Source organism: Pigmentiphaga soli, assembly GCF_039541095.1.
GTDB lineage: Bacteria > Pseudomonadota > Gammaproteobacteria > Burkholderiales > Burkholderiaceae_B > Pigmentiphaga > Pigmentiphaga soli.
On sequence record NZ_BAABFO010000007.1, the window covers coordinates 110,913 to 168,296 of the forward strand.

A 57,384-nucleotide genomic window follows, 5' to 3' on the forward strand; every position below is an offset into this window, starting at 1 on the left:
AGCGGGGACGATGGCGGCGGCCAGCGGGTGGCGGGACTGGCGCAGGGCCAGCCCCACGCCGGCCAGGGTCACCATGGCGTAGGCGATGCGGCCGATGGCCGCGGCGTTCTGGCCCACGGGGCCGAACAGCGCGGCCATCAGCCCCAGCATGGTGACGCCGCCCACGCCGTTGAGCAGCGCCACGGCGCGGCCGTTGCCCAGGCCCAGCAGCGAGAAATGGGCGGCCGCGTTGAGCGACAGCATGCCGGAGGCGAGGATCAGCAGGTCGAAGGTGAGCTGCTGGCCCTGCGCGTGCGCCTGGCCCGAGAGCAGCGCCAGCAGCGGCTGGCCCGCCAGCAGCAAGGCCAGCGTGGCGGACAGCGACAGCGCCAGGTTCCAGCGCATCAGGCGCCGGACCTCGTCGCCGGCCGCGCCGGGGTAGGGCGGCGCCACCGACAGCCGCCGTATCCGCGGCATGGCCTTCTGGAACACCGCCACCGAGGCGGTATGGACCAGCTGGCCGGCCTGCATGCCCACGGTGTACAGGGCCAGCGCGGCCGGGCCCATCAGGCTGCCGACCACTACCCGGTCGAGCGAGCCGAAGGCCAGTGCGCCCACGCCGTGCAGCCAGGTCCAGCGCGAGAACCGGAAGGCGCCGGCCATGGCCGCGCGGTCCGGCACCGGCGGCACCCACCAGCGGCCGTCGCGGCGGGCAAAGACCACCATCTTGGCCATGCCGGACAGCAGCAGCCCCGCGCCCTGGGCCAGCGCCACCCAGATGGCGGCGTGCGTGGCCCAGGCCGCCGCGCAGGCCAGCGCCATGGCGGCCACGCGGCCGGCGCATTCGCACCATGCGGTGGCGGCGAAATCCTCGCGTCCTTTGAGCGCGCCGGCGAACAGCTGATCGATCTGTTGCGCCACGTAGATCGCCATCGCGGCCGGCAGCAGGGCGTACAGCGGGGTGCTGCCGAAGGCGGCGCGCGGCCAGGCCAGCCCCAGCACGAGGGCGGCGGCGCCCACGGCGACGACGACGGCGGCCAGCGCGCAGCCCACCAGCGCCAGCGCGACCCCGGCGCCGCGCCGGGCGCCGCCCGGTTCGTGCAGCCGTTCCGACACCAGCTTGGTGGCGGTGACCGCGCTGCCCAGATTGGCCACGTTGCCGAAGCCCGCCACCGCCACCATCATCGCGTACTGCCCGAAGCCCTCGGCATCCAGCTGCCGGAACAGGATCGGCACGGCCGCCAGCGACACCAGCGGCCCGCAGCCGTACTCCAGCAGGCCCCAGAGCGAGGCGTTGTCGGCGACGTAGCGCCGGATGAAACGCTTCATCGGTACCGTCCGTCGGCGCAGCGCGCCATGTGCAGGCCGCCGGTTTCCCGCAGGAAGTCGCGGTAGGTCATGGCAATGCCCGTTTCGAGATCGATCTGCGGCGCCCAGCCCAGGCCGCGCATGCGCGACGAGTCGAGCAGCTTGCGCGGCGTTCCGTCCGGCCGCGCCGGGTCGAACCTCAGATTGCCGGGATAGCCCACGATCCGCGCCACCAGCCGCGCCAGCTCGGCGATGCGGATCTCCGCGCCGGAGCCGACGTTGTAGACGGCCTCGGGCGGATCGCTTTCCAGCAGGTGCACGCAGGCGCGCGCCAGGTCGTCCACGTGCAGGAATTCGCGCAAGGGCGTGCCGCTGCCCCAGACCTCGACCTCGGGCGCGCCAGCCTTCTTGGCTTCGTGGAACTTGCGGATCAGCGCCGGCATCACGTGGCTGCTTTGCAGGTGGTAGTTGTCGCGCGGGCCGTACAGATTGGTTGGCATGGCGCAGACGAAGCGCGAGCCGAATTCGCGGCGATAGGCCTCGCACAGCTTGAGCCCGGCGATCTTGGCGATGGCGTAGGCCTCGTTGGTGGGCTCCAGCGGCCCGGTCAGCAGGTAGTCTTCGCGGATGGGCTGGGCGCACTCGCGCGGGTAGATGCAGGAGGAACCCAGGTACAGCAGCTTGCGCACGCCGGACTCGTAGGCCGCGCGGATGACATTGGTCTGGATGGCCAGGTTGCGCGCCAGGTACACCGCCGGGTGGCGGTCATTGTCGAGGATGCCGCCCACCTTGGCGGCCGCCAGGTACACCACGTCGGGCCGCTCGCGATCGAAGAACTGCCGTACCGCCGCCTGGTCTTCCAGGTCGAGCTCGCCGTGCGAGCGGGTGACGATGCCGGGCGTGCCGCGGCTTTCCAGCGCGCGCACGATGGCCGATCCGACCATGCCGCGATGGCCGGCTACGAAAATGCGTGTCAGGCTGGCCATGGCGCTACTCCTTGCAGGCATAGACGGCGTAGCCGCTTTCTTCCATCAGGGCGTCGCGGCGCGCGTCCTTCAGGTCGTTCTCCACCATCTCGGCCACCAGTTCGGCGAACGTGGTGCGCGGCGCCCAGCCCAGCCGGCGGGCCGCCTTGGACGGGTCGCCCAGCAGGGTGTCGACCTCGGTGGGCCGGAAGTAGCGCGGGTCCACGCGCACGATCACCTGCCCGGGGCGGACGCGATCGTGCACGGTGCTCAGCAGCACGGTGGCGGTTTCGTGCAGGCCTTCGCCCTCCCAGCACAGCAAGAGGCCGAGCTCGCGCGCCGCGGCGTCGATGAAATCGCGCACGCTGTATTGCATGCCGGTGGCGATGACGAAATCCTCGGGCTCTTCCTGCTGCAGCATCAGCCACTGCATTTCCACGTAGTCGCGCGCATGGCCCCAGTCGCGCCGGGCCGACAGGTTGCCCAGGTACAGGCAGTCCTGCAGGCCCAGCACGATGCGGGCCATCGCCCGCGTGATCTTGCGGGTGACGAAGGTCTCGCCGCGCCGCGGCGATTCGTGGTTGAACAGAATGCCGTTGCAGGCGTACATGCCGTAGGCCTCGCGGTAGTTGACGCAGATCCAGTAGGCGTACAGCTTGGCCGCGGCGTACGGGCTGCGCGGATAGAACGGCGTGGTTTCGCGCTGCGGCGTCTCCTGCACCATGCCGTACAGCTCGGAGGTCGAGGCCTGGTACAGGCGCGTGCGGTTGCCCAGCCGCAGCATGCGGATCGCCTCGAGCAGGCGCAGGGTGCCCAGGGCGTCCGTATTGGCCGTGTACTCGGGTTCCTCGAACGAAACGCCCACGTGGCTCTGGGCCGCCAGGTTGTAGATCTCGTCGGGGCGCACCGCCTGCACGATGCGGGTCAGGCTGCACGAATCCGTCATGTCGCCGTGGTGCAGGACGAGGTTGCGCTGCCGCTGGTGCGGATCCTGGTACAGGTGGTCGATGCGGGCGGTGTTGAACATCGAGGCGCGGCGCTTGATGCCGTGCACCTCGTATCCCTTGTCCAGCAGCAGTTCGGCCAGATAGGCGCCGTCCTGGCCGGTGATGCCGGTGATCAATGCTCTCTTGGGCATGGTCTTGTCCTGGGTTCAATGGCGGCTGCTTGCGCAGGCTTCATACGCGTCCGTACACGTCCTGGAAGCGGACGATGTCGTCCTCGCCCAGGTAGGGCCCGGACTGGACCTCGATGATGTCCAGCGGGATCTTCCCGGGGTTCTCCAGGCTGTGGACCTCGCCCAGCGGGATGAAGGTGGACTGGTTCTCGGTCAGCAGGTATTGCCGGTCGCCGTTGGTGACGCGCGCGGTGCCCGACACCACGATCCAGTGCTCGGCGCGGTGGTGGTGCATCTGGGTCGACAGGCGCGCGCCCGGCTTCACGGTGATGCGCTTGATCTGGTAGCGTTCGCCGCGGTGCACCGAGTCGTAGCTGCCCCAGGGGCGCAGCACCTGGCGGTGCGTGGCCAGCTGTTCGCGGTGCTGGCTCTTGAAGCGCTCCACCAGCAGCCTGACGTCCTGTGCCCGGTCCCGGCGCAGCACCAGGATGGCGTCGGCGGTCTCGACGATGACGATGTCGTCCAGTCCCACCGAGGCCACCATGCGGTGCTCGGCATGGACCAGGCAGTTGCGCGAGTCTTCCAGCACCACGTCGCCCATGACGGCATTGCCGTCGGCCGACTTGGGCGCCAGGCTCCATACGCTGTCCCAGGCGCCGACGTCGCTCCACGCGCACTCCAGCGGCACCATGACGGCGCGGTCGGTGCGTTCCATCACGGCGTAGTCGATCGAGTCCGCCGGGCAGGCCGCGTAATCCGCCGGGTCCAGGCGGCAGACGGCGTCGTCGCCGCTGCCGCTGGCCAGCGCCTGGCGGACCGCCGCCAGCATGGCCGGCGCGTGCTGTTCCAGTTCCCGCAGGTACGCCGCCGCGCGGAACGCGAAGATGCCGCTGTTCCAGTAGTAGCTGCCTTCCTGCAGGAAGCCCTGGGCGATTTCGGTGGACGGCTTTTCGACGAAACGGCGCACCTTGCGCGCGCCGGCCGGGTCGCCGGCGGACGCTGCGGCCTGGATATAGCCGTAGCCCGAGAGCGGCGCGGTGGGGACGATGCCGAAGGTCACCAGGGCGCCGGCGCAAGCTTGCGCATGGGCTGTCTCCAGCGCCTGGCGCAGCACGGGGCCGTCTTCCAGCACGTGGTCGGATGGCGCCACCAGCAGCACGGCGGCCGGATCGGCGCGCATCGCGCGCAGCGCCGCCGCGGCGATGGCCGGCGCCGTGTTGCGCGGGCAGGGCTCCAGGATCAGCTCGAGGTCTTGCAGGCCGATCTCGGCCGCCTGCTCGGCGGCGATGAAGCGGTGGGCGTCGTTGCATACCAGCATGGGGCGGCGGGCGGCATTCGCCGCCGACAGCCGCAGCAGGGTGTTCTGCAGCAGGCTGTGGGTGTCGTTCAGGCTGATGAATTGCTTCGGCAGCGTCTCGCGCGAGAGCGGCCACAGGCGCGAGCCCGAGCCGCCGCAGAGGATGACGGCCCGGAAAGGTGGACTGGCGTGGGTCATGCCGCATGCTCCTTGAAATAGGCCTGCGTGTAGGGGTGGACGCCGGCGTCGCGGATGGCGCCGGCGGGCGATATCCAGCGATAGTCGCGGTGCTGGGTGCGGGGCAGGGCGTACAGGGGATCCGCCAGCCGGGTTTCGAAGGCCAGCACGACGTAGTGCGTGCGCCGCCCGCGTTCGCCGGCGAAATTGACGTCGTAGAAGTGTTCGTAAATGCCGCGCGGAGTCCAGGCGGAAACCGGCAGGTCCAGCGCCAGCTCGCTGCGCGCGATGCGGACCAGGGCGGCGGCCATGGTCTCGTCCTTGAGGATGCGGCCGCCGGGCACGAACCACGTTCCCTGCGCGGGGGGATTGCTGCGCAGCCCCAGCAGGTAGGCGCCGTCGGCGTTGCGCAGCAGCAGGTCCACCGATATGAGCGGCAGCATCTCGACGGCGGCGCGGAAGTCGTCGGCGCTCCAGAAGCCGGCGGTATGGCGGTCGGGCGCGTGCATCTTGCCGGCGTGCATTTCAGTACGCATTCGAGCCGCTCCAGCCCGACAGCACGGTGCGGGCGATGATGCGCAGGTCCATCAGGAAGGACCAGTTGCGGATGTAGTAGATGTCGTGCTCGACCCGGGCCTGCATCTTGTGCACGGTCTCGGTCTGGCCGCGGTAGCCGTTCACCTGCGCCCAGCCGGTGATGCCGGGCTTGACCCGGTGCCGCATCATGTAGCTTTCCACCAGGTCCTTGTACAGGTCGTTGTGCGCCAGGGCGTGGGGCCGCGGACCGACCACCGACATGTCGCCCTTGAGCACGTTGAGGAACTGGGGCAGCTCGTCCAGGCTGGTGCGGCGCAGGAAGGCGCCGATGCGCGTGACGCGGGTATCGTCGCGCGTGGCCTGGGTGACGGTGCCGGCTTCCTGGTGGACCGTCATGCTGCGGAACTTGTAGACGTGGAAGATCTTGCCGTCCAGGCCCAGGCGCGGCTGGGTGAACAGTACCGGCCCGCGCGACGAGCACTTCACCAGCAGGGCCAGCACCAGCAGCAGCGGCGCCAGGCCGGCCAGCGCGCATAGCGCGAAGCAGCGGTCGAACGCTTCTTTGGCCATGCCGCGGATGCCGAGCACCGGCAGGCTGTTCAGCTGCACGGCAGGCAGGCCCATGAAATCGTCGATGCGGTGGCCCAGCAGGCGAATCGACATCACGTCCGGTATCCAGCGGATGTCGACCAGGTCATTGCGCAGCCGGCGCAGCACCTCGTGCACCTGCGGGCCCTGCTCGATGGGCAGCACGATCCACACTTCGCGCACGCTGGCCGTGCGCACGAACTCGGCGATGCGGTCCAGCTGGCACAGGCGGCGCACGCTGCTGGGCAGGCATTCGTCGGCACCGCTGTAGATGCCGACCACTTCGTAGCCCGTGGCGCGGAATTGGCCAACGCGCCGCCACAGGTCGCGGCCCAGGGCGCCGAACCCTATCATCAGCACCCGCTTCTGGTCCAGGCCGCGGTCGCGCGCGGCGCCCAGCGCCCGGTACGCCGCCAGCCGCGCGCCCACCAGCATCAGCGCAGTGAGGACGAACCACGCCGCCGCCCACGAGCGCGAGACCGCGCCGCTCTGGTGCAGGACGAAACTGAGCAGGATGCCCATCGCGTAGACCGCGCTCCATGCGGCGAAGCCGGACAGCGCGAGATCGCCCATGCGCCGGCCGCGCCACGATCCATAGAGCCGGAAGGCGGGAAATACCAGCAGCGCGGCGAGCGCGCACAGCACGATGAGGAACGGCTGGATGGGCGGCATGTCGGCCGGCGGCTGGCCTGGCAGCGGCAGGCGGCCGGCCGCCAGCCCGCAGCCGATCACGATGCAGGCATCGGCCAGGCGGTAGACCGCGTGCGTGCCTGCGGCACGTTCGGACCCCGGGAATGCAGCCAGTTTCATCGAATGCTCCTGCACGGATCGTTGACACGCCGAAAGCTTATGGGCCGTGCCCGGACGCGAAAACATCCTTAGGGATGAGGCGGAGGATGAGGGCGAGATCTAACCCATCCGTCCAATGGGCGGCTGCGGAAAAAGGGCGTCGAATGGCGCAACCCGTGGCCACGGGCAACTCCTCATGCAACGTTCCTCATGCAACGAAGTGACCCGACGCGAGCTGCCATGAACATCACTTGTGCGACTTTCTTCCGGATGCTGGGCGCCGCCCTGCTGACCGCGGCGCTGGGCGCGTGCGCCTATGCGCCGGGAATGCGCTACGACCCCGAGCGCCCCATCGACCCGGGCAACCGGGCCTCCATACCCGAGGTGCAGCAGATCACCCCGGCGCTCGTGCTGGAGGAGCGGCGCGAACGCGAGGCGCAGACCGAAACGGCGACCGAGGCCTTGCTGGGCGAGGGCATGCCCTATCAGATCGGCCCCGGCGACATTCTTTCCATCGTCGTCTGGGACCACCCCGAACTCGTGCTTCCGACACAGACCTACGCCATCGGGTCGGGCGCGACCGAGCTAACCCTCGGGGACACCACCTCGGGCATTCCGGGATATCCGGTATCGGCCGATGGATACATCCAGTTCCCCTATCTGGGACTACTGCACGTGGCCGGATTGACCGAGGGCCAGGTCAGGGATTTGATAATCGCCAATGCGGGCGACTACATCAAAAACCCGCAGATCACCGTGCGCGTGCTTGGGTACCGCAGCAAACGGGTCTATCTGGAGGGTGAATTGAAGACGCCCGGCACTGTCGCCATCAACGATTTGCCCATGAGCCTGGTCGAGGCCATCAACCGGGCCGGGGGCTTCCTGCCCACGGCGGACCGCAGCCGCGTCTTCGTGGTGCGGGGCGGCATGGCCACCCGCGTCAACGTTCCCCGCCTGATCGAGCGCGGGCTCGACCTGGCGAAAATCATGCTCAAGCCCGGCGACATCGTGCGCGTGTCGCCGCGCGAGGAAAGCAAGATATTCGTGATGGGCGAGGTCAACGTCCCGCAGGCGTTGCCGCTGCGCGACGGCCGGATGAGCCTGAGCGAAGCCCTCGGAACCTCGGGCGGGCCCAACCAGAACACGGCCGATCCCTCCAACATCTTCGTGGTCCGCACGACCGACCCCGCCGAACCGCGGATCTTCCACCTGGACGCCAAGTCGGTGGGCGCCATGGCCGTGGCCGAGCAGTTCGAGCTCGAGCCCAAGGACGTGGTGTTCGTCGACGCCGGCAACCTGGTCCGCTGGAACCGCTTCATCAGCCTGCTCTTCCCCAGTACCCAGACCCTGCAGACTGCCTCGGCCGTGGGCCGGTGAGCTGCGCGGCCAATCTCCCTTCAGCGAGCCGACGATGACCTTGCCTGTTGAAACCTTCGATTCCCCCCCGCCGCGGCGTTCCGACATCCCCCTGTCCTCCTGCATGGACGCATTGGTGGCGCGGCGCTGGTCCATCCTCGGCATCGCCTTGCTGGTGACGGCGCTGGCGGTGCTGTACGTACTGGTCACGCCGCCGGTCTACCGGCCCGACCTCGTCGTGCAGGTGGAAGAGGAACAGCCCAGCTCGCCCGCGCGCACGCTGCTGGGCGACGTATCGGCCATGTTCGACCTCAAGCCGGCGGCATCGGGGGAAATGGAGGTGCTGCGCTCGCGCAGCGTGGTCGGCGCGGCGGTCGACCGCTACCTGCTGTACATCGAGGCCACGCCGGACTATCTGCCGCTGCTGGGGCGATGGCTGGTGGCCCAGGGCTATGGCGAAACGCTGCTGTCGGTCCTGCCGCGCGGCGGCTATGCCTGGGGCGGCGAACACATTTCGGTCGGGCGCCTCGACGTGCCGCGCTCGCTGCTGGCCAAGAAGCTCACCCTGACGGCGCTCGGCGGCGACCGCTATCGCCTGCGGGAGAGCGTGCACGGCGGCCTGTTCGAGGGGGCGGTGGGGCGGCTGGAGCATTTTCCGCTGCCCGACGGCGCCATCGACATCCAGGTCGACGCGCTGCAGGCGCCGGCCGGGACCGGCTTCACCCTGCGCCGGCGCTCGCGCCTGGTGGCCGAGGAGTCCGTGCAGGCTCGCCTGGGCATCTTCGAGCGCGGGCGCCAATCGGGCGTGATCGGCGTGACGCTGGAGGGCAGCGATCCGGCGATGACCACCGCGGTGCTGAACGAGATCGGCGAGGCCTACGTGCGCCAGAACGTGAATCGCCGCTCGGCCCAGGCCGAGAAGGCGCTGGTCTTCCTGGACCAGCAGCTGCCCGCCATGAAAAAGCGGCTGGACGACGCCGAAACCCGGTACAACAACCTGCGCAACCAGCGCGGCACCATCAACCTGAGCGAGGAGGCCAAGCTGGTCCTGACCCAGGTGGCCGAGGCGCAGACCAAGATCGTCGAGCTGCGCGCGCGGCGCAGCGAGCTGGAGGCGCGCTTCTCGAACTCGCACCCCAGCATCCAGGCCATCGACCAGCAGATCGCCTCGCTCAATGCCGACATCGGCCGCATCAACGGCCGCATCCGCGGCCTGCCCGACCTGGAGCAGGACGTGGTGCGGCTGGTGCGGGACGTCAAGGTCAATACCGAGCTCTATACCGCCATGCTGAACAATGCCCAGCAGCTGCAACTGGTGCGGGCCGGCAAGATCGGCAACGTGCGCGTGCTCGACGCCGCGGTGGTGCCGGAAGAGCCGGTGCGGCCCAAGCCGGCCATGATCGTCGGCATCGCCGCCGCCGTGGGGCTGGTGGGCGGCATGTTGCTGGCGCTGATGCGCAACGCCCTGTTCGGCGGCCTGTCGGATCCGGAGGAGACCGAGCGCCACACCGGCTGGCGGGTGCTGGCCACCATTCCCTACAGCGAGACCCACGAACGCCTGTGGCGCCGCGCCCGGCGCCGCAATGCCGGCCTGCAGCCGCTGCTGGCGCAGAAGCAGGGCAAGGATCCGGCCATCGAAAGCCTGCGCATGCTGCGCACGATCATGCACCGGTCGCTGCGGCAGGCGGTGAGCAATGTGCTGGTGATCACCGGCCCGGTGGCCGGGGTGGGCAAGTCTTTCATCTCGGCCAATTTCGCCTTCATCCAGGGGGCGGTGGGCAAGCGCGTGCTGCTGATCGACGCCGACTTCCAGCGCGGGCAGCTGAACCGCTATTTCAACGTGCCCAAGGACAGCGGCCTGTTCGAGGTGCTGACCGGCGCCACCGCGCCCGAGGCGGTGACCAAGCACAGCGTGGCCGAAGGCGTGGATTTCATCGCCACCGGCACCGCCGCCTTCGATCCGTCCGAGCTGCTGGGCTCGCCGGCCTTCGGGCGCAGCCTGCGGGTGCTGGCCGAAGGCTACGACCTGGTCATCGTCGATACCCCGCCCGTGCTGTCCTCGTCCGACGCCGCGGCGGTCGGGACGCATGCGGCTTCGGTGCTGGTCGTCGTAAGGGCCGGGCTCAATACCGTGGGCGAGATCCGCGAGGCCGCCAAGCGGCTGACCGAGGCCGGCGCGCCGGTGGACGGCCTGGTCTTCAACGGCCTGAAACTGCTGCCCGACCGCTATGGCTTCCGGCCCAAGTACGGCAGCTACCGCTATGCGCGGGCCAGGTACTACGGCGATCTGGGCGGCCTTCGTTGAGCGCCGGCGCCGGCGGCCTCAAGCGCCGGCCCCTGGCGCCCTGAACCAGGCGGAACAGCCGGCCGGCGCGAGCGTGCCGCTGACGTACATCGCTCCCCGCCCGTACAAGGGGAACAGGTCGATGGCGCTGGCACCGGCGAGCACCCATACGCCGCCTCCCGGATCGCTCCACAGCACGCTGGCGCCGGTATCCCCCAGGGCCGAGAAGAGCGAGGCCGCGGGAGCACCGGGCCTGAGCACCACCATTACCGTCTCGATCTGCCCGCGCCGGACGGGAAACAGATTGAGCGCCGCCGCCGCCACGGTCGCGGCCAGCAGCGTCATCGCGACGCCGTGCCGCGCCAGTTCGCCGGTGCCGCCGCCGTCCGGCCCGCCGCCGATCCGCATGCGGATTCCGGCCGCCAGCGGAATCAGCCCGAAAACGAACAGCCAGGCCAGGTCCCAGGCCAGCGGCGTGGGCGAATCCATCCGGATGCGGTGGATGCCGGTGATCCAGTGCGAGAACACCGCATCGACGACGTGCCAGACGCCGAAGCCGATCCAGAAGTCCGCCAGCAGGCGCCGGTTCGCGCCGGCCAGCGCCAGCGTCGCGCGCGACCGGTAGAGCAGCCACAGCCCCGCCGCCGCGACGACGTACATCGCGGCATGGAACAGGCCGTCCGCCATGACCTGGCCCCGGATGTCGCCCAGCACGCCGCGGGTGATGGCCGACAGCAGATGATGCCATTGCAGGATCTGGTGCAGCAGGATGCCGTCGAAGAAGCCGCTCAGCCCGAAGCCGGTCAGATAGCCGGCCCATTCGAAGCGGCGCGGGAATTGCCGCTGGGGGATTCCTGTCACCGATGCGCTCATGATTCCTGTCCTCCGCCGGGGAGCCCGAAGCGCTGTTCGCCGGCAAGTGCCATGCCCGCCCGATGCACTGACTTTGCCGGTAAGCCAGCGCGAGTCCGCAGCGCAGAGCAGGGGCGGAACGGCATTTGCTGAGCATGGGACTCTGAAGGAGAGCACCATGGCACAGCAAGGAACCAATCCGATGTCGCGCCACGTCGACGACCATCTCAAGGACGAGAACAAGACCCTTCCCGCCGCCAGCCTGCCGCGCGAGGATACCGATACGCCGGCAGCCGGCGGCCAGAATGACCTGGACGCCGAACGGCAGGCCGAGCCGCCCCGCGACCCGCAAAAGAGCGGCAATCGTCAACGCTAGCCGCGCCGGCGAGGCCTGACGGCGCTCAGTGCGCCTGGCCCATCTCCGGATCGGTGACCGAGTCCTTCCCGTTCTCGATCCGGCCGGCGAAGCGGCGCTTGAACGACGGCGCGGCGTCGCAGGTGACGACGAAGTCGTACCAGTTGCCGCTGTCGCCCACCGGCCAGCGCAGTTCGCCGGTACCGCCGGCCTCGACCTGCGCGGTCCAGGGGCCGTCGCCGCGGTAGGCTTGCGCGTTGGCGGTGAAGGTACAGGGTTTGCTGCCGCGGTTGTACAGCTTGACCTGGATCGCCGGCGGATCGCACAGCTCGTAGCAGACCTGGATTTCCGGGCCGCCCGAGGCTTCCAGCTCGCTCAGGTCGCCGATGAACTCGCGGTGGTAGCCGTTGGGCCCCAGCACCCACAGGTCGTACTTGCCGCCATCGGCGCTCGCATCCCAGCTGCCGTCCAGCGCCTTGCCGGCCTCGACCGCATAACGGCGCGGGATGAGGTCGAGATGGTTCTTGTCGTAGACGTGGAACACCGCGCCGACGCCGTTCGAACTCGCATTGGCGAACAGCAGCTTCACGGTGCCCGAGGCAGCCTGGGCCGTGGTGTGCAGTTCATAGGGCAGGGCGCGCGAGGGCCGCGTGCCGCTTTCCTGCCTGGGCAGCGGCGAGGCCGAGGTCGCGGTGGGCTGGGGCAGCGCAGGTTCGCCGCTCTGCGTGGCGACCAGGCCGTCGACGCCGTCCTTGGTGTTGCTGCCGCCCAGCGCAGGCAGTACTTCGTTGTTCGGGTCGACGAAGTTGAAGCAGGAGGTCAGGTCGCCGCAGATGGAGCGGCGATAGGCGCTGATCTGCGGCTCGGCCACGCCGAAACGCTTTTCCAGGAAAAGCAGCGTCGAGGTGTGGTCGAACACCTGCGAATTGACCCAACCGCCGCGGCTCCACGGCGAGACCACCCACATCGGCACGCGCGGGCCGGGGCCGTAGGGGCGGCCGTCGATGGCCGGCTGGCTGGCGGTGGCTGGCGAGTAGTCGTGGTATTCGACCGCCACCTCGTCGTCGGCGAAGGTGTAGCCGCCGGCCAGCGAGCCGTCCGGGTTGCGCGACGGCACCGAAGGCGTGGGCAGATGGTCGAAGAAGCCGTCGTTCTCGTCGAAGTTGATGATCAGGACGGTCTTGCTCCAGACCTCGGGGTTGGCCGTCAGCGCGTCCAGCACTGCCTGGACGTACCAGCCGCCCTGCGCCGGGCTCGACGGGCCGGGATGCTCGCTGTAGGCCGAGGGAGGGATGATCCACGATACCTGCGGCAGCCTGCCGTTCTGGATATCGTCGCGGAAGGTTTCCAGGAAGCCCTGGGGCATGGTGTTGCCGAAGCCCTTGGCGTAGGGACTGAGCGGATCGTCCTGGGCCGGATCGTAGAACGGGCCGGCGGCGTCGACCGACTGGTTGATGTCTTCGGCGCTCACGTAGAGCGGCCGGCGCGCCGCCGGCATTTTCTCGATCTCGGCGCGCCAATGGCGAAAGCCCATCATCTCGTTGCAGCCGAAGTTGTCGATCAGGCTCTGGTAGACCTTCCAGCGCACGCCGGCCTTTTCCAGGCGGTCGGCATAGGTGGTCCAGGTCCAGCCCTCGGTGGAAGGGCCGATGTCGTTGCCGCCGTTGAACTGGTTGTTCAGCGCCGCCACCTCGACCCGGCTGCCGTCGACGGGACTGATGCCGTTCGGGCCGTTGGTGCCGCTCCAGTAGAACAGCCGGTTGGCGATGGTGCCGGTGTGCATGCCGCAGTGGTAGTGGTCGCAGACGGTGAAGGCCTCGGCCAGGGCACGCTGGAAAGGCACTTCGGCGCTGTCGTAGTACCCCATCGACAGCGGGTTTTTCGCGTCCGGCCAGCGGTTCATGCGGCCGTGGTCCCAGGCGGCCTGGGTGTCGGCCCAGCTGTGCGGCGTGCCGCCGGCGCGCTGCGCGTTGCCCTGGCTGCCGTCCAGGTGGAAGGGCACGTAGGTGGCAGTCGGCGCGACCTTGGTATAGGCCTGGTAGAAGATGTTGGGGCCGAACGGCGTCGGTATCGCGAAGCGGTCGCCGTAGCCGCGCACGCCCTTGAAGGTGCCGAAGTAGCTGTCGAAGGAGCGGTTCTCCATCATCAGCAGGACCACGTGCTCGACGTCGTTGATGGTGCCGGTGGCGTTGTTGGCCTCGATGGCGAGCGCGCGCCGGATGGCGGGCGGGAAGCTGGCCAGCGCGGCGGCCGAGGCGGCCGTGCCGAGCGAGGCGCGCAGGAATTTGCGTTTGGAGGGATTGAAGCTCATACCGGATCGGATCTCGTGGGTTGGCGGGGCCGCTCAGGGCGTGGGCGCGCAGTGCGCGGTGGTACAGGCCGGCGGCGGACCGTCGCCGGTCTGGCCGCCGTTGTCGCCGGGTCCGGGGCCGGCCGGATCGTCGTCGCCGCCGCAGCCGCCGAGCAGCAGGGCCAGCGATACCAGGCCGGCGCCAAGCAGCGGCTTGCCGATCCGGAAAAGAACATGGGATTGTTTTTGCATAGAGCGTCGTATCTCCAATTGCAGGCCGAGCGAGCCCCTGGCGCGAGCCATCGGCTGTCGGAACGCGAAGGGTGCCGCGGCGCAAGGCCGCGACGTAGCGGGCGTGTCCGGCGTACCCCCTGGCTGCCGGGAAACCGACAGCACCGGCCACGGGCTGCCGGCGGGCAACGCCCGGCAGTGCGGACATTGTCGAGTTCGGGTGGTGTCGGTTCCGTGACGCCGGACCGCCGCTTCTGTTTCGCCGCTGTGACGATCGCATGAGATTGTTTCCGTGCCGTCGCGCCGCGAGGCACGCCGCTTGCTACCGGCTGCTCGTGCACCGGCGATGCGAACCTGTCATGACCCCTCCTGCGCAGATCATCCTGCTTTACTTCGTGATACCCCTCTGGCTGCTGGCGGGCTTGGCCGACTGGCTGTGCCATCGCCGCACCGATATCGCGCATACCGCCGGACCGGCGGAGTCCGTGCTGCACCTGCTGATGTTCGCGGAGATGGCGCTGCCGCTGCTGGCCTGCGTGTTCCTGGAGATCAACGCCATGGTCTTCCTGATCATGATCGCGGCCTTCCTGGCGCACGAGGCCACGGCGTTGTGGGACGTCAGCTACGCGGTGCGCCGCCGCTGGGTCTCGCCCATCGAGCAGCACGTGCACAGCTTCCTCGAAATGATGCCGCTTACGGCCGGGATGCTGGTGGCGTCGCTGAACTGGCCGCAGTTCCTGGCGCTGTTCGGGCTGGGCGACGAAGCGCCGCGCTGGACGCTGGCCTGGGACGCGGGCAAGCTGCCGGCCGCCTACGTGGCCGCGCTGCTGGCCGCCGCCGCGTTGCTGGCATTGCTGCCCTATCTGGAGGAACTCAGGCGCGGGCTCAAGGCCGTCCGCGCGCGCCGGCGGGCATTCGGCAATGGGGGCAACGGCCCATGACCAAGGCGTGTATTGCGTCCCTCGGCAGCATCAACGCCGATTTCCAGGTACGGGTGCCGCGGCCGCTGGAGGCCGGCACCACCCTGATCGCCACCGACTTCCTGCCGCAAGGCGGCGGCAAGGCCGCCAACGTGGCGTTTCTTGCCCGCCGCCTGGGGGCGGCGGCGACGTTGATCGGCAGGGTCGGCAGCGACGCGCTGGGCGAACAGGCGATGGCGCCGTTGCGCGGCCAGGGCATCGACCTGTCCCATGTCTCGCGCGCGCAGGAGCCGACCGCGGTGTCGATGATCGCCGTGCCGCCGGGCGGCAAGAAAGGCATCGTGCTCGCCAACAATGCCAACGATTGCTGGGATGATGCGGCGGTGGCCGACGCCGTCGCGGCGATCGAGGCGCTCGATCCCGGTTCGGTGCTGGTGGCCGACTACGAGATTCCCCCCGCGCTGGTGGAACGCGCGGTGGAAGCCGCCGGCCGGCGCGGCGTCAGGGTGGTGATCGACCCCAGCCCGCCGGAGCGCGCCGACGCGGCGGTGCTGGCGCGCGCGCATGCGATCGCGCCGGATGCCGCCGAGGCCTCGGTCCTGAGCGGCGTCAGCGTCAAGGACGAGGACTCGGCCGCGGCGGCCGCGGGCGGATTGGCGGCGCTGGGCATTCCCATCGTCTGCATCAAGCTGGCCGACGGCGGCTGCCTGCTGGCCCATGGCGGACGATCGACGCTGATTCCGGCCGAGCCCGTCACCGCCGTCGATGCCACGGGCGCCGGCGATGCCTTCACCGGCGCCCTTGCCGTGGCGCTGCTGGAAGGCCGCGACCCGCTGGCGGCGGCCTGCTTCGCGGTTGCCGCCTCGACCTGCGCGGTCACCGGCTATGGCTCGCAACCCGCGTATCCCGACCGCGCCGGCGTCGAGGCCCGCATGCCGTGGTTCGCGGCCGGCGGCCGGCCGCGCGTGCGCCGGTGAGGCGAGCCCATGGATTGCCTGCGCACGTCCGGCCCCGGAATGCCCGGCCCGCGCTGCCGGGAAGCCGCCGGGCGGCAGCAGGACGCCACGGCGACGCGCCCCGACATCTGCTTCGATCGCTACGATCGGGAAGAGGAGGGCCAGCGCGAGGCCCTGCTGTCGCTCGGCAACGGCTACCTTAGCGTGCGCGCCGCATCCACCGCGTCCGACGCCGATGACTGGCACTATCCCGGCACGTACTGCGCCGGTCTCTACGACCGCGCGGCCAGCCACGTCAACGGCCGGCGGGTGGAAAACGAATCGCTGGTCAACCTGCCCAACTGGCTGCCGCTGACCTTCCGGCCGGTGGGAGAGGCCGACTGGTTCTCGCTCGACAAGGCCGCGCTCCTGGACTATCGCCACGGCCTGTTCCTGCGGGACGGCTTGGCGGTGCGGGAACTGCGCTACCGCGATGCAGCCGGCCGCACCACCCGGCTGCGCGAGGAACGCCTGGTCAGCATGGACGACCGCCACCTGGCGGCCAGCCGCATCGAATTGCTGCCCGAGGACTGGAGCGGCGAGATCGAGGTGCTGTGCTGCATCGATGCCGGCGTGGTCAATCGCGGCGTGCGGCGCTTCCGTCCCTACAACCCGCGCCACCTGTCGCTGGTCGACTCGGATGCCGACGGCCGGGGCACCGTCCGCGTCCTCGTCCGCACCCGCCGTTCCGGCATCGAGGTCGCGATGGCGACCCGCTGCCTGGCCGATGCCGGCGCGGTGCTGGCCCGCCATCCGTACCGCCGCGAACTGCGCATCGGAGAGCGACTGCTGTGCCGCGTCGCGCAGGGGCAGCCGCTGGGCCTGGGCAAGGTCGCGGCGATCGCCTCGTCGCGCGAATGCGGCGGCGAGTGCGGGCAGGTGGCGCTGGGCAAGCTGGCCCGGGCACCGGACTTCGGCGCGCTGCGCCAGGCCCATGCCCGCGCATGGGCGGCGCTGTGGCAGCGCGCCTGCGTCGAGATCGGCGAACCGGCGCTGCAGCGGGCCAGCCGCTTTCATGTCTTCCATCTATTGCAGAACTTCTGCGAACATACTGCCGACCTCGACGCGGGCTTCCCGGCGCGTGGCTGGCAGGAGGCCTACCACGGCCAGATCTTCTGGGACGAGATCCTGGCCTTTCCGTTCTACGAACTGCGCTTTCCCGAGGTGGCGCGGGCCGCGCTGACGTACCGTTGCCGGCGCCTGCCGGCGGCCCGCGAGGCGGCGCGCGCGGCCGGCCTGCCCGGCGCGATGTTCCCGTGGCGCAGCGCCAGCACCGGGCGCGAAGAGACGCCGGCCTTCCAGTTCATGCCGCTGACCGGGCACTGGCTGCCCGACCATACCTTTCTGCAGCGGCACATCGGTTCGGCCACCGCGTTCAACGTCTGGCAGTACTACCTGGCGACCGGCGACAAGGATTTCCTTGCCACCCACGGCGCGCGCCTGATGGTGGAAGTGGCGCGCTTCTGGGCCGGCCTGGCCGTGGCCGACCCGGCCGACGGGCGCTACGACATCCGCGGCATCGCCGGCCCGGACGAATACCACACCGCCTATCCCGGCCGCGCGCGGCCGGGCATCGACAACAATGCCTATACCAATCTGATGGCGGCATGGACGCTGTGCCAGGTGCGCCCCGCGCTGGCCGAAGTGGCCGACGGCGGCGACGGCGACGCGTCGCGGCGCCTGGGGCTCACGCCCGCCGAGCTGGACCGGTGGGAGGACATCGCGCGACGCATCCGCGTGCCTTTCAGCGAAGGGCGGGTCAGCCAGTTCGAGGGCTTCGAGAGGCTCGAACCATTCGACATCGGCCGCTACCGGCGCCGCGCCGGTCCCGGCCGCCTGGACTGGATGCTGGAGCGCGAGGGCCGGTCGGTCAACGACGTGCAGGCGGCCAAGCAGTCGGACTTCCTGGTGCTGCTGCACCTGTTCCCGCTGGACGAGGTGCTGGCCCTGTTCGCGCGCTGCGGCTACCCGGTCGCGCCGCCGGACCTGCTGCGCAGCGCGCAATACCTGCTGGCGCGCACCAGCCACGATTCGAGCCTGTCGCGCATCATCGCCGCCGGCGCGCTGGCCGAACTCGACCCCGCCGCCTCGTGGGAGCTGTACCGCCAGGCCATGATGCCGGAGAAGGATTCTGCGGACCATTCGAGTTCGGCCGAAGGCGTGCATCTGCACGCGATGGCCGGCACGCTGGACGTGCTGCAACGGCGCTACCTGGGCCTGTCGATGGCTACCGACGGGCTGATGGCGCGGCCATCGATTCCGGCCGGACTGCCGCCGGTGCGGCTGCCGTTCCGCTGCCGCTTCGGCGCCTTCGAACTCCACTGGTCCGGGCACCGGCCGGTCTTGCATGCGGCGCCCGACAATCCCGCCGAGATCACGGTGCGCACCTGGCAGGGGCCCCGGCGCATTGCGCCAGGCACGGCGATGCCGGTCCCGGCGGACCGCGCCAGCGCGGCGCCTGGCCGGTGATAACATCTGCCGGTCCGCCGCTCTCCTTGCCCGCATGCTCAAGCCCGGCCGCATTCCGCCCTCCTGGAAGCACCATTTCGACCGCGTGCTTGCACTGGTGCAGCGCTACCCCGGCGTCATCGCAGCCTTCGGCTTCGTCTCGGGCATCGTCAGCTTCTTCACCGTCGAACGGCACGAGGCCTTCGCCCGCGGCATCGCGCTGATCATGATCGCCAGCTGGCTGTGGCTGGTGGTGGAAAACAGCGTGCGCCAGCTGGTGGCGCGGCGGTTCGGCCTGAACGTGCCGATACCGCTGCTGCGCTATTTCACGCAGATGATCCACCAGGAAGGGCTGTTCTTCGTACTGCCCTTTCTTTATACCTCCACCACCTGGCTGAGCGGCCAGGCCGTGTTTACCGGGCTGGCGGGCGCCTGCGCCGTGGTCGCGCTGGTCGACCCGCTCTACAACCACTGGCTGTCGCCGCGGCGCTGGGTATTCCTGGCCTTCCACGCCTTCACGCTTTTCACCGTCCTGCTGACCGCGCTGCCGCTGGTGCTGCGCCTGCCCACCGGCCTGAGCTACGAGCTGGCGCTGGGAGCGGCGGTGCTGATGTCCTATCCCTCGGTGGCCGATCTGATGACGGGCCTGTCCCGCCGGCGCGGCTACGCGATGGCGGCCGCCTTGCTGGCCCTGGGCGCGGTGGGCTGGTTCGTGCGGCACTGGGTGCCGCCGTCGACCATGTGGCTGGCCGAGGAAGCCATCACCACGCGCTTCGATACCCAGGCCATGGCGCCCGGCGAAGACCGGCGGGTGCTGACGCTCGATGACCTGGGCGCCGACGGTCTCTACGCCTACACCGCCATCAGCGCGCCGCTGGGGCTGCGCGAACGCGTCTACCACGTCTGGCTGCACGACGGCCGCGAACAGCTGCGCCTGCCGCTCGACATCCAGGTGGGCCGCAAGCAGGGATACCGGGCCTGGTCGCACAAGCAGAACTTCGGCGCCGACCCGGCCGGGCGCTGGGAAGTGCGCGTGATGACCGAGGAAGGGCAGATGATCGGCCAGATGCGCTTTCGCGTCCAGGCCGAGCGGGGGCGGCCGTTCGTTCCGGTGCCGCCGGCGCCGCCGCCGTCCTGAGCGCCCGGGATGCGCGCTGGCGCGGCTCATCCGGTTCAAAGAAGGTTTTCGATCCGGGTCGGCAGCCGGCGCACCCGGCAGCCGGTGGCGTGATGGACGGCATTGGCGATCGCGGCGTTGACGCCGACGATGCCGATCTCGCCGATGCCTTTGGGGCGTGTGGGCGGGGCGCGCATGTTCTCGTGGGTCAGCACGCCCAGCACGCCTTCGATGACCGTGACCGCGCCGCGGGCGGTCGCGGCCCCGTGCGTAAGAAGGGTGCCCCGCTTGAGCAGGTGATTCCATTGCTGCGCGGCGGCCGCGCCGGCGCCGGGGCGGCACGCGTATTGCTGCGCGCCTTTGCCGCTATCCGAGGAAACGCCATGACGACATTGAACCGAGTCGCCGAATTCAGTCACCAGGTCACCGGCGTGGCAGTGACGCCCGAAGGCCGGATCTTCGTCAACTTCCCGCGCTGGACCGAGGACGCGCCGGTGTCGGTGGCCGAGGTGCTGCCTGGCGGCGAGCTGAAACCGTATCCCGACGAACACTGGAACGCCTGGCGCAACGAGACCGCGTTCAAGAAGCCGCCGGAGCGGCATTTCGTATGCGTGCAGGCGCTGCTGGCCGATACCCAGGGCGGCCTGTGGGTGGTCGACCCTGGCGCGCCGGGCAACGAACGGACGCTGCCCGGCGCGGCCAAGCTGGTGCGCATCGACCTGGGCAGCGACAGCGTGACCCGGGTCATTGCCTTCCCGGAAGAGGTCGCCAAGCAGGGCAGCTATCTCAACGACATGCGCCTGAGTCCCGATGGCAAGATCGCGTACATCACGGATTCAGGCACGCGCGGCGCCATCATCGTGGTCGACCTGGATAGCGGCGAAAGCTTCCGCGCCTTGGACGGACACCCTTCGACGCAACTGGAGAAGGACGTGATCGTCGAGGTCGATGGCGGCCCCCTGCGCCGCCCGGACGGGCGCCAGCCGATGTTCGCCTCCGACGGCCTGGCCATTTCCAACGACGGCGCGACGCTGTACTGGCAGGCGCTGACCGGCCGCAGCCTCTACTGCATCGACACCGCCTTGCTCGGCCGCGACGTGCCGCAAGCGCAACGCCAGGCAGCCGTGCGGCGGCTCGGCGCCACCCATGTTGCCGACGGGATGCTGATGAGCAGCGCCGGCACGCTCTATCTGACGTCGCCAGGAAACAATGCCGTGACCCGCTGGACCGGCGGCGGCGTGGAGATAGCCGTGCAGGACGAGCGCCTGCGCTGGCCGGACACTTTGTCCGAAGGCCCGGACGGGACCATTTACGTTACCGCTTCGCACATACAGGACACCTATTGGTTCAAGCCCGGCGCGCCGGCGGCCATCGGTACGGCACTGTTTTCCTTCGTTCCGGACCGTCTGCGGTAAGGTCGGCATGGGAAGGCGTCTTCTTTCTTTTCCGGGCCTGACGGGCGCCTTCGTCTTCGTGCTCGGCCTGGCCCTGGCCGCGCTCGGCGGCTGGCTCGCGGTCCTGGGCGGCACCCTGTATTACGTGGCGGCGGGCCTGGCCTTGATGGTGGCCGGGGCGCTCTACATCATGCGCAACGCCGCCGCGCCGTGGATCTATCTGGCGACGTTCGTCGCCACGGCCGGATGGGCGCTGGCCGAGGTCGGGCTGGACGGCTGGAAGCTGATGCCGCGGCTATTCGGCCTTGCCGTGCTAGGCGTGTGGTGCAGCATGCCGTGGATCGTGCGGCCGGTATCGGCCGCCGGGCCGATGCGGCGCGCGGCCGGCGCCGCGGGCATCGTTTACATTGCGGCGATCATCGGCGTGTTCGTGGCGGGGTGGCGGATCACCGACCAGCGCTTCGTCCGCCACGAGGCGCTGCCGCCTTTGGCAGGCCCCGCCGGGCAGGGCGGCGATGCCGGCGAAAACGAATGGCGCTACTACGGCCGCACCCCGGCCGGCGATCGCTATTCGCCCCTGGCCGCGCTGACGCCGGCCAACGTCGGCCAGTTGCGCCAGGCCTGGCGCTACGACACCGGCGACCTGCCGCAAGACGAAGAAACCAGCGCCGGCCGCGAATTCAACTTCGAAGTCACGCCCACCCAGGTGGGCAACCGGCTGTACCTCTGCACGCCGCACCGGCGCGTGATCGCGCTCGATGCGACGACAGGCCGGCCCATCTGGACCTTCGATCCGCATACCGATACGTCGGCCAACGAATACCTGGCCTGCCGCGGCGTGGCCTACTATGACACGGCGGCGCCCGGCACGCCGTGCCCGCGCCGCGTCATCACGACTACCGGCGACGCCAGGATGGTGGCGCTGGACGCCGATACCGGCCGGCCGTGCGAGGGATTCGGCCGGCACGGTTTCGTCAGCCTGACCGACCATCTGGGCAAGGTGCCGCCGGGCTTCCATTTCATCACTTCCCAGCCGCTGGTGATACGCGACCGCGTGGTGCTGGGCGGCTGGATCTACGACAACCAGGCGCGCGGCGAACCGTCGGGCGTGGTGCGCGCGTACGATGCCAGGAGCGGCCGGCCGGCGTGGTCCTGGGACATGGGGCGGCCCGATCCCACCGCGCCGCCGGGGCCGGGCGAAACCTACACGCGCGGTACGCCGAACGGGTGGGGCAGCTATACGGCCGACCCGCGGCTCGGCCTGGTCTACGTCCCGCTGGGCAACGCGACGCCCGATTACTACGGCGCGGCGCGGCGGCCCTTCGACGACGCGTATTCGAGCGCGCTGGTCGCCCTCGATGCCGAGACCGGCCGGGAGCGCTGGCACTTCCAGACGGTGCATCACGACGTGTGGGACTTCGACCTGCCGGTCGGCCCGTCACTGGTGGACCTGCCGGGGCCGGGCGGATCCACCGTGCCGGCCCTGGTGCAGACCACCAAGCTGGGACAGCTGTTCCTGCTCGACCGGCGCACCGGCAGGCCGCTGGCCGACGTGGCCGAGAAGCCGGTGCCGACCCGGCCCGCGCTGCCCGGCGAACGGCTGTCGCCGACCCAGCCATATTCGACCGGCATGCCGACGCTGGCGCCGCCCGATCTGTCGGAGCGCGACATGTGGGGGGCGACGCCGGTCGACCAGCTGTGGTGCAGGATCCAGTTCCGCCGGGCCAACTACGCCGGCCAGTACACGCCTCCGGCGCCCGGCACCAGCATCGAATACCCGGCCTTCGACGGCGTGGTCGACTGGTATGGCGCATCGATCGATCCCGTGCATCGCCTGCTCGTCGCCAATGCGAGCTATATCCCCTTCACGATGGAGATGCTGCCGTCGGCGCAAGCGATCGAACGCGGATTGATGAAGCCGTGGGCAGGCTGGGACAGCGGCCAGCCCTATCCGAAGCCCAAGGAGTTCGCCGTCGGCCCGCAATACGGGACGCCGTACGCCGCCGTGGTCAAGCCCTGGCTGACGCCGCTCGGCGCCCCGTGCAGCGCGCCGCCCTGGGGCAGGCTGGTCGCGATCGACCTGCAGACGCGCAAGATCGCCTGGGAGCGACCGGTGGGCACGACCCGCGACATGAACCTCTTGGGCACGCACACGAATGCGCCGCTGCCCACCGGGATCTTCATGATCGGCGGCAACATCGTCACCGCCGGCGGACTGGTTTTCATGGGCGCCACGGCCGACGACTACCTGCGCGCCTTCGACGAGCGTACCGGCCGGGTGTTGTGGAAGGCCCGCGTGCCCGCGGGCGGGCAGGCGACGCCGATCACCTATATGGGCGCCGATGGCCGGCAGTACGTCGTCATTGCGGCCGGCGGCCACGGCGGGCTGCGCACCCGGCTGGGCGACTCGATCGTCGCGTACGCGCTGCCCAAGAAGCCTCCGTAGCGCGCAGGCCGGGACGGGGCGCGGCCGGCGGGCGCGGCGCGGGTCTTGATGTATGCTCTGCCGTTCTTCCGCCTTTCCTTCCTCCCCTCATCCCCTCACCATGCGCCCCGAAAACCAGACGATTGCCTCCCTGCTGGAAAAAGACGAAGACGAGATCAGCCGCCAATGGATCGATGAGTACCATACCCTTGCCGAGGGCCGTGCTTCGGGGGCGTCGCTCGCGGTCGAAAGCAGGGCCCTTTTCGCCGCGTTGAAAGAAGGCATCCGGCAGGACGGCACGGCGGAATCCTTCAACGGCCCCGCCTGGAACGTCCTGCGCGACCGGCTGGCGGAGCTGTCCAGCACGCGCGCGGCGCTGGGCGAATCGTCGGCCGTGACCAGCGGCTTCATCCTGGCCATCAAGCGCCCGCTGTTCCAGGCCCTGCAACGCACCGGCATCGACCCCGACGCCAAGATCGCCGCGATCTGGGCCTTCTCTTCGCTGGCCGACCGCATGGCCCAGTGGACCGTATCGATCTACCAGCGCACGCGCGAAGAAATCATCGCCCGCCAGCAGAACGAGATCTTCGAACTGTCGACCCCGGTCATCAAGCTGTGGGCCGGCGTGCTGGCGGTGCCGCTGATCGGCACGCTCGACAGCAGCCGTTCGCAGATCGTGATGGAAAACCTGCTGCAGCGCATCGTCGACACCGGGTCTTCGGTGGCCATCATCGACATCACCGGCGTGCCGACGGTCGACACCCTGGTCGCCCAGCACCTGATCAAGACAGTCACCGCGATCCGGCTGATGGGCGCCGAGAGCATCATCAGCGGCATCCGGCCGCAGATCGCCCAAACCATCGTGCATCTCGGCATCGACCTGCAGGGCATCGTCACCCGGGCCTCGCTGGCCGATGCCCTGGTCGAGGCCATCCGCATGGTCGGCGACTCCCACCCCGGCGGCGCGGCCTGAGGAATACGCCATGGAACGAATCCCGATCCTGCAGATGGGCAAGCTGCTGCTTGTAACCATCCAGATCGACATGGAAGACCAGACGGCGGTCCGCCTGCAGGACGACCTGGCCAGCCGCATCGAGGCCACCGGCGCCACCGGCCTGCTGCTCGACGTCTCCGCGCTCGAGGTGGTGGACTCCTTCATCGGCCGCATGCTGGTCAGCATTTCGGACATCGCCAAGATCATGGGCGCCCGCGCGGTCGTGGTCGGCATCCAGCCGGCGGTGGCGATCACGCTGGTCGAGCTCGGCCTGTCGCTGCAGGGCGTGACGACGGCGCTCAACGTGGAAAAGGGCATGGCGATGCTATCGGCTTCCGGCCCGGGGCAGCGCATTGGATAGCCACCTGCCCGCGGCCGGTGCGCTGCCGCTGAAGGACGAGCGCGATATCGTCCAATGCCGGGCGGCGGTGCGCCGCCTGACGACCGACCTGAAATTCTCCCTGGTGGACCAGACCAAGATGATCACCGCGGCCAGCGAGCTCGCGCGCAACGCGGTCGTCTACGGCGGCGGCGGCGAAATGCGCTGGGAGATCGTGTCCGACGGCCGGCGCGATGGGCTGCGCCTGCATTTCGAGGACCACGGCCCCGGCATCGCCGACGTCGACCTGGCGCTGACGGACGGCTGGAGCAGCGGCTCGGGGCTCGGCATGGGGCTGTCGGGCAGCCGTCGACTGGTCAACGATTTTGCGATACGCACCCAACCCGGCGAAGGCACCTGTGTTGCTATCACTCGGTGGAAGTAACCGTCCCGGCCCGTTCCTGCTGGTGCCGATCAGCGATCCGAGCCGGGTGGGCGAGGCGCGGCGGCTGGCCGTCGAACTGGCGCGGCGCATCGGCTTCGACGAAGCGGACAGCGGCCGCGCGGCGCTGGTCGCCACCGAACTCGGCACCAACCTGATCAAGCACGCCCGCGCCGGCAGGCTATTGCTGGGGCTGCGCGATGTGGCAGGCGCCGGCGCGCTGGAGATCGTCGCGCTGGACGACGGCCCAGGCATGGCCGATGCGCAGCGCTGCCTGCGCGATGGGTTTTCCAGCGCCGGCACGTCGGGCACCGGGCTGGGCGCCGTACGGCGCCAGGCCGACGATTTCGACCTGCATTCGGCCTTGCCGCAAGGCACGGCCGTCCTGGCCCGGCTGTTCCGCGGCCGGGCGCGTCCGTCCGAGTGGGCGTCGCTGCCGCTGGAGAGCGGGGCCGTCGCGCTGGCCGCGCCGCGCGAGCAGGTCTGCGGCGATGCCTGGGCGATGGCCTTCGACGGCGGCGGCGCCACGGCGATGACGGTGGACGGGCTGGGCCACGGCGCCGGCGCCGCCGAGGCCGCCCGGGCCGCGCTGGATGCGTTCGCCGCCGGCCCGGCCGAGCCGCCCGCGCGCTTCATCAAGCGCGCGCACCTGGCGCTGCGGCCCACGCGCGGGGCGGCGGTGGCCGTGCTGCGGCTCGATCCGGACGGCGGCATGGTACGGTTCGCGGGCGCGGGCAACGTGCAGGCGCGCATCGTTTCCGGGCTCGGCAGTAAGACCCTACTGCCGCAAAGCGGCACCGTGGGCGTGCAGATCCGGGAGCCCGACGAGCAGGCGCTGGCGTGGCCGCCGCACGCGCTGGTCGTGCTGTTCACCGACGGCGTGGTGTCGCGCTGGGAACTGGAGGACGTCGGCCTGCTGGGGCGAGATTCCACGCTGCTTGCCGCCTGGCTGGCCGGCCGGCACCGGCGCGGCCACGACGACGCCACCGTCGTGGTGCTGCGCCGCAGGAAGGAGTGACCATGTCATCATCGAACGACCCGCAAGCCGCTCCGGCCCCGGACGACCGCCTGTCGGCCATGGAACGTCTGCTTGCCGCCAAGTCGGACGAGTGCGATGCGCTGCGGGCGGAGCTGGAAGACACCAACCGCGGCGTGCTGGCGCTGTATTCCGAACTCGACATCCAGGCCGAACAGCTGCGCCAGGCGACCGAGCTCAAGAGCCGCTTCCTGGCGTACATGAGCCACGAGTTCCGCACGCCCATCGTCGCGATCCAGAGCATCGTGCGGCTGCTGATGGACCGCGTGGACGGTCCGCTCACGGAGGAGCAGGCCCGGCAGATCGCCTTCATCCGCGACACCTGCGCCGAGTTTTCCGAGATGGTCGACGACCTGCTCGACCTGGCCAAGCTGGAAGCCGGCCGCGTCGACATCTCGCCCGCCTGGTTCGAGCTGGTGGACTTGTTCGCGGCGCTGCGCGGCACCTTCCGCCCGGTGCTGAACAACCCCGAGGTGATGCTGATCTTCGAGGAGCCGCACGACGTGCCGACGCTGTACGTCGACGACCGCAAGCTGTCGCAGATCCTGCGCAATTTCATTTCCAACGCCTTGAAATTCACGCTGCGCGGCGAAGTCCGCGTGAAGGCCGAATGCACCGGCGACGGCCGGGTGCGGTTCCTGGTGCGCGACACCGGCATCGGCATCGCCAAGGAATTCCACGACGCGGTGTTCCAGGATTTCATGCAGATCGATTCGCCGCTGCAGAAACGCTTCCGCGGCACCGGCCTGGGGCTGGCGCTGAGCAAGCGGCTGGCCGAACTGCTGGGCGGCTGCGTCGGCTTCGAGAGCGAGCAGGGCGTGGGCTCGATTTTTTTCGTCATCCTGCCCATCGCCTTCACGCCGCCGCCGCTGGCCCCGCGGCCGCAGGCGCCAGGCGCCGCAAAGGGACAGGGCCATGGCTGAATCCGCGCTCGCCGGCGGTCTCGAGCCGCGCGGCGCCAATACGGTGCTGGTGGTCGACGACAATCCGGTCACCCGCTATTCCACCGCTCGCATCCTGCGCGCGGCGGGCTTCGCCACGGTCGAGGCCGGCACGGGCGGGGACGCGATCCGCCTGGCGCGCGACGTGGTGGACGCCATCGTGCTGGACGTGCACCTGCCCGACATGAGCGGCTTTGCCGTGTGCGAGGCGATCCGCGCCGAAGGTGCGACCGCCGCGCTGCCCGTGGTCCACCTGTCGGCAGCGCACGTGCAGGACGTCGACAAGGTCAAGGGCCTGGATGCCGGCGCCAATGCCTACCTGACCCATCCGGTCGAGCCGCAGGTGCTGGTGGCCACCGTGGCCGCGCTGGTGCGGGCCGGCCTGGCCGAGCGCGCCATGCGGCGCAGCGAGGCGCGCCTGAGGGCGATCTACCAGCAGGCCGTCAGCGGCATCTGCGTGCTCGACGCGCAGGGCCGGATCGCCGACGCCAACCCGGCCATGCTGGCCATCCTGCAATGTGAGAGCGAGTCGCTGATCGGGCGCGGGGTGGAAACGCTGGCCGCGCCCGAATGGACTGGGCGGGTGGCCGCCTTCGTGCGCGAAACGGGCGCCGAGTCGCACGAGTTGTCGTTCCCGATGATGGCCGGGGAGTCCGGCGTGGTGCACCTGGAGTGGCATATCTCGGCGCCGCTGGAATCGGGCCTGCGGGTGGCGGTGGTGTCGAACGTGACCGAACGCGTCAGCTACCAGGCGCGGCTGGCCGCCCTGGTCGAGCGCGAGCAGGCCGCGCGCACCGCGCTCGAGCACCTGAACAGGCTGAAGGACGATTTCATCGCCATCCTGTCGCACGAACTGCGCAATCCGCTGCAGGCCATCCGGGTGTGGACCCAGGTCCTGCGCCGCAGCGCGCAGGGCGAGGAGGTCATGCGCGCCGTCGAGGCCATCGAACGCAGCGTGCGCATCCAGCAGCAGCTGGCTTCGGACCTGGTCGACGTGTCGATGCTGAATATCGGCAAGATGGCGCTGAGCCGCGAGCAAGTGTCGCCGGCCGAGCTTGCGCGCGCCGCCATCGAGGTGCTGGCCGATGCGGCCCGGGAAAAGAAACTGGCGGTCAGTACCGCGATCACCCCGCAGGCCGAGGCCCGCATCTGGGTCGATCCGGGCCGCTTTCAGCAGATCCTATGGAACCTGCTGTCGAACGCGATCAAGTTCTCGCGTCCCGGCGGCTCGGTGACGCTGCGGATGGAAAGCGCGGACGGCCGGCTGCGCGTGCGGGTGGCCGACAGCGGCGTCGGCATCTCGAAAGACTTCCTGCCCCTGCTGTTCGACCGCTTCACGCAGAGCGGGGCGGCGCGCCGGCGCGGCAGCCGCGGGCTCGGCCTGGGGCTGGCGATCACCCGGCAATTGGTGGAGATGCACGGCGGCCAGATCCAGGCCCGCAGCGACGGCGCCGGCTGCGGCAGCGAGTTCGAGTTCTGGATCCCTGCCATCCAGCACGAGGCCCACCTGCCGGCCGCGGCCGCCGCGCAGAACAAATCGGCGCCGGCCGGCGCCTCGCTGCTGGACGATCTGGACGTGCTGCTGGTGGAGGACGACCCCGAGGCGCTGGAGGCCCTGGCGACCGTCCTGCGCGACCAGGGCGCGCGCGTGCGCCAGGCCGGCCGTTTCGAAGAGGCGATGGAACTGATCAACGAAGGCGCCCCCGACCTGCTCATCAGCGACATTGGGCTGCCGGGGCGGGACGGCTACGAATTGATCGCCGAGATCCGCCGCGCCGAACTGCAGGCGGGCTCGCCTCGGATCGCGGCCATCGCGCTGACCGCCTTCAGCCGCGAGGAAGACCGCGCGCTGGCGCTGCAGGCCGGCTTCGACGAGCACTGTGCCAAGCCGCTCAGGGTGCCGCTATTGCTGGCCGCCATCGATACGGCGTTCGGGATGGCGGGGCAGGGCCGGGCGTAAGGCAAGGCGCATCCCATGCTGCACACGGCGGGGATCGGGTATATATTTTCCGGATGGAAAAAAATCCCGGCCCGTCCGGACCGCCCGCCGCGGCCCTTCCTGCGCCCCGCACCTGGGACGCCCGGCTCGCGCGCTGGCTGGTCACCCCCTTCAAGTCCACCTGGCTCACCCCCAACCACCTGACCACCGTCCGGCTGCTGGTGGGCATCGCCGGCGCGCTCGCCTTCGCCGAGGGCGGCTACCGCTGGGCCAATATCGGCGCCTGGCTGGTGGTGCTGTCCAATTTCATCGACCACACCGACGGCGAACTCGCCCGCATCAGCGGCAAGAGCAGCCGGATCGGGCACTTCTACGACCTGGCCTCCGACGCCTTCGTGACCATCGCGCTGTTCGCCGGCATCGGCGTGGGGGTCGGCGCGGTCGGGGGCGGCGGCGACCTGCTCGCGCCGCCCTGGCTGCTGGGCAGCGGGGCAGGCGCCGCGGTCGCATCGATCTTCTTCCTGCGCATGCGCATCGAAGAGCGGGTCGGCAAGGCCGGCACCCGGCAGGCATCGCTCGGAGGCTTCGAAACGGAGGACGTGTTGTATCTGCTGCCCCTGGTGACGATATTCGACGCGACCCGCGGCTTCCTGCTCGCCGCCGCCGTCGGCGCGCCGCTGTTCGCCGTGCTGGTCGCGGCGGACTACCGGCGCGTGATGCGGCGCGCGCGCAAGGCATCGCAGGCCGCCGGCTGGCGGGCTGCGCGATGAGCGCGGTGGCCGATGCCGAACGCGGCCCCGACGACGCGGTTGCCCGCAAGTTCGCCAGTTTCGACGATGCCCGGCTGCGCCAGGCTTTCGTCGACCAGGGCAGCTTCCTGTTCATGGAAGACTTCCTGCCGCGCGAGGTAACGCAGCGGCTGGTCGAGGCCGTCCGCGCCGTGCAGGGCGAGGTCCACCGGAACTACCTGCCCGGCCACAAGCAGGGCGGCAGCGTCAGCCGCCACACCATCGACCGCATGGCGCCGTTCATCGCCGGGCTCTACCGTTCGCCGGCGCTGGTCGGCTGGCTCGAAAAGCTGTGCGGCGAGCCGCTGCTGCCGTCGCCGGACGACGATCCGCACGCCTATGCGCTGTATTTCTATACCCGGCCGGGGGATCACATCGGCTGGCACTACGACACGTCGTACTACGACGGCCGCCGCTATACGCTGCTGCTGGGCGTGGTCGACGACTCCTCGTGCCGGCTCGAATACCGGCTGCATACCCGCACGCCGCAGCGGCCGCCGGAGTCGGGCGCCGTGCGGCTGCCGCCCGGCGGGCTGGCGTTCTTCGACGGCGACAGGCTGCAGCACCGGATCACGCCGGCCGGCGCCGGCGAAGAACGCGTGTCGCTGACCTTCGAATATGTGACGAATGCCGGGATGCGCCCGTGGCGGCGCTTCGTTTCCAACATGAAAGACGCGGTGGCCTATTTCGGCTTTCGCCAGACGTTCAGCCGATTGCAGGGCGGGCGCAGCGGGGATGGCCGTCCATGACCCGGCCGGCCTGGCTGGCGCTGACGGCCGGCGTCGCGCTGTTCGCCGCCCTGCTGCTTTGGCACGGAATCGGCGATATCGCCGCGACCGTGGCCATGGCAGGCTGGGGCATTGTGCTGGTGTCGGCCTTCCACCTGTTGCCGCTGCTGCTCGACGGCGCCGCGATCGAAGTGCTGTTCCCGCGCGCCTGGCCGGCGCCGGCACCGCGCCGCCGCGCGCTGCGCGCCTCGCTGCTGGCACGCTGGGCCGGCGAGTCGGTCAACAGCCTGATGCCGGCCGGCCAACTCGGCGGGCCGGTGCTGATGGTGCGCCATCTGTCGCAGCGCGGCCTGCGCACGGCCGACGCGGCAGCGGTCATCACCGTCAGCACAACCATGCAGACCTTCGCGCAGATCGTGTTCGCGCTGCTGGGCATCGCGGTGTTCGTGGCCTGCCGGGCCGGGGAGGCGGCCGGCGCCGGCTGGGCGGCGCTGCGCATGCCGCTGGCCTTGATGCTGGCCGTCTGCGCGGCCTTGCTGTACGGCTTCTACGCGGCGCAGCGCCGCGGCCTGTTCGGCCGGCTGACGCGGCTGGCCGGGCGCCTGTCGAAGGGCCCCCGCTGGTCGGCCTGGCTGGACCGGGCCGATGCGGTCGACGCCGCGGTGCACGCGCTGTACGGCCAGCGGCGCAAGGTCGGGCGCAGCTTCGCGCTGAGCCTGGCCGGCTGGATCGTCGGGGTGGGCGAGGTATGGCTGGCGCTGCAATCGATCGGCCATCCGGTCGGCTGGGCCGAGGCGCTGCTGCTCGAGAGCCTCGGCCAGGCCATCCGCGGCGCGGCCTTCGCGATCCCGGGGTCGCTCGGCGTGCAGGAAGGGGGGTATCTGCTGCTGGCGCCGCTGGCGGGCCTGCCGCCCGATGCGGCGCTGGCGCTGTCGCTGATCAAGCGGGCGCGCGAGCTGGCGCTGGGGCTGCCGGGCCTGGCCTACCTGCACGCCTCGGAACGCGGCTGGCAGCGGCGCCGCATGGCGGCGGCCGAGTGATGGACATTCTCATCAGCCTATCGAAGGATTCCCGATGACCAGAGCCATCATCCTGGCCGCCGGGCGCGGCACGCGCCTGCGGCAGGCCGATGCCGGCGTCATGCCGAAATGCCTGCTGCGCTTCGGCGGGCAGACGCTGCTCGAACGGCACTTGCGGATGCTGCGGGCGGGGGGCGTAGACGACATCGTGCTGGCGCTGGGCTTTCGCCACGAACAGGTCGAGGCCGAACTCGATCGCCTCGGCTGGACGCCGCGCCCGCGCATCGTGCTGAACGACCGCTACGAACTGGGCAGCGTATTGACGGTACACACGGTCGCCGGCCCGCTGGCTGCCGGCGGCGACGTGCTGCTGATGGACGCCGACGTGCTGTACGACCAGCGGATCGCCGATGCGCTGCTGCGCGGGCAGGGCAACCGCCTGCTGATCGACCGCGATTTCGAGCAGGGCGACGAGCCGGTCAAGCTGTGCCTGAAAGACGGCGTGCCGGTCGAACTGCGCAAGCTGGTGGCGCCCGGGCTGGCGTACGACACCATCGGCGAATCGGTCGGTTTCTTCCGCTTCGACGAAACGGCGGCGCGGCGCCTGGCGCAGATCGTGGCCGCCTACGTCGCGGCCGGCCGCGCCGGCGAGCCGCATGAGGAAGCGGTGCGCGACCTGCTGCTGGAAGACGGCCGGCGCTTCGCGATCGCCGACGTGACCGGCGCGCCGTGGATCGAAATCGATTTTCCGAACGACGTCACGCGGGCCGGGCAGGAGATCCTGCCGCGCCTGCAACCGATCCGAATGGAGGCACCATGAACGCTCCGGAATCCTTTCCGCCCCAAGCCTTGTCGCGCGCCGCGCGCCTGCGCGCAATGCTGTCGTCGAACCAGCTCGAATTCCTGATGGAGGCCCACAACGGCCTGTCGGCGCGCATCGTGCGCGAAGCCGGCTTCAAGGGGATATGGGCGTCCGGCCTGGCGATCTCGGCCCAGTTCGGCGTGCGCGACAACAACGAGGCCAGCTGGACCCAGGTGGTCGACGTGCTGGAGTTCATGGCCGACGCCAGCGACCTGCCGATCCTGCTGGACGGCGATACCGGCTACGGCAATTTCAACAACGTCAGGCGCCTGGTGCGCAAGCTGGAGCAGCGCGGCATCGTCGGCGTCTGCATCGAAGACAAGCAGTTCCCGAAGACCAACAGCTTCATCGGCGGCGAGCGCCAGCCGCTGGCCGAGATCGACGAGTTCTGCGGCAAGATCAAGGCCGGCAAGGATTCGCAGCAGGACGACGACTTCGTGCTGGTGGCGCGCGTCGAGGCGCTGATCGCCGGCTGGGGCATGGACGAGGCGCTGCGCCGCGCCGAGGCCTACCGCCAGGCCGGCGCCGACGCCATCCTGATCCACAGCAAGCTTTCCCGGCCCGACGAGATCCTGGCCTTCGCGCGCGAATGGGCCGGCCGCGCGCCGCTGGTGATCGTGCCGACCAAGTACTACAGCACGCCGACGCGGGTGTTCCGCGATGCCGGCATCGGCGTGGTGATCTGGGCCAACCACCTGATCCGCGCCGCCGCCTCGGCCATGCAGGCGGTCGCCAAGGAGATCCACGACAGCGAGACGCTGGTCACGGTGGAGGACCGCATCGCGTCGGTCGACGAGATCTTCCGCCTGCAAGGGGCCGACGAGTATTCGGCGGCCGAGCAGGTGTATCTGTCGGCCAGCCGCGCGCCGCGCGCGGCGGTGGTGCTGGCGGCCAGCCGCGGCAAGGGGCTGGAGGCGATCACCGAGGACCGCCCCAAGGTCATGCTGCCGGTGGCCGGCAAGCCGCTGCTGCGCTGGCTGGTGGACGGCTTCAAGAGGCAGGGCATCAACGACATCACCGTGGTCGGCGGTTATCGCGCCGATGCGATCGACCCGGCCGGCATCAAGGTCGCCGTCAACGAACGCCATGCCCGGACCGGCGAACTGGCGTCGCTGGCCTGCGCGGCCGGCGCGCTGGCCAACGACGCGATCATCTCGTACGGCGACCTGCTGTTCCGCAGCTACATCCTGCGCGACCTGCTCGACAGCGACGCCGAGTTCAGCGTGGTGGTCGATTCCTCGCAGACCCAGCCGTCGAACCAGAGCGTGCGCGACTTCGCCTATTGCTCGGCCGCCGACGACCGCGAGCTGTTCGGCCGCAAGGCCTTGCTGCAGCGGGTGTGCAGCGAGCCGCAACGCGACGGCCGCGCGCCCGAAGGCCGCTGGATCGGCCTGCTGAACGTGCGCGGCGCCGGCGCCGGCCGCCTGCGCGAGACGCTGGCCGCGCTGCAGCAGCGCGCCGATTTCGACACGCTGGACATGCCGGCGCTGCTGAACGCGCTGGTCGAGCGCGGCGAGCAGATCGAAGTGCTGTACGTACATGGCCATTGGCGCGGCGTCAACGACCTGGAGGATTTCCGCCGCGCCGGCGATTTCGCCCACAGCCAGACCCCGTACGCGTCGGGCGCGCCGGAGGCTCCCCATGATTGAGGCCGCGCAGTTCATCGAGGCCGCCCGCGCGCGCGGCTTCGAGTGGTATGCGGGCGTGCCCTGTTCCTACCTGACGCCGTTCATCAACTACGTGCTGCAGGACCCGACGCTGAACTATGTGTCGGCTGCCAACGAGGGCGACGCGGTGGCGCTGGTGGCCGGCGCGGTGCTGGCCGGCCGGCGCGGCGTGGCGATGATGCAGAACTCGGGCCTGGGCAACGCCGTCAGCCCGCTCACCTCGCTGGCATGGACCTTCCGGCTGCCGCAGCTCCTGATCGTGACATGGCGCGGCCAGCCCGGCACCGTGGACGAGCCGCAGCACCAGCTGATGGGGCCGATCACGCCGGCCATGCTCGAAACCATGGAGATTCCCTGGGAACTGTTCCCCACCGAGGCCGATGCGGTCGCGGGCGCGCTCGACCGCGCCGTCGGCCATATGGACCGCACCGGCCGCCCTTACGCGCTGGTGATGCAGAAGGGCAGCGTGGCGCCGTATCCGCTGCGCGAGCAGGCGCCGCGCGCGACGCCGCATCCGCAGCCGCTGTCGCGCCTGCGCGGCGTGCCGGCCGGCGAACTGCCGGCCCGGCAGCAGGCGCTGCAGCGGGTGCTGGCGCGCACCGAGCCGGGGTCGACCGTGGTCATGGCTTCCACCGGCTACTGCGGCCGCGAGCTGTACGCGCTGGACGACCGCCCCAACCACCTGTACATGGTCGGTGCCATGGGCTGCGTGACCGCCACCGCGCTCGGCCTGGCGCTGGCCCGGCCCGACCTGACGGTGGTCGCGCTCGACGGCGACGGCGCCGCGCTGATGCGCATGGGCGTGTTTTCGACGGTCGGCGCATATGGCCCGCCCAATCTGCTGCACCTGCTGCTGGACAACGGCGCGCACGATTCCACCGGCGGCCAGATGACCGTATCGCGCAACGTCTCGTTCGCCGCGGTCGCCGCCGCCTGCGGCTACGGGGCGGCCATCGAGGGCGACGGGCTCGACGTGATCGACGCGCTGTTCGACGGCGCCGCGCCGGGGCCGCGCTTCGCGCGCCTGCTGACCCGCCCCGGCACGCCGGACGGCCTGCCGCGGCCGTCGGTCACGCCGCCCGAGGTCAAGCTGCGGCTGATGCGCCACATCGGCGCGCCCGTGGCCGCCGTGGCCGGAAACGCATGATGCTGCTGCTCAACCCCGGGCCGGTCACGCTGACCGAGCGCGTGCGCCGCGCCATGCTGCAGCCCGACCTGTGCCACCGCGAACCGGAATTCTTCGACCTGCAGGACGAGGCGCGCACCCGGCTGCTGGCGGTGTACGGCCTGCCGGCCGACACCTGGCAGGCGGTACTGATCACCGGCTCGGGCACCGCGGCGGTCGAGAGCATGGTCGCCTCGCTGGTGCCGGAAGACGGCCGGCTGCTGGTGATCGAGAACGGCGTCTACGGCGAACGCATCGCGCAGATCGCCGCCCACTACCGCATCGATCACGAGGCCGTCCGTTGCGACTGGCTGCAGGCGCCCGATCCGGCCGCGATCGTCGCGCGGCTCGATGCGGCGGCGGCGGCCGGCCGGCCGTTCACCCATGCCGCGCTGATCCACCACGAAACCACCACCGGCCGGCTCAACCCGGTGGCGCCGCTGGCCGCGGCCTGCCGCGAACGCGGCATCCATCTGCTGCTCGACGGCGTCAGCAGCTTCGGCGCCGAAGCGATCGATTTCGCCGAAGAGGCCCTGGCCGCAGTGGCGGCGGCCGGCAACAAATGCCTGCACGGGGTGCCGGGCCTGTCCTTCGTGATGGTCCGCCGCGGCGCGCTGGCGCGGGCGGCGCGGCGCGCCTTCTACCTCGACCTGGGCCGGCTGGCCGAGCTGCAGGACCGCCGCAACACGCCGTTCACGCCGGCCGTCCATGCCTGCTATGCGCTGGTCGAGGCCTTGCGCGAGCTGGACGAGGCCGGCGGCTGGCGCCGCCGCCACGAACACTATGCCGCGCTGGCCGAGCGGGCGCGCAGCGGCCTGGCCGCGCTCGGCATCGAAAGCATGCTGCCGGCGGCCGAATCGTCGGTGGTGCTGCGCGCGTACCGGCTGCCGGCGCGGCTGGCCTACGACGCACTGCACGACGGCCTGAAGGCCGCCGGCTTCGTGATCTACGCGGGGCAGGGCGGCTTTTCCGGCCGGATGTTCCGCATATCGACGATGGGCGACCTGCATGCGCCAGACATCGACAGGCTGCTGCAGGCGGCGGCCGGGCTGGTTGACTAGCGGCGCGGCCGCCGGTCCATAAGTGCGAGCGAGGGTTGAGGACGACATGGAAAGACTGCTTCCCGCGATAGACCACCCGGCCGCGCTGCGCGGCCTGCCCCGCGAGCGCCTGCCGCAGTTGGCGGCCGAACTGCGGGCCTTCGTGCTGGACAGCGTATCGAAGACGGGCGGCCACCTGTCGTCCAACCTGGGCACCGTGGAGCTGACGATCGCGCTGCACTACGTGTTCGACACGCCGCGCGACCGCATCGTCTGGGACGTCGGCCACCAGACCTACCCGCACAAGATTCTTACCGGCCGCCGCGACGGCATGGCCGCGCTGCGGCAGTGGAACGGCATCTCTGGCTTTCCGCGCCGCAGCGAGTCGGAGTTCGACACCTTCGGCACGGCGCATTCCTCCACCTCGATCTCGGCCGCGCTCGGCATGGCGGTCGCCAGCCGCCTGAAAGGCGGGAAGCGCCACGCGGTGGCGGTGATCGGCGACGGCGCGATGACCGCCGGCGAGGCCTTCGAGGCGATGAACAACGCCGGCGTCTGCGCGGGCGTGCCGCTGCTGGTGATCCTGAACGACAACGACATGTCGATCTCGCCGCCGGTCGGCGCGCTGAACCGCCATCTGGCGCGGCTGGCGCCCGGGGCGCGGGCGGAGACGCCGGTGCCGCCGGCCACGATGTTCGAGCAGTTCGGCTTCGACTACACCGGGCCGATCGACGGCCACGACCTGGACGCGCTGATCCCCGCGCTGGAGAAGCTCAAGCGCCTGGAGGGGCCGCAGTTCCTGCACGTGGTCACGCGCAAGGGCCGCGGCTACGCGCCGGCCGAGGCCGACCCCGTGCTGTACCACGGCCCCGGCCGCTTCGACCCCGCGCGGGGCATCGAGCCGGCGCCCGATCCGGCGGCCCGGCGCAAGACCTACGCCAACGTGTTCGGCGAATGGCTGTGCGACGAGGCCGAGGCGAACCCGGCGGTGGTCGGCATCACGCCGGCGATGCGCGAGGGCTCGGACCTGATCGAGTTCGAGCGGCGCTTCCCGCAGCGCTATTACGACGTCGGCATCGCCGAGCAGCATGCCGTGACCTTCGCCGGCGGCCTGGCGGCCGAGGGCCTGCGGCCGGTGGTGGCGATCTATTCGACCTTCCTGCAGCGCGGCTACGACCAGCTGATCCACGACATCGCGCTGCAGAACCTGCCGGTGCTGTTCGCCATCGACCGCGCCGGCGTGGTCGGCGCCGACGGCGCCACCCACATGGGCGCCTACGACCTGGCCTATCTGCGCTGCATTCCCAACATGACGGTGATGGCGCCGGCCGACGAGAACGAATGCCGGCAGATGCTGCATACCGGAATCGGCGTGGCGGGGCCGGCGGCCGTCCGCTACCCGCGCGGCACCGGGCCGGGCGTGCCGATCCGGAAAACGCTGCGGCCGCTGCCGGTCGGCCGCGGCGAACTGCGGCGCGAATCGCGCAGCGCGCCAGGCCGGCGCATCGCGATCCTGGCGTTCGGCACGATGGTGGCGCCCAGCCTGCAGGCGGCCGCCGAATTCGACGCCACGGTGGCCAACATGCGCTTCGTCAAGCCGCTCGATACCGCGCTGATCGCGCGGCTGGCGGCCGGGCACGACCTGCTGGTCACGGTGGAGGAGGGGGCGGTGATGGGCGGCGCCGGCTCGGCCTGCCTGGAAGCGCTGGCCGCGATGGGCTGCGGCGTGCCGGTAGTGCAGCTGGGCCTGCCCGATCGCTTCATCGACCACGGCGACCCGGTCCGGCAGCTGGAGTCCTGTGGCCTGGACGCCGCCGGCATCGCCGCCTCGATCCGCCGCGCGGCCAGGGACAAGCTCGCCGCTCCCGTCTGCGTGGCGGCGAAACAGCGCAGCGCCTGAGGCCGCCCGCGGGGGCCTCAGCGTTCGCGCGGCCGGCCCATCAGCACCGGCTGGAAGAACACTGCGCCGATCAGCGTGCACAGCAGCGACAGCGCCAGCAGCTTGCCCATGCTGGAGGTGCCGGGATGGTGCGACAGCCACAGGCTGCCGAAGGCGGTCGCGGTGGTCGCCGCCGACAGGATCACCGCCTGCGTGAGGCTGGACTGCAGCAGGCCGGTGCGCCCGCCGCGCCAGGCGATCACATAGTAGATCTTGAACGCCACCCCGATGCCCAGCAGCAGCGGCAGCGCGATGATGTTGGCGAAGTTCAGCGGCAGGCCCAGCAGTACGCTCAATTCCAGCGTGACCGCCGCCGACACCAGCAGCGGCACCAGGGTGCGCAGCACGTCGCCGAAGCGGCGCAGCGCCAGCCACAGCAGCACCGTGATGGACAGCAGCGCCCACAGGCCGGCTTGGACGAAGGCCCGCACGATGGTGTCGGCCGATTCGAGGATCGAGATCGGCCCGCCGATGGCGTCCGGCCGGGCGCGCAGCACCGCGGCGCTGAAAGCGCGCAGCATGGCGTCGTCCTGCGGGTCGGCGCCGGCCGCGACCCGCGGCGAGATATTGACCAGCGCGCGGCCGTCGGCGGCCAGCCATTGGGATTTGAGGTCGGCGGGCAGCGTGTCGAGCGAGACCGGGTTCGGCGCCAGCAGCGCGCGCAGCCGGTCCAGCGACAGCCGCAGCGGTTCGGCGATGGCGTGCTCGGCGCGGTCGCGCGCCGCGGGGTCGGCGGCGGCCAGCTTGCGCAGCGCATCCGCCAGCCGCTGGGCCTGGGGCGCGCCGTCGCCGGGATGGTCGAGGGCCGCGTTCTCCAGCATGCCGGCGGCGTTCCTCAGCGCGGCCACGCGCGCTCCGTCGCTGGCGGGCTCGGCGGGCGCCTGCTGCAAGGCCGGCGCCAGCTCGGCCGCCAGCGCGCCGATCCTGGCCAGCCTGGCCGGCTGGCCCGCCGGCACGAAGCTATCGAGCGTGACCACCCGGCCCACCTCGGGCAGGCGGCGCAAGGCGTCCGCGCCGGCGTCGGCGGCCGCCAGCGACGGCGCCAGCCATTGCACGTCGTTGACGCCGGCCTCGGCCGAACCGGACAGCCGCGCCAGTGTGGCCATCGATTCGGTATGCGGGTCTTTCAGGTGCAGCGGATTGAAATCGAAGCGCAGGTGCGCCAGCAGCGGCAGGCCGGCCAGCACCAGCGCCAGCGTGCCGTACAGCAGCGGCGCGCGGTGGCGGTCGGTGAAGCGGTCGACCGGCGCCAGCCAGGCGAAGCCGGGCCGCGCCGCCTCGCCGCGCGGCCCGAGCACGGCGATCAGCGCGGGCAGCAGGGTCAGGCTGGAAGGGAAGGCGACGAACAGGATGCCGACGCCGGCGATCAGCCCCAGCTCCGACACGCCGCGGTAGGCGGTCGGCAGGAAGGAAAAGAAACTCGCCGCGGTGGCGGCCGCCGCCAGCGACAGCGGCAGCGCGATGGCCCGCGCGGCGTCGGCCAGCGCGCCCGCCAGATCGTCATGGCGGTGGCGTTCCTCGCGGTAGCGGACCGCGAACTGGATGCCGAAGTCGACGCCGATGCCGACGAACAGCACCGCGAAGGCGACCGAGATCATGTTCAGCGCGCCCACCATCAGCAGGCCCAGCGCCGCGGTGACCGCCAGCCCGGCGATCAGCGTGACGAACACCGCGCACACCATCTTGCCGGAGCGCACGGCCAGCCACAGGATGAACAGCACCGTCAGCAGGGTGGCGATGGCATTGGGCACCGCGCCCTCGCGCACCGAGCCGAATTCTTCGTCGGCCAGCGGGCGCGGCCCCGTGAGGCTGACCGTGGCGCCGTAGCGCTCGCCCAGCCGCAGCTCGGCCGCGGCCTGCCGGATGCGCGCGGCCGCGGCGGCGCCGGCCTCCAGCGCGCCGTAGTCCGGAACGGCCTGCACTTGGACGAAACTGCGCGGCGCGGTATCGGGCGCGGCCAGCGCGCGCCACGACAGCCCGGCGGGCCGGCCGGCGAGGGCGGCCTCGGCCGCCTGCGCGCTGCGATCGAGCAGCGTCGCCATGTCGGCCAATTCGACCTGTCCGGTGGCCAGCGGCGTCAGCAGCGTGACCGACAGCAGATTGGCCAGCCCGGCCAGCGACGGGTCGCGCGCCAGGCGGCCCAATAGCGGTTTGGCGTCGGCCAGGCGCGTGGCGAGCCGGTCGAAGTCGGCGTCGTCCAGGAACAGCAGGCCGTTATGATCGAAGAAATCGCCGCCGCCGGGCCGGCTGACGGCGCGGAACGACTTGCGGTCCAGGGCCAGGCGGGCCGCCAGTTCGGCCGCCGCGCGGTCGGCGAACTCGGCGGCCGGGGCCTCGACCACCGCCAGCGTGAGGTCGGCGCGCTGCGGGAAGGCGGCGTCGATGGCCATGCTGCGCCGTTTCCACGGCGCGTCGGCGTCGATCAGGCCCGACACGTCGGTATCGATGGCGAAATGCCGGGCGACGTAGACGACGCTGGCCGCGCACAGCAGCAGCGCAAGCGCGATGACCAGGAAGGCGTGCCGCATCGAGAACCGGACGACGCGCGTGATGGACGAAGTCAGCATGGGCGCATGAATGAGGGACAATGAGACGGACGGCGCCGCCGCGCGAGCGTGGCGGGCAGTATACCCGGCGGACCTCGGCGGGGCGCCGGCGGATACGGAGCGATACCAACGATGAACGCGAAGACGAACGGCATGGTGAAGTGGTGCGCCGCGGCCCTGGCCGCGTGCTGGATGGCGGCGGCCTCGGCGCAGGGCGTGCGGGCCACCGATCCGAACGAGTTCGCCAGGAGCGCGGTCGAGACCGTGGTGAAGGCCGCCAAGGCCGACCCGGCCGCCCGCGACGGCGACGTCAACGCCACCGCCAGGGTGGTGGAGCGGGAGTTCCTGCCCTATACCGATTTCGAGCGCACCACGCGGCTGGCCGTGGGCGCGCCGTGGCAGGACGCGACCCCGGAACAGCGGCAGCGGATGGTGGCGGAGTTCACCCGGCTGCTGGTGCGCACCTATGCGCTGCAGCTGACCCAGATCCGCAACCAGGACATCCGCTTCGGCTTCAAGCCGGCCGTGCTCAACCCGGCCCGCGACGACGGCGTGGTACGCACCGAGGTCAAGAGCGCCGACGACACGCTGCAGGTCGGCTACCGGCTGGCCCGGACGCCGGCCGGCTGGCGCATCTACGACATCGACATGATGGGCGTCTGGCTGATCCAGCTGTACCGCAAGCAATTCGCGGCCTCGCTGGCCGCCGGCGGGCCCGATGCGCTGATCAAATACCTGGCCGACCACAACGCCCGCTTCGACAAATAAGCCTGCCAATTGGGCGACAGCCTTCCTGCCATGAGGGTTACAGGGCAGCTTTCCTGCCCAGGCGTTAAAATCGTCGTAACCGGTTTTTCACACTCTGGCAGGCAAAGGGTCGCGAAAGCCCGGCCGGCGGGCGATTCGCGGCCACGAATCGTCGCATGCACCGATTCGAGCTGGAGCCATACATGCAAGTCATTCTTGCTCAGCCTCGTGGATTCTGCGCCGGCGTCGTCCGCGCGATCGAGATCGTCGAACGCGCGCTGGAAAAGTACGGCGCGCCGGTCTACGTCCGCCACGAGATCGTGCACAACCGGCATGTGGTGGAGTCGCTGCGGGCCAAGGGCGCCCGCTTCATCGACGAACTGTCCGAGGCGCCGGCCGGCGCCGTCACGGTGTTCAGCGCGCACGGCGTCACCCGCGCGGTCGAAGACGAGGCCCGCGTGCGCGGGCTGCAGGTGCTCAATGCCACCTGCCCGCTGGTCACCAAGGTCCACATCCAGGGCAAGAACTACGTGGCCAATGGCCGCAAGGTGATCCTGATCGGCCATGCCGGCCACCCCGAAGTGCTCGGCACCATGGGCCAGATCGACGGCCCGGTGCATCTGGTGCAGACCGAGGCCGACGTCGACGCGCTGCCGCTGGCGGCCGACACGCCGGTGTCGTACATCACCCAGACCACGCTGTCGGTCGACGAAACGCGCGGCATCATCGCGGCGCTGCGGCGGCGCTTTTCCGACATCGTCGGGCCCGACACCAAGGATATCTGCTATGCCACGCAGAACCGCCAGGCCGCGGTGCGCGAGCTGGGCAAGCGCGCCGACGTGATCCTGGTGGTGGGCGCGGTCAACAGTTCCAACTCGAACCGGCTGCGCGAAATCGGCGCGGAAACCGGCGTTCCGTCCTACCTGCTGGCCGACGGCAGCGAGCTCGACCCGGCATGGGTGCGCGGCGCCGCCGTGGTCGGCATCACCGCCGGCGCCTCGGCCCCCGAAAGCATGGTGGCCGACGTCATCGACGCATTGCGAAGGCTGGAGCCGGTCGAGGTCGGCGTCATGGACGGCATCGAAGAAAACATCCGCTTCAGGCTCCCGTCGCAGCTCATCGAGTTCGAACCCGAGCCCCAGGCGGGCGGCGCGGCGCGCTAGCGCCGCCGTTTACGCGCCAACACGGAGCACAAACTTGGCCATTCCCCTCCTGCAGTCGATGACCATCGGCGCCTACCTGATGAAAAAGCGGCTCATGCGCGTCAGGCGCTATCCGCTCGTGCTGATGCTCGAGCCGCTGTTCCGCTGCAACCTGGCCTGTGCCGGCTGCGGCAAGATCGACTACCCCGACGAGATCCTGAACCAGCGCCTTTCGCTGGAAGACGCGCTGGGCGCGGTGGACGAATGCGGCGCGCCGGTGGTGTCCATCGCCGGCGGCGAGCCGCTGCTGCACAAAGACATGCCGAAGATCGTGCGCGGCATCATCGCGCGCCGCAAGTTCGTGTACCTGTGCACCAACGCGCTGCTGCTCGAGAAAAAGATCGACGACTACCGGCCCAGCCCCTTCTTCGTCTGGTCGGTGCACCTCGACGGCGACCAGGAAATGCACGACAAGTCGGTCTGCCAGCCGGGCGTCTACGAGCGCGCGGTGGCGGCCATCCGGCTGGCCAAGCAGAAGGGCTTCCGCGTCAACATCAATTGCACGCTGTTCAACGATGCCGAGCCCGAGCAGGTTGCCCGCTTCTTCGACAGCGTCAAGGAAATGGGCATCGACGGCATCACGGTATCGCCCGGCTATGCCTACGAACGCGCGCCCGACCAGCAGCACTTCCTGAACCGCGAGAAGACCAAGCAGTTGTTCCGCGACATCCTCAAGCGCGGCCGCGGCGGGCGCGACTGGTCGTTCAGCCAGTCCAGCCTGTTCCTCGACTTCCTGGCCGGCAACCGCACCTACCACTGCACGCCCTGGGGCAACCCCACCCGCACGGTGTTCGGCTGGCAACGGCCGTGCTATCTGCTGGGCGAGGGCTATGCCAAGACCTACGCCGAGCTGATGGAAACCACCGACTGGGACAACTACGGCACCGGCAACTACGAAAAGTGCGCCGATTGCATGGTGCACAGCGGCTACGAGGCAACCGCGGTGCAGGACACGCTGCAGCGCCCCTGGCGCGCGCTGGGCGTCGCGCTCAAGGGCGTCAAGACCGAGGGCGCGATGGCGCCCGACGTGTCGCTCGACAAGCAGCGGCCGGCCGAATACGTGTATTCGCGCCACGTCGAGATCAAGCTGCACGAGCTGCGCCGGCAGAAGGCCTGATGGGCGATCCGGTGCTGGTGACCGGCGCCTCGGGCTTCGTCGGCGCGGCGGTCGCCCGCGCCGTGCTGGCGCGCGGCTGGCCGTTGCGGGTATTGGTGCGGCCCACCAGCCCACGCGGCAACCTGCGGGGACTGGACGCCGACACCATCGAAGGCGATATGCGCGACCCCGAGTCGATGCGGCGCGCGCTGCGCGGCGTGCGCCACCTGTTCCACGTGGCCGCCGACTACCGGCTGTGGGCGCCGGATCCGGACGACATCATGCGCGCCAACCTGGACGGAACGCGGGCCGTGATGGAAGCCGCGTTGCAGGCGGGCGTGGAGCGGATCGTCTACACCAGCAGCGTGGCGACCCTGCGGGTGCGGCCGGCCGGCGCCGGCGCGCCGGTCGACGAAACCTCGCCGGCCGACGAGGCGCAGGCCATCGGCGTCTACAAGCGCAGCAAGGTGGCCGCCGAACGCCTGGTCGAGCACATGATCGCCGAACGCGGCCTGCCGGCCGTCATCGTCAATCCATCGACGCCGATCGGGCCGCGCGACATCAAGCCCACGCCCACCGGCCGCATCATCGTCGAGGCGGCGCTCGGCAAGATCCCGGCCTTCGTCGATACCGGCCTGAACTTGGTCCACGTGGACGACGTCGCGCATGGCCACCTGCTGGCGCTCGAGCGCGGCACGATCGGCGAACGCTACATCCTCGGCGGCGACGACGTGACGCTGCGCGACATGCTGGGGGAAATCGCCGCGCTGGCCGGGCGCCGGCCGCCCCGCGTCGAGTTGCCGCGCTGGCCCCTGTATCCGCTGGCGCTGGCCGCGCAGGGCGTGGCGCGCTTCACCGGCAAGGAACCCTTCGTGACCGTCGACGGCCTGAAGATGTCGCGCTACCTGATGTTCTTCAGTTCCGACAAGGCCCGCCGCGAACTGGGCTATGCCGCCCGGCCCCATGCGGAAGGACTGCGCGACGCGCTGGCATGGTTCCGCGGCGCGGGGTATCTGCCGTGACCGCAGCGGCGCAGGCGATCGGCGGCGTGTCGCTGTTGATCTGGATCGTCATGCTGACGGCACGCGGGGGATTCTGGCGCGCGCGCGAACGCGACGACCAACCCGGGCCTGGGTCGCCTCCCCGGAACGAACCCGCGCCGCCGCTGTCCGGCGCTGACGCCTGGCCCGCCGTCACGGCCGTGATCCCGGCCCGCAACGAGGCGGCCTCCATTGCCCAGGCCGTGGAAAGCCTGCTGCGCCAGGACTATCCCGGCCCGCTGCGAGTGGTGGTGGTCGACGACCACAGCACGGACGGCACGGCGGCAATGGCGCAAGCCGCGGCCGCCGGGGCGGGGGCGGCCGGCCGCCTGCAGGTATTGGCCGGCGCGCCGCTGCCGTCCGGCTGGACCGGCAAGCTATGGGCCGTGCGCCAAGGCATCGCCGCGGCCTGCGCAGACAACGGCGGCGGGCCGGACCAGGACGGCGCGCCGGATTTCCTGCTGCTGACCGACGCCGACATCGCGCATGCCCCCGACAATCTGCGCCATCTGGTCGCGCGCGCCATGGCCGGGAGCCGCGTGCTGGTGTCGCTGATGGCCAGGCTGCGCTGCGATGCGTGGTTCGAACGCGCGCTGATCCCGGCCTTCGTCTATTTCTTCCAGATGCTGTACCCCTTCGCCTGGGTCAACCGCCGCGACCGGCGCATCGCCGCGGCCGCGGGCGGCTGCATGCTGGTGCGCCGCGCGGCCCTGGAGGCCGCCGGCGGCATCGACGCCATCCGCGGCGAGATCATCGACGACTGTGCCCTGGCCGCCCGGCTGAAATCCCAGGGCGCCATCTGGCTCGGCCTGACCCGCCGCGCCGTCAGCGTCCGCCCCTACGACCACCTGGGCGAGATCCGCCGCATGGTGGCCCGCACCGCCTATGCCCAGCTCGACTATTCGCCGCTGCTGCTCGCCGGCACCATCGCATCGCTGCTGCTCACCTTCGTCGCACCGCCGCTGCTGGCCTTGTTCGCCAGCGGCGGGGCGCAAGGACTGGGCGCGCTCGCCTGGCTGCTGATGGCGCTGTCCTACCAGCCCATGCTGCGCTTCTACGGCCGCTCGCCGCTATGGGGCCCGGTGCTGCCGGCCGTGGCGCTGCTCTACACCGCCTTCACCTTCGATTCGGCCTGGCAGCACTGGCGCGGGCGCGGCGGAATGTGGAAAGGGCGGGCGCAGGCGCCGCGCTGAGCCCGTGCGCCTTCCGCGAGTCGGGCATGATACGGATCAAGAGCCCGCCATGCCATCGAAGCCCTGGCCGATCGCCCGGCGGCCCGCTTTCAGCGCCTGTCTTGCCCGATTGGCGTCGCGGGCCACCGCAAGCAGGGCGGGCAACTGCTTCGGGTTTCGCAGCAGCGAGCGCAGCACGGCAGGCAGGTCTACCGAACCGTCGGGACGGCTGCCGGCCAGGGCGGCCGGCGGCAGGTCGCGTTCCACGGGATCGACGATCACGCGGCAACAGACGAAGGGCAGTCCGTGGGCGAGCGCGGCGGCAGCGACGATTTGCGATTCCATGTCGGCGGCCTGGGCGCCGGTGGCCGCGTGCAGAGCGCGTTTGCCGGCCGCGGCGGCCACTGGGGCGGATACGCCCGCGATGTCGGCATGGACGGCGCGGGGCAGGGCGCGCAGCAGGGCCAGCGACCAGGCCTCGTCGCACGGGACCGCCTGGTAGCGGGACCTGCCGCTCGGGACCGCGCCGCCGTGCCGCACCGCGCGCGCCACGATCCAGTCGCCCGGCCGCAAGCCGTCGACCAGCCCGCCGGCCGTGCCGAAGCTGACCAGGCCGGCGCAGGGCAGTCCGCCCGGTTCCGCCCGCCGTGGCGCGCCCAGCTGCGCCTGCAGGCGCGCGGCCAGGACCGTACCCTGGCCGCATACCACCCGCACCCCGTCGCCGGCCGCGATGGCGGCTTCGAAGGCCAGGCCGGCGGCGACCAGGACCATGCCGCCGGCCACGCTTACATCCCGCACGGAACGGGACAGGCGTCGCGCACCGTCAGATTGCGGTAACGCGCCAGCGCCCACAGCGGGAAGAATTTGCGATAGCCGTGGTAGCGCAGGTAGAACACGCGCGGGAAGCCGGTGGCGGTGAAGCGCGCCTCGTCCCACAGCCCGTCGGCATTCTGCGTGCGCAGCAGGTAATCGACGCCGCGCGCGACGGCCGGTGCATGCTCGGCGCCGGCGGCCATCAGGCCCAGCAGGGCCCAGGCCGTCTGCGACGCGGTGCTGGGAGCGGCCTCGTAGCCGCAGTAGTCGAGCTTGTAGCTCGAGCCGTCCTCGCCCCAGCCGCCGTCCGGGTTCTGGATGGACAGCAGCCACTGCCGCGCGCGCCGCATGGCCGGCGCGTCCACCGGCTCGCCGGCCGCGCGCAGGCTGCACAGGGCCGACCAGGTGCCGTAGATGTAGTTCATGCCCCAGCGCCCGTACCAGCTGCCGTCGGCCTCCTGGCAGGCGAGCAGGTAGTCGCGGGCGCGCCGGGCCGATGCCGCGCGCGCGGGATCGGACGCCAGCTGGCTCAGCATCGACAGGCAGCGCGCCGAGACGTCGGCCGTGGGCGGATCCAGCAGCGCGCCGTGGTCGGCGAAGGGGATGTTGTTCAGGTAGAAGTATTCGTTCTCGGGGTCGAAGGCGCCCCAGCCGCCGTTGCTGCTTTGCAGTCCGACCACCCATTCGCAGGCGCGGCCGATGGCCTCGGCGTAGTCGCCGGGGCGGCCGCGCAGCCGGGCGGCTCGGTCCATCGCCATGGCCACGACCGCGGTATCGTCCACGTCTGGGTAGTGCGGGTTGGCGTACTGGAAGGCCCAGCCGCCGGGGCGCACGCCGGGGCGCCGCCAGGTCCAGTCGCCCCGCACGTCGAGGATCTGCAAGGGCAGCAGCCAGTCGAGCCCGCGGCCGGCCCGCTCGATGGCGCGCGCGTCGCCCGTTTCCAGCAGCGCATGCGCCGCCAGCGCGGTGTCCCAGACGGGCGACAGGCAGGGCTGGCAATAGGCCTCGGTCTGGCCCACGCACAGCAGCTTTTCCACCGAGCGGCGGGCGATGGCGCGCTGCGGGTGCTCGGGCGGATAGCCGAGCGCGTCGTACATCATCACGGCATTGGCCATGGCCGGGAAGATCGCGCCCAGGCCATCCTCGCCATTGAGGCGTTCGCCCACGAAATCGAGCGCGGCCTGGATGGCGCGGCGGCGCGGCTTTCCGGGCATGAAGCGGGCGGTGGCGTGCAGCACGGCATCGATCGCCGAAAAGAACGCGAACCCGGCGCGTTTCTGGTGCGGCGCGCGGCGTGGCGGGACGGTGTGGTCGGGCGGGGCCAGGAACAGTTCGTCGATCGTGACGCCGCGCGGATTGCGGGCGCGCGGCTTCAGGGTCTGCAATACCAGCAGCGGCACGATCACGGTGCGCGCCCAGTACGAGACCTTGGACAGGTGGAAGGGAAACCAGGCCGGCAGCAGCATGATCTCCACCGGCATGGCCGGCGCGGCGCGCCACGGGATGACGCCGTACAGCGCCAGCAGGAAGCGGGTGAAGACGTTGGCGCCGGCGGCCCCGCCGTGCGCCAGGATGGCCGCGCGCGCCCGCGCCATGTGCGGCGCGTCGGGCGCATCGCCTGTCATCTTCAGCGCGAAGTAGGCCTTGATGCTGGCGCTCATGTCGAAGCCGCCGCCGTCGAACAGCGGCCAGCCGCCGTGCGCGCCCTGGATGCGCCGCAGGTAGCGGGCGATCTTGGCTTCCAGGCCGGGATCGGGCGTCTCGCCCAGATAGTGGACCAGCAGCACGTATTCGGCCGGGATGGTGGCGTCGGCCTCGAGTTCGAATACCCAGTGGCCATCGTCGCGCTGCAGCGCGAGCAGGGCGTCGCGGGCCGCCGCGATGCCGCGGTCCAGCCGCGCGGAGGCGCCGGCGGCCGATGCCGCGTGAGCCGCCGGCGGCCCGGATTCGATCCTTTGCGCGCTGCCGGTCATCGGAACAGCCGGTGCCTCAGCAGCAAGAGCGCGAGACCTGCCTTCTGCAGCCGGGACAGCCGGACCGGCGCGCGCGGCGGCGCGAAGCCGCGCCGCACCAGCCTGGCCAGCACCAGGCCGTAGGCGTCGGCCATCACCGCCGGCGCGAGCACCGTGCGGCGCGGGCTTTGCGCGATGATGGCGCGGGCCGCATCGAAGTGCCGGCGCGCCTGCGCCGCCAGCGCAAGACAGGCGGCATCGAGCGCGGCGGCGCGGACGGCCTCGGGGCCCGGCCGTTCGACGCCGGCCGCCCGCAGCAGCTCGCGCGGCAGGTAGACGCGTCCGAGACCGGCGTCTTCATCGATGTCGCGCAGGATGTTGGTCAGCTGAAGCGCCCGGCCCAGGTGGTGCGAAAGGGCCAGGCCGGCGTCGCGCGGCATGCCGAAGACCTTGACGGCCAGCCGGCCCACCGCGCTGGCGACGCGGTCGCAGTAGAGGTCCAGCGTGTCGGCGTCGGGCGCGACGATGGCGGCCTCCACGTCCATTTGCATGCCGTCGATGACGGCCAGGAAGTCGTGCCGCTCCAGCCCGTAGCGGGCGACGGCCGAGGCCAGCCCCGCCAGGCGAGCCGGCGGCTGGGCCGGGGCGTACAGCCGGTCGATATCGCGGCGCCATTGTTCGAGCGCCTGGAGCCGGGCCTGGCGTGGGCCATCGCCGTCGGCAATGTCGTCGACCTGTCTGCAGAACGAGTAGATCTCGAACATTGCGTCGCGCTGGTCGCGCGGCAGAATGCGCATGGCCTTGTAGAAGGAACTGCCGGATGCGACGGCGGCGGGCGCCGCCGCGGCTTCGGCCGGATGCGCTTCCATCGTTTGAACGACGCCCATGGACCCTCGGGTGTATGAAGCTCTTCTCGAAGCCCCCAAAAATAGCATATATCCCGACGCATGCACCGCGTTCCCCTCCAGGATGCGGCGGATCCGGCTCCGCCGGTCCGCCCGCATCGCCCCTTGAGGGGCGCGCGAAGCGCGTAGGGGTGGGCCATCCCTTGCGCGCGTAGGGGTGGGCTTATTCCATCGACCCCATGGCCTGGAACAGCGCGGCCGTGTCGCTCAATCGCGCGCCTGCGCGCGCCAGCGCCTGCACCTGGGCATCCAGGTATTGCTGTTCGCGCGCACGCGCCGCCGAAGGCGGGACGGCCCCCAGCTCTACCCGCCGCCTGGCATCGGCGAAAGCCCGGCCGGCGGCCTCCCTGGCCGTATCGGCGGCGGCCAGCGCATCGGCGTCCTGTTCCAGCCGGGCCAGCGAATCGGCCACGTTGCGGAACGCCGCCAGCACCGTCTGCCGATAGTCGTCCACCGCCGCGTCGTAGTCGGCCAGGGCGGCCCGGCGCTGCGCCCGCAAGGCGCCGCCATGGAACAGCGGCATCGACAGCGACGCGCCCACGGTCCAGATGTCTCCGGCGCCGGACAATGCCCTGGACCAGTCGAACCCGCCCTTGCCCATCGTGGCCGACAGCGACAGACTGGGATACATCTGCGCGGTCGCCACGCCCACGTTGGCCGCGGCTGCCTTCAACGCCGCATCGGCCGCCTGGATGTCCGGACGCGCGGCCAGCAGTTCCGAGGGCACGACCACCGGCAGCTGCGCCGGCGTGGCCAGCTGCGAGATATCGAGATCCTCGGGCGCCTGGTCGGGCGTGCGGCCCAGCAGCACCGCCAGCGCATGCCGGGTCGCCTGCCATTGCGCCCGCAGGCCCGGCAGCGAGGCCGCCAGCGCGGCCGCGCTGCGCCGGGCTTCCAGCGCATCGCCCTGCGCCACGGCGCCCAGCTCGTGGCGGCGCTGGGTCTCGCGCGCATCCTGCGCGGCCAGCGCGACCAGCCGTTCGGTGGCCTCGATCTGCGCGCGCAGCACCGCGGCATCGATGGCGCCGGTGACGATGTTGGCGGCCAGCGCGCGGCGCGCGGCATCCAGCTGGAACACCTGCCGGTCCACGCGCGCGGCCAGCGAGGCATTGGCATAGCGCGCCGCGCCGAACAGGTCGAAGGTGTACTGCGCCTGCAACTGGCCCACGAACAGGTTGTACAGCGCGGTGGGCGAGGGCGTGGTGGGCAGCGCCAGGCGACGCCCGCGGCTGGCTTCCGCGCCCGCGTCGACCGAAGGCAGCAGGTTGCCGCCGATCTGCGCCTTCAACTGTTCCCGCGCGGCCGACAGCCGCCGGTCGGCCGCGGCCAGGTCCGGACTATTGGCCAGGCCCTCGGCCACCAGCGCGTCGAGCGCTGGCGATCCATACGCCTTCCACCACTCCGGCACCGGCCTGGCGCCCACCTCGAAGCGCTGCGCCACCCCACCCGCGGCCGCCGTCTGCGCCGCCAAAGGCTGCGCGCCATAGCGGGCCGGCCGCGGCGCTTCGGGCGGGCTGCCATCGGGCCCCAGCGCGCAGGCGGCCAGCGTCAGCCCAAGTAGCGCAAGCCCCCACGGCCGGACCCGGCGCAGCAGCGGTACGAAATCGATCGTCATCCTGATTCTCCACGGTGCCGCACGCTGCCCGCACGGCCCAAAACAGGCCCCCGTCCCTCCAGGGCACAGCGGATCCGGCTTCGCCGGTCCGCCAGTGCCGCCCCTGGGGGGCGCGCGAAGCGCGCAGGGGGTCATCTCCTTACTTTGAACGATATGGCGTACAGCGCGGGCAGGTAGAACAGCGTCAGCACGGTGGCGCTGGTGATGCCCCCCATCAGCGCGGTGGCCATCGGGCCGAAGAAATTGCTGCGCAGCAGGGGAATCAGCGCCAGCACCGCGGCGGCGGCCGTGAGGGTGATGGGGCGGAAGCGCCGCGTGGTGGCGCCGACGATGGCGTCGAAGCGCGAGTGCCCGGCGGCGATGTCCTGCTCGATCTGGTCGACCAGGATCACCGAGTTGCGCATGATGATGCCGAACATGGCGATCACCCCCAGCATGGCGACGAAGCCGAACGGCTGGCCCAGCAGCAACAGCGCGCCCACCACGCCTATCATGCCCAGCGGCGCGGTCAGCACCACCAGCATGACGCGCGCGAAGCTCTGCAACTGGATCATGAGCAGGGTCAGCACCGCGATCACCATGATGGGCATCTGCGCGTTGATCGACGACTGCCCTTTGGCGTTTTCCTCCACCGGGCCGCCCACCTCGATGCGGTAGCCCACCGGCAGCGTGCCGCGGATGGCGTCGAGCTTGCGATCGATCGCGCCAGTCACGTCGATGCCCTGGGCGCCGCCCAGCACGTCGGCCTGCACGGTAATGGTGGGCTGGCGGTCGCGTTCCCAGATCACGCCGTATTCCAGCTCGGCATGCGCGCGGCCGATGGCGCCCAGCGGCACCGGACCGTTGGGCGTGGGAATGGCGAGCGCTTCCAGGCGGGAAGGGTCGATCCGTTCGCGCTCGGGCGCCCTCAGGTCGATGCCGATCAGCTTGTCGCGCTCCCGGTATTGCGACACGGTGTAGCCCGACAGCGTCATGGCCAGGAAGGCGGAAACGTCGGCCGAGCCGATGCCCAGCTGGCGCGCCTTCTGCTGGTCGACCTCGAAGCGCACCGAGCGTTCGGAAGGTTCGTCCCAGTCGAACTGGACGTTGGTGGTGCGGGCGTCGCCGCGCGTTTCGGCCGCCACGCGTTCGGCGATGCCGCGCACCGTGCCGATGTCGTCGCCGCTCACGCGGAACTGCACCGGAAACCCCACCGGCGGCCCGTTCTCCAGCCGCGACAGGCGCGTGCGCACGGCGGGGAATTGCTCGCCCAGCACCGGGCCCAGCCAGCCGGCCAGCTTCTCGCGGTCTTCGATCGACCTGGCGGTGATGACGAACTGCGCGAAGCTGGGCTGGGGCAATTGCTGGTCCAGCGGCAGGTAGAAGCGCGGCGCGCCGGTGCCCACGAAGCTGACCGTGTGGTCAATCTCGGGCCGGCCTTCCAGCGCCTTTTCCAGGCGCTCGGTTTCGCGCAGCGTGGCCTGGAACGACGCGCCTTCCTGCAGCCGCAGGTCCACCAGCAGCTCGGGCCGGTCGGAACTGGGAAAGAACTGCTGCGGCACCAGCGTGAAGCCGGCCAGCGCCACCACGAACAGGACGATGGTGATGGCCAGCACCGCGAAGCGCTGGTCCACGCACCAGGCCACCCACCGTTGCAGGCGCCGGTATAAGCGGGTGTCGTAGATGTCGTGTTCGTGTTCATGAGCATGGCCGTCGCCGGCCGGGCGCGGCCGCTCCGGCAGCAGCTTGTAGCCCAGCAGCGGGATCAGCACCACGGCCGCGAACCAAGACGAGATCAGCGCGATGGCCGACACCTCGAAAATGGAACGCGTGTATTCGCCGGTGGACGACTTGGCCAGCGCGATGGGCAGGAAGCCGCTCACGGTGACCAGCGTGCCGGTCAGCATCGGAAAGGCGGTGCTGGTGTAGGCGAAGGCGGCGGCGCGCGTGCGGTTCCAGCCCTGCTCCAGCTTCACCGCCATCATCTCGACCGCGATGATGGCGTCGTCCACCAGCAGGCCCAGGGCCAGGATCAGCGTGCCCAGCGACACCTTGTTCAGGCCGATGTCGAACAGGTGCATGCACAGGGCCGTCACCGCCAGCACGATGGGGATCGAGATCACCACCACCATGCCGGTGCGCACCCCCAGCGACACCAGGCTCACCACCAGCACGATGCCCACCGCCTCGGCCACCGCTTCCAGGAAATCGTCCACCGAATGCGCCACGGTGTGCGGCATGCTGGAAACCTGCGTCAGCTTGAGCCCGGCCGGCAACTGGGCGCGCAGTTCGTCGGTCTTGGCGTCCAGCGCTTGGCCCAGCCGGATCACGTCGCCGCCGGGCTGCATGGTGATGCCGATGCCCAGCACCGGCTGTCCGCCCGCCCGCATCTGGGTCGAGGGCGGGTCCTGGTAGCCGCGGTGGATGTCGGCGATGTCGCCCAGCCGGAAGCTGCGGCCGTTGATGGAAACCAGCATGTCGGCCAGCGCCTGGACGCTGGCGAACTGGCCGCTGGGGCGCACGAATATGCGGTCGTTGCCGGTGGTGATGGTGCCGGCGCCGGTCACGGCGTTCTGTTGCTGGATGGCCTGCGCCAGCTGGGGCACCGAAATGTTCAGGCCGGCCAGGCGGGAATTCGGGATGTCCAGGTAGATGCGTTCTTCCTGGTCGCCGAAATAGTCGATCTTGGCCACCCCCGGCACCCGCAGCAGCACGGTGCGCAGCGTGTCGGCGTAGTCGCGCAGCTGGGCGGGCGTGAAGCCATCGCCTTCCAGGGTATAGATGTTGGTGTAGACGTCGCCGAACTCGTCGTTGAAGTAGGGGCCCCGCGCGCCAGCCGGCAGCGTGCCGGCGATGTCGCCCAGCTTCTTGCGGACCTGGTACCACTCCTCGGGCACCTCGCTGGCGGGCGCCGAGTCTTTCATGGTGAAGAACAGCAGCGATTCGCCCGGCCGCGACGAGCTGCGGATGAAATCGATGGCCGGCATCTCCTGCAGTTTGCGGGCCAGGCGATCGGTGATCTGTTCCTGCACCTGGCGCGCGCTGGCGCCCGGCCATTCGGTTTGCACCACCATCACGCGGAAAGTGAAGGGCGGGTCTTCCGATTGCGCCAGGTCGCGGTAGGCGAGAATGCCGAACACGGTGGCCATCGCCACCAGGAAGGTCACCAGCGCGCGATGCCGCAGCGCCCAGGCCGACAGATTGAAGCGGTGCGGTTCTTCGCCCTGCTGCGGGCCGCCGGGCGGCGGCGGGTTGCTGGCGGGGCTCATCGCGCGAAGTCCTCGGGATGCAGGGGGGCGACCACGCGCACCTTCTCGCCGGCCGATACGGTATGCACGCCTTGCCACATCACCCGTTCCCCGGGCTGCAGGCCCGCCGTTACCGTGACGGTGCGCTCGCCGTAGCGGCCGACCTGCACGCGCCGCAATTCGAGCGTGTCGTCGCCCGGCCTGACCACCCATAGCGCAGGGTCCTGGCCATCGTGGAACAGGGCGGTGGACGGCAGCGTGAAGGTGGCGGACGGCGCGCTGTCGGGGGCGGCGAAGGCGACGTCGGCCGTCATGCCCAGCCGCAATTCCGGCGGCGGCGATTCGATGCCGAGCTTGACCCGGTAGGTGCGGCTTTGCGCGTCGGCGGCCGGCGCGATCTCGCGCACACGCGCGGCGAAGCGGCGGCCGGGCAGGGCGCCGGCCGTGATGGTGGCGCGCTGGCCGCGGGCCACCGAAGCCAGCGCGGATTCCGGCACGTCGCTGATGGCGTCCAGCTCGCCGCTCCAGACCAGGTTGTACACGGCCTGGCCGGCGGCCACGTTCTGCCCGGTGTCGGCCTGTTCGGCGGTGATGACCCCGGCATGGTCGGCCGCCAGGGTGGCGTAGTTCACCTGGTCGCCGGCCAGCGCCGCCTGCTGCGCCGCCTGGTCGCGCTGGGCCAGGGCCGCCGCGTAGGCATTGCGCGTCTGTTCCATCTGCGCCGGGGCGATCAGATTCTCCCGCGACTGGGCCTGGTCGCGCTCCAGTTGCTGTCTGGCGTAATCAAATTGGTGCTGGGCTGCGTCGAGTTGGGCGCGGGCGGCGGCCAGGTTCTTGGCGAGGTCTGCCGGATCGAGCCGGGCCAGGATCTGGCCGGGTTTGACGACATCGCCCAGGCGGACCTTGCGTTCGACGATCTTGCCGGCCACGCGGAACGACAATGGCGTGGAATAGCGGGCCGCGATCTGGCCGGGCAGGGACAGGCCGGGCGCCTGGCCGTCGGCCGTGGCGGCCACGGCAACCACGGGCCTGGGCGGCGCGGCGGGCGGCGGCTTCTTGCCGCAGCCCGCCAGCATCAGGGGAAGAATCAGGGCCAGGCCCAGCAAGGGGCGCAGGAGGGCAGCGGAACGGCGGGTCGGGGTCACGGATAGCCTGCCAGGGGATTTGATACACTCCGGAATTCTAGTGCGTTTCTGTATTCAGATACAGAAATGTATTTGAGTGCGTGGCAACAAAGAAACGGGTGGTAGTCGGTCCGGCTCGCGACAACGATACGTTCGAATGCATGGCTGTATCCGGATACAGTCGGGTGGTAACATCGCCCCATGACCCGGATCCGCCTTACCCGCGAGCAAAGCCGCGACCAGACGCGCCAGCGGCTGATGGACGCCGCGCAGTCCATCTTCATCGAACGCGGCGTGGCGGCCGCCAGCGTCGAGGAGATCTCCGAGGCGGCCGGCTATACGCGTGGCGCCTTCTACTCCAATTTCGACAGCAAGCTCGAGCTGTTCCTTGCCCTGCTGCGGCGCGACCACGACCGGATCATGCGCGGCATGGAAGACATTTTCGACGATGCCTCGGCCGCCGACATGGAAGCGCGCGTCCTGCAGTACTACAGCACCATCTACCGCGACAACAAATGCTTTCTGCTGTGGGTCGAGGCGCGCATGCAGGCGGTGCGCGATCCCCAGTTCAAGGAACGCTTTGCCGAGTTCGTGCGCGAGAAGCGGCAGGCCATCATCGACTACATCGACCGTTTCGCGGCCCGGGTCGGCACGCCCTTGCCGCTGCCGCCGAAGCAACTGGCGCTAGGCCTGGTCGCGTTGTGCGACGGCATGCAATTCTTCCACACGCTGGACCCGCAGGACGTTCCGGACGAGGTGGTGCAGTCGGTGCTGGACGGTTTTTTCCGCAAGGTCGCGCTGGACGCCTAGGGCGCGTTCCTGCCGGACGCGCGGCCGAACGCGGCGTCGGCCGCCGCTATCCGCCGGCGTGGATCTTCAGATAGCTCGACCTTCCGCCGTCTGCAGCGACTGTCGTGCCAGTGATCATGCGCGATTCGTCGCTGCCCAGGAAAACCGCGATCGCGGCGACGTCGGCCGGCGTGCCGAAGGCGAAGGGATAGAGTTTTTTCGACAGTTCGCGGGTGGCGGCGGCGGCCGGGTTGGCCCGTTGCCATTCCGGGTTTGCGTAGCGGGCGACATTGCGTTCCGAACTCACGGTGCCCACCGCCAGCACGTTGGCGCGGATGCCATGGTCGGCATATTGCGCCGCCAGCGTCTGCGTGAACGACATCAGCCCGCCCTTGGCCGCCGCGTAGGCCGGCCTGATCGTCCCGACCAGGCCCATGTGGGAGCCGACGTTGATGATCGAGCCGCCGCCCGCCGCGATCAGGTGGGGAATGCCGTGCCGGCAGCAGAGGAAGGGATGGAGCAGGTTGAGGGCGATGGTCCGGTGCCAGACTTCCAGGTCCATTTCATGGACCGGCGCATCGTTCAACGAGGAGCCGCCGGCGCAGTTGAACAGCACGTCGAGCCGGCCGAAGGCCTCCACCGTTTGCGATACGGCGCGCGCGACGTCTGCGTCCCGGGTCACGTCGGCGTGGACGAAGACCGCTTCGCCGCCGGCTTCGCGGATCTCCTTTTCCGCGCTGCTGCCCGCCTCCCGGTTGAGTTCCGCCAGCGCGACTTTCGCGCCTTCGCGCGCGAACGCGAGGGCGGTGGCCCGGGCGATGCCGGCGCCCCCGCCGGTAAGGAATGCCACTTT

47 protein-coding genes (2 of these 47 running past the window's edge) are annotated in these 57,384 nt (G+C 70.5%); 29 read left to right on the forward strand and 18 right to left on the reverse strand.

Features of this window, described 5'->3' with window-relative positions; translation table 11 throughout:
* The 6 genes in view from ABD927_RS09255 to ABD927_RS09280 are tightly spaced (at most 40 nt apart) and all read right to left on the reverse strand, a layout consistent with a single transcriptional unit that may run on beyond the window.
* Positions 1-1,308: the 5' portion of a lipopolysaccharide biosynthesis protein gene (locus ABD927_RS09255; RefSeq protein ID WP_345248593.1), read on the reverse strand. 12 nt of this gene lie to the left of the window's left edge; 1,308 of the gene's 1,320 nt are visible here — the first part of the coding sequence; it begins with the start codon at positions 1,306-1,308; its stop codon lies off the left edge, out of view.
* Positions 1,305-2,273, reverse strand: coding sequence for a GDP-L-fucose synthase family protein (locus tag ABD927_RS09260; protein WP_345248595.1), 969 nt, complete (start codon positions 2,271-2,273; stop codon positions 1,305-1,307). The genes ABD927_RS09255 and ABD927_RS09260 overlap by 4 nt, the downstream gene beginning before the upstream one ends.
* 4 nt (positions 2,274-2,277) lie before the next feature.
* Complete coding sequence (gene gmd, locus ABD927_RS09265) at positions 2,278-3,390, reverse strand: GDP-mannose 4,6-dehydratase (protein WP_345248597.1); 1,113 nt, start codon at positions 3,388-3,390, stop codon at positions 2,278-2,280.
* Positions 3,391-3,430: 40 nt separating this feature from the next.
* Positions 3,431-4,864, reverse strand: a complete 1,434-nt coding sequence (locus ABD927_RS09270; RefSeq protein WP_345248599.1) for a mannose-1-phosphate guanylyltransferase/mannose-6-phosphate isomerase — start codon at positions 4,862-4,864, stop codon at positions 3,431-3,433.
* Complete coding sequence (locus tag ABD927_RS09275) at positions 4,861-5,379, reverse strand: GDP-mannose mannosyl hydrolase (RefSeq protein WP_345248601.1); 519 nt, start codon at positions 5,377-5,379, stop codon at positions 4,861-4,863. The genes ABD927_RS09270 and ABD927_RS09275 overlap by 4 nt, the downstream gene beginning before the upstream one ends.
* A complete protein-coding gene (locus tag ABD927_RS09280; RefSeq protein WP_345248603.1) occupies positions 5,369-6,778 on the reverse strand; it encodes an undecaprenyl-phosphate glucose phosphotransferase in 1,410 nt (469 codons plus the stop codon). Before ABD927_RS09280 ends, ABD927_RS09275 begins: the two co-directional genes overlap by 11 nt.
* A 219-nt stretch (positions 6,779-6,997) precedes the next feature.
* Between ABD927_RS09280 and ABD927_RS09285 the strand changes: the two genes are divergently transcribed.
* Together ABD927_RS09285 and ABD927_RS09290 are read left to right on the forward strand one after the other, a co-directional pair.
* Complete coding sequence (locus ABD927_RS09285) at positions 6,998-8,134, forward strand: polysaccharide biosynthesis/export family protein (protein ID WP_345248605.1); 1,137 nt, start codon at positions 6,998-7,000, stop codon at positions 8,132-8,134.
* Between the two features lie 34 nt (positions 8,135-8,168).
* A complete protein-coding gene (locus ABD927_RS09290; RefSeq protein ID WP_345248607.1) occupies positions 8,169-10,418 on the forward strand; it encodes a GNVR domain-containing protein in 2,250 nt (749 codons plus the stop codon).
* A gap of 18 nt (positions 10,419-10,436) precedes the next feature.
* On the opposite strand, the gene ABD927_RS09295 is transcribed toward ABD927_RS09290, so the two are convergent.
* Positions 10,437-11,270 (reverse strand): DUF2243 domain-containing protein, encoded by an 834-nt coding sequence (locus tag ABD927_RS09295; protein WP_345248608.1) that lies wholly within the window; start codon positions 11,268-11,270, stop codon positions 10,437-10,439.
* Between the two features lie 157 nt (positions 11,271-11,427).
* Between ABD927_RS09295 and ABD927_RS09300 the strand changes: the two genes are divergently transcribed.
* Positions 11,428-11,625, forward strand: a complete 198-nt coding sequence (locus ABD927_RS09300) for a hypothetical protein (protein WP_345248609.1) — start codon at positions 11,428-11,430, stop codon at positions 11,623-11,625.
* 25 nt (positions 11,626-11,650) lie between these two features.
* Here the strand turns inward: ABD927_RS09300 and ABD927_RS09305 are convergent, their stop codons facing one another.
* On the reverse strand, positions 11,651-13,915 hold the full coding sequence (locus ABD927_RS09305) for a phosphocholine-specific phospholipase C (RefSeq protein ID WP_345248611.1): 2,265 nt from the start codon (positions 13,913-13,915) through the stop codon (positions 11,651-11,653).
* A gap of 33 nt (positions 13,916-13,948) precedes the next feature.
* Positions 13,949-14,146, reverse strand: a complete 198-nt coding sequence (locus ABD927_RS09310; protein WP_345248613.1) for a hypothetical protein — start codon at positions 14,144-14,146, stop codon at positions 13,949-13,951.
* 338 nt (positions 14,147-14,484) lie between these two features.
* Here ABD927_RS09310 and ABD927_RS09315 point away from each other — a divergent pair, with 338 nt between their 5' ends.
* Genes ABD927_RS09315 through ABD927_RS09330 form a run of 4 tightly spaced genes read left to right on the forward strand, consistent with a single transcriptional unit; the run spans position 14,485 to position 19,626 of the window.
* Positions 14,485-15,066, forward strand: coding sequence for a diguanylate cyclase (locus ABD927_RS09315; RefSeq protein WP_345248615.1), 582 nt, complete (start codon positions 14,485-14,487; stop codon positions 15,064-15,066).
* The gene (locus ABD927_RS09320; RefSeq protein WP_345248617.1) at positions 15,063-16,022 is read left to right on the forward strand and encodes a PfkB family carbohydrate kinase; all 960 of its coding nucleotides are present in this window, start codon (positions 15,063-15,065) and stop codon (positions 16,020-16,022) included. Before ABD927_RS09315 ends, ABD927_RS09320 begins: the two co-directional genes overlap by 4 nt.
* Before the next feature lie 9 nt (positions 16,023-16,031).
* Complete coding sequence (locus ABD927_RS09325; protein WP_345248620.1) at positions 16,032-18,509, forward strand: glycoside hydrolase family 65 protein; 2,478 nt, start codon at positions 16,032-16,034, stop codon at positions 18,507-18,509.
* Between the two features lie 34 nt (positions 18,510-18,543).
* Positions 18,544-19,626: a DUF5924 family protein gene (locus ABD927_RS09330; protein WP_345248621.1), complete on the forward strand. Its 1,083-nt coding sequence runs from the start codon at positions 18,544-18,546 to the stop codon at positions 19,624-19,626.
* Between the two features lie 35 nt (positions 19,627-19,661).
* Here ABD927_RS09330 and ABD927_RS09335 read toward each other — a convergent pair whose 3' ends face one another.
* Positions 19,662-20,024 carry a hypothetical protein gene (locus ABD927_RS09335; protein ID WP_345248798.1) on the reverse strand — a complete coding sequence of 121 codons (363 nt, stop codon included), beginning with the start codon at positions 20,022-20,024 and terminating at the stop codon, positions 19,662-19,664.
* Here ABD927_RS09335 and ABD927_RS09340 point away from each other — a divergent pair.
* The 16 genes from ABD927_RS09340 (at position 19,989) to dxs (ending at position 38,264) form a co-directional block, all read left to right on the forward strand.
* On the forward strand, positions 19,989-21,020 hold the full coding sequence (locus ABD927_RS09340) for an L-dopachrome tautomerase-related protein (RefSeq protein WP_345248623.1): 1,032 nt from the start codon (positions 19,989-19,991) through the stop codon (positions 21,018-21,020). The genes ABD927_RS09335 and ABD927_RS09340 overlap by 36 nt on opposite strands.
* Positions 21,021-21,027: 7 nt before the next feature.
* On the forward strand, positions 21,028-23,445 hold the full coding sequence (locus ABD927_RS09345; protein ID WP_345248625.1) for a membrane-bound PQQ-dependent dehydrogenase, glucose/quinate/shikimate family: 2,418 nt from the start codon (positions 21,028-21,030) through the stop codon (positions 23,443-23,445).
* A gap of 100 nt (positions 23,446-23,545) precedes the next feature.
* On the forward strand, positions 23,546-24,397 hold the full coding sequence (locus ABD927_RS09350; protein ID WP_345248627.1) for an STAS domain-containing protein: 852 nt from the start codon (positions 23,546-23,548) through the stop codon (positions 24,395-24,397).
* A gap of 10 nt (positions 24,398-24,407) precedes the next feature.
* Entirely contained in the window at positions 24,408-24,779 is a 372-nt protein-coding gene (locus tag ABD927_RS09355) for an STAS domain-containing protein (protein ID WP_345248629.1), read from the forward strand.
* Positions 24,772-25,182: an anti-sigma regulatory factor gene (locus ABD927_RS09360; protein WP_345248631.1), complete on the forward strand. Its 411-nt coding sequence runs from the start codon at positions 24,772-24,774 to the stop codon at positions 25,180-25,182. Before ABD927_RS09355 ends, ABD927_RS09360 begins: the two co-directional genes overlap by 8 nt.
* A complete protein-coding gene (locus ABD927_RS09365) occupies positions 25,157-26,197 on the forward strand; it encodes an ATP-binding protein (protein ID WP_345248633.1) in 1,041 nt (346 codons plus the stop codon). Before ABD927_RS09360 ends, ABD927_RS09365 begins: the two co-directional genes overlap by 26 nt.
* 2 nt (positions 26,198-26,199) lie before the next feature.
* On the forward strand, positions 26,200-27,138 hold the full coding sequence (locus ABD927_RS09370; protein WP_425570220.1) for a sensor histidine kinase: 939 nt from the start codon (positions 26,200-26,202) through the stop codon (positions 27,136-27,138).
* Entirely contained in the window at positions 27,131-29,116 is a 1,986-nt protein-coding gene (locus tag ABD927_RS09375) for a hybrid sensor histidine kinase/response regulator (RefSeq protein WP_345248635.1), read from the forward strand. Before ABD927_RS09370 ends, ABD927_RS09375 begins: the two co-directional genes overlap by 8 nt.
* A gap of 53 nt (positions 29,117-29,169) precedes the next feature.
* Entirely contained in the window at positions 29,170-29,865 is a 696-nt protein-coding gene (locus ABD927_RS09380; RefSeq protein ID WP_345248637.1) for a CDP-alcohol phosphatidyltransferase family protein, read from the forward strand.
* Complete coding sequence (locus ABD927_RS09385; RefSeq protein WP_345248638.1) at positions 29,862-30,632, forward strand: HalD/BesD family halogenase; 771 nt, start codon at positions 29,862-29,864, stop codon at positions 30,630-30,632. The genes ABD927_RS09380 and ABD927_RS09385 overlap by 4 nt, the downstream gene beginning before the upstream one ends.
* Positions 30,629-31,651: a lysylphosphatidylglycerol synthase domain-containing protein gene (locus tag ABD927_RS09390; protein ID WP_345248640.1), complete on the forward strand. Its 1,023-nt coding sequence runs from the start codon at positions 30,629-30,631 to the stop codon at positions 31,649-31,651. The genes ABD927_RS09385 and ABD927_RS09390 overlap by 4 nt, the downstream gene beginning before the upstream one ends.
* A gap of 34 nt (positions 31,652-31,685) precedes the next feature.
* A complete protein-coding gene (locus ABD927_RS09395) occupies positions 31,686-32,450 on the forward strand; it encodes a phosphocholine cytidylyltransferase family protein (RefSeq protein ID WP_345248642.1) in 765 nt (254 codons plus the stop codon).
* Positions 32,447-34,141 carry a phosphoenolpyruvate mutase gene (gene aepX, locus ABD927_RS09400; RefSeq protein WP_345248643.1) on the forward strand — a complete coding sequence of 565 codons (1,695 nt, stop codon included), beginning with the start codon at positions 32,447-32,449 and terminating at the stop codon, positions 34,139-34,141. The genes ABD927_RS09395 and aepX overlap by 4 nt, the downstream gene beginning before the upstream one ends.
* Positions 34,134-35,306, forward strand: a complete 1,173-nt coding sequence (gene aepY / locus ABD927_RS09405; RefSeq protein WP_345248644.1) for a phosphonopyruvate decarboxylase — start codon at positions 34,134-34,136, stop codon at positions 35,304-35,306. The genes aepX and aepY overlap by 8 nt, the downstream gene beginning before the upstream one ends.
* Positions 35,306-36,385 carry a 2-aminoethylphosphonate aminotransferase gene (locus tag ABD927_RS09410; RefSeq protein ID WP_345248785.1) on the forward strand — a complete coding sequence of 360 codons (1,080 nt, stop codon included), beginning with the start codon at positions 35,306-35,308 and terminating at the stop codon, positions 36,383-36,385. Before aepY ends, ABD927_RS09410 begins: the two co-directional genes overlap by 1 nt.
* A gap of 46 nt (positions 36,386-36,431) precedes the next feature.
* Positions 36,432-38,264 carry a 1-deoxy-D-xylulose-5-phosphate synthase gene (dxs, locus tag ABD927_RS09415; RefSeq protein ID WP_345248646.1) on the forward strand — a complete coding sequence of 611 codons (1,833 nt, stop codon included), beginning with the start codon at positions 36,432-36,434 and terminating at the stop codon, positions 38,262-38,264.
* Positions 38,265-38,281: 17 nt separating this feature from the next.
* Here the strand turns inward: dxs and hpnN are convergent, their stop codons facing one another.
* A complete protein-coding gene (gene hpnN / locus ABD927_RS09420) occupies positions 38,282-40,870 on the reverse strand; it encodes a hopanoid transporter HpnN (RefSeq protein ID WP_345248647.1) in 2,589 nt (862 codons plus the stop codon).
* Positions 40,871-40,981: 111 nt separating this feature from the next.
* Here hpnN and ABD927_RS09425 point away from each other — a divergent pair, with 111 nt between their 5' ends.
* The 5 genes from ABD927_RS09425 to ABD927_RS09445 all read left to right on the forward strand — a co-directional run bounded on the left by ABD927_RS09425 (position 40,982) and on the right by ABD927_RS09445 (position 46,127).
* Complete coding sequence (locus ABD927_RS09425) at positions 40,982-41,617, forward strand: MlaC/ttg2D family ABC transporter substrate-binding protein (protein WP_345248648.1); 636 nt, start codon at positions 40,982-40,984, stop codon at positions 41,615-41,617.
* Positions 41,618-41,799: 182 nt separating this feature from the next.
* On the forward strand, positions 41,800-42,759 hold the full coding sequence (ispH, locus tag ABD927_RS09430) for a 4-hydroxy-3-methylbut-2-enyl diphosphate reductase (protein WP_345248649.1): 960 nt from the start codon (positions 41,800-41,802) through the stop codon (positions 42,757-42,759).
* Between the two features lie 34 nt (positions 42,760-42,793).
* Entirely contained in the window at positions 42,794-43,915 is a 1,122-nt protein-coding gene (gene hpnH / locus ABD927_RS09435; RefSeq protein ID WP_345248651.1) for an adenosyl-hopene transferase HpnH, read from the forward strand.
* Positions 43,915-44,916, forward strand: a complete 1,002-nt coding sequence (hpnA, locus tag ABD927_RS09440; protein WP_345248653.1) for a hopanoid-associated sugar epimerase — start codon at positions 43,915-43,917, stop codon at positions 44,914-44,916. Before hpnH ends, hpnA begins: the two co-directional genes overlap by 1 nt.
* Positions 44,886-46,127: a glycosyltransferase gene (locus ABD927_RS09445; protein ID WP_425570221.1), complete on the forward strand. Its 1,242-nt coding sequence runs from the start codon at positions 44,886-44,888 to the stop codon at positions 46,125-46,127. The genes hpnA and ABD927_RS09445 overlap by 31 nt, the downstream gene beginning before the upstream one ends.
* Before the next feature lie 36 nt (positions 46,128-46,163).
* Here ABD927_RS09445 and ABD927_RS09450 read toward each other — a convergent pair whose 3' ends face one another.
* The 6 genes from ABD927_RS09450 to ABD927_RS09475 form a co-directional block, all read right to left on the reverse strand.
* Positions 46,164-46,877, reverse strand: a complete 714-nt coding sequence (locus tag ABD927_RS09450) for a phosphorylase family protein (RefSeq protein WP_345248657.1) — start codon at positions 46,875-46,877, stop codon at positions 46,164-46,166.
* 14 nt (positions 46,878-46,891) lie between these two features.
* A complete protein-coding gene (gene shc / locus ABD927_RS09455; protein WP_345248659.1) occupies positions 46,892-48,892 on the reverse strand; it encodes a squalene--hopene cyclase in 2,001 nt (666 codons plus the stop codon).
* On the reverse strand, positions 48,889-49,758 hold the full coding sequence (hpnD, locus tag ABD927_RS09460) for a presqualene diphosphate synthase HpnD (protein ID WP_345248661.1): 870 nt from the start codon (positions 49,756-49,758) through the stop codon (positions 48,889-48,891). Before hpnD ends, shc begins: the two co-directional genes overlap by 4 nt.
* Before the next feature lie 181 nt (positions 49,759-49,939).
* Positions 49,940-51,391, reverse strand: coding sequence for an efflux transporter outer membrane subunit (locus tag ABD927_RS09465; protein WP_345248663.1), 1,452 nt, complete (start codon positions 51,389-51,391; stop codon positions 49,940-49,942).
* Between the two features lie 131 nt (positions 51,392-51,522).
* Entirely contained in the window at positions 51,523-54,639 is a 3,117-nt protein-coding gene (locus ABD927_RS09470; RefSeq protein WP_345248665.1) for an efflux RND transporter permease subunit, read from the reverse strand.
* A complete protein-coding gene (locus ABD927_RS09475) occupies positions 54,636-55,694 on the reverse strand; it encodes an efflux RND transporter periplasmic adaptor subunit (RefSeq protein WP_345248787.1) in 1,059 nt (352 codons plus the stop codon). The genes ABD927_RS09470 and ABD927_RS09475 overlap by 4 nt, the downstream gene beginning before the upstream one ends.
* A gap of 249 nt (positions 55,695-55,943) precedes the next feature.
* On the opposite strand from ABD927_RS09475, the gene ABD927_RS09480 reads away from it, so the two are divergent.
* A complete protein-coding gene (locus tag ABD927_RS09480) occupies positions 55,944-56,552 on the forward strand; it encodes a TetR/AcrR family transcriptional regulator (protein WP_345248667.1) in 609 nt (202 codons plus the stop codon).
* A 46-nt stretch (positions 56,553-56,598) separates the two neighbouring features.
* On the opposite strand, the gene ABD927_RS09485 is transcribed toward ABD927_RS09480, so the two are convergent.
* On the reverse strand, positions 56,599-57,384 hold the 3' portion of the coding sequence (locus tag ABD927_RS09485) for an SDR family NAD(P)-dependent oxidoreductase (RefSeq protein WP_345248669.1). The gene runs 24 nt beyond the window's last position; 786 of the gene's 810 nt are visible here — the last part of the coding sequence; its start codon lies beyond the right edge, outside the window — the gene reads right to left on this strand; it ends in the stop codon at positions 56,599-56,601.

Coding starts and splice junctions, on each gene's coding strand:
- ABD927_RS09260 (WP_345248595.1), bottom strand. CDS start 2,273: ATGGCCAGCCTGACACGCATTTTCGTAGCCGGCCATCGCGGCATGGTC.
- gmd (WP_345248597.1), bottom strand. CDS start 3,390: ATGCCCAAGAGAGCATTGATCACCGGCATCACCGGCCAGGACGGCGCC.
- ABD927_RS09270 (WP_345248599.1), bottom strand. CDS start 4,864: ATGACCCACGCCAGTCCACCTTTCCGGGCCGTCATCCTCTGCGGCGGC.
- ABD927_RS09275 (WP_345248601.1), bottom strand. CDS start 5,379: ATGCGTACTGAAATGCACGCCGGCAAGATGCACGCGCCCGACCGCCAT.
- ABD927_RS09280 (WP_345248603.1), bottom strand. CDS start 6,778: ATGAAACTGGCTGCATTCCCGGGGTCCGAACGTGCCGCAGGCACGCAC.
- ABD927_RS09285 (WP_345248605.1), top strand. CDS start 6,998: ATGAACATCACTTGTGCGACTTTCTTCCGGATGCTGGGCGCCGCCCTG.
- ABD927_RS09290 (WP_345248607.1), top strand. CDS start 8,169: ATGACCTTGCCTGTTGAAACCTTCGATTCCCCCCCGCCGCGGCGTTCC.
- ABD927_RS09295 (WP_345248608.1), bottom strand. CDS start 11,270: ATGAGCGCATCGGTGACAGGAATCCCCCAGCGGCAATTCCCGCGCCGC.
- ABD927_RS09300 (WP_345248609.1), top strand. CDS start 11,428: ATGGCACAGCAAGGAACCAATCCGATGTCGCGCCACGTCGACGACCAT.
- ABD927_RS09305 (WP_345248611.1), bottom strand. CDS start 13,915: ATGAGCTTCAATCCCTCCAAACGCAAATTCCTGCGCGCCTCGCTCGGC.
- ABD927_RS09310 (WP_345248613.1), bottom strand. CDS start 14,146: ATGCAAAAACAATCCCATGTTCTTTTCCGGATCGGCAAGCCGCTGCTT.
- ABD927_RS09315 (WP_345248615.1), top strand. CDS start 14,485: ATGACCCCTCCTGCGCAGATCATCCTGCTTTACTTCGTGATACCCCTC.
- ABD927_RS09320 (WP_345248617.1), top strand. CDS start 15,063: ATGACCAAGGCGTGTATTGCGTCCCTCGGCAGCATCAACGCCGATTTC.
- ABD927_RS09325 (WP_345248620.1), top strand. CDS start 16,032: ATGGATTGCCTGCGCACGTCCGGCCCCGGAATGCCCGGCCCGCGCTGC.
- ABD927_RS09330 (WP_345248621.1), top strand. CDS start 18,544: ATGCTCAAGCCCGGCCGCATTCCGCCCTCCTGGAAGCACCATTTCGAC.
- ABD927_RS09340 (WP_345248623.1), top strand. CDS start 19,989: ATGACGACATTGAACCGAGTCGCCGAATTCAGTCACCAGGTCACCGGC.
- ABD927_RS09345 (WP_345248625.1), top strand. CDS start 21,028: ATGGGAAGGCGTCTTCTTTCTTTTCCGGGCCTGACGGGCGCCTTCGTC.
- ABD927_RS09350 (WP_345248627.1), top strand. CDS start 23,546: ATGCGCCCCGAAAACCAGACGATTGCCTCCCTGCTGGAAAAAGACGAA.
- ABD927_RS09355 (WP_345248629.1), top strand. CDS start 24,408: ATGGAACGAATCCCGATCCTGCAGATGGGCAAGCTGCTGCTTGTAACC.
- ABD927_RS09370 (WP_425570220.1), top strand. CDS start 26,200: ATGTCATCATCGAACGACCCGCAAGCCGCTCCGGCCCCGGACGACCGC.
- ABD927_RS09375 (WP_345248635.1), top strand. CDS start 27,131: ATGGCTGAATCCGCGCTCGCCGGCGGTCTCGAGCCGCGCGGCGCCAAT.
- ABD927_RS09380 (WP_345248637.1), top strand. CDS start 29,170: ATGGAAAAAAATCCCGGCCCGTCCGGACCGCCCGCCGCGGCCCTTCCT.
- ABD927_RS09385 (WP_345248638.1), top strand. CDS start 29,862: ATGAGCGCGGTGGCCGATGCCGAACGCGGCCCCGACGACGCGGTTGCC.
- ABD927_RS09390 (WP_345248640.1), top strand. CDS start 30,629: ATGACCCGGCCGGCCTGGCTGGCGCTGACGGCCGGCGTCGCGCTGTTC.
- ABD927_RS09395 (WP_345248642.1), top strand. CDS start 31,686: ATGACCAGAGCCATCATCCTGGCCGCCGGGCGCGGCACGCGCCTGCGG.
- aepX (WP_345248643.1), top strand. CDS start 32,447: ATGAACGCTCCGGAATCCTTTCCGCCCCAAGCCTTGTCGCGCGCCGCG.
- aepY (WP_345248644.1), top strand. CDS start 34,134: ATGATTGAGGCCGCGCAGTTCATCGAGGCCGCCCGCGCGCGCGGCTTC.
- ABD927_RS09410 (WP_345248785.1), top strand. CDS start 35,306: ATGCTGCTGCTCAACCCCGGGCCGGTCACGCTGACCGAGCGCGTGCGC.
- dxs (WP_345248646.1), top strand. CDS start 36,432: ATGGAAAGACTGCTTCCCGCGATAGACCACCCGGCCGCGCTGCGCGGC.
- hpnN (WP_345248647.1), bottom strand. CDS start 40,870: ATGCTGACTTCGTCCATCACGCGCGTCGTCCGGTTCTCGATGCGGCAC.
- ABD927_RS09425 (WP_345248648.1), top strand. CDS start 40,982: ATGAACGCGAAGACGAACGGCATGGTGAAGTGGTGCGCCGCGGCCCTG.
- ispH (WP_345248649.1), top strand. CDS start 41,800: ATGCAAGTCATTCTTGCTCAGCCTCGTGGATTCTGCGCCGGCGTCGTC.
- hpnA (WP_345248653.1), top strand. CDS start 43,915: ATGGGCGATCCGGTGCTGGTGACCGGCGCCTCGGGCTTCGTCGGCGCG.
- ABD927_RS09445 (WP_425570221.1), top strand. CDS start 44,886: ATGGTTCCGCGGCGCGGGGTATCTGCCGTGACCGCAGCGGCGCAGGCG.
- ABD927_RS09450 (WP_345248657.1), bottom strand. CDS start 46,877: ATGGTCCTGGTCGCCGCCGGCCTGGCCTTCGAAGCCGCCATCGCGGCC.
- shc (WP_345248659.1), bottom strand. CDS start 48,892: ATGACCGGCAGCGCGCAAAGGATCGAATCCGGGCCGCCGGCGGCTCAC.
- hpnD (WP_345248661.1), bottom strand. CDS start 49,758: ATGGGCGTCGTTCAAACGATGGAAGCGCATCCGGCCGAAGCCGCGGCG.
- ABD927_RS09465 (WP_345248663.1), bottom strand. CDS start 51,391: ATGACGATCGATTTCGTACCGCTGCTGCGCCGGGTCCGGCCGTGGGGG.
- ABD927_RS09470 (WP_345248665.1), bottom strand. CDS start 54,639: ATGAGCCCCGCCAGCAACCCGCCGCCGCCCGGCGGCCCGCAGCAGGGC.
- ABD927_RS09475 (WP_345248787.1), bottom strand. CDS start 55,694: ATGCTGGCGGGCTGCGGCAAGAAGCCGCCGCCCGCCGCGCCGCCCAGG.
- ABD927_RS09480 (WP_345248667.1), top strand. CDS start 55,944: ATGACCCGGATCCGCCTTACCCGCGAGCAAAGCCGCGACCAGACGCGC.